General features: G+C 68.8%; 61 protein-coding genes and 1 tRNA gene (1 of these 62 running past the window's edge). 30 read left to right on the top strand and 32 right to left on the bottom strand.

All coding sequences use genetic code 11. From position 1 onward, the window contains the following. A protein-coding gene (gene menD, locus O6P37_RS27850) for a 2-succinyl-5-enolpyruvyl-6-hydroxy-3-cyclohexene-1-carboxylic-acid synthase (protein WP_269897113.1) crosses the window boundary here: on the top strand, positions 1–1,516 show its 3' portion. It extends 131 nt beyond the left edge of the window; only the last 1,516 of its 1,647 coding nucleotides appear in the window; its start codon lies off the left edge, out of view; the stop codon is at positions 1,514–1,516. After that, entirely contained in the window at positions 1,513–2,082 is a 570-nt protein-coding gene (locus O6P37_RS27845) for a DUF3592 domain-containing protein (protein WP_269897112.1), read from the top strand. Before menD ends, O6P37_RS27845 begins: the two co-directional genes overlap by 4 nt. Here O6P37_RS27845 and O6P37_RS27840 read toward each other — a convergent pair. After that, on the bottom strand, positions 2,064–3,131 hold the full coding sequence (locus O6P37_RS27840) for a DUF2330 domain-containing protein (RefSeq protein WP_269897111.1): 1,068 nt from the start codon (positions 3,129–3,131) through the stop codon (positions 2,064–2,066). The genes O6P37_RS27845 and O6P37_RS27840 overlap by 19 nt on opposite strands. Positions 3,132–3,217: 86 nt before the next feature. Here O6P37_RS27840 and O6P37_RS27835 point away from each other — a divergent pair, with 86 nt between their 5' ends. Both O6P37_RS27835 and O6P37_RS27830 read left to right on the top strand, forming a co-directional pair. Continuing rightward, positions 3,218–3,718 carry a hypothetical protein gene (locus O6P37_RS27835; protein ID WP_269897110.1) on the top strand — a complete coding sequence of 167 codons (501 nt, stop codon included), beginning with the start codon at positions 3,218–3,220 and terminating at the stop codon, positions 3,716–3,718. A 13-nt stretch (positions 3,719–3,731) separates the two neighbouring features. After that, on the top strand, positions 3,732–4,901 hold the full coding sequence (locus O6P37_RS27830) for a zinc-dependent alcohol dehydrogenase (protein ID WP_269897109.1): 1,170 nt from the start codon (positions 3,732–3,734) through the stop codon (positions 4,899–4,901). A gap of 3 nt (positions 4,902–4,904) precedes the next feature. On the opposite strand, the gene O6P37_RS27825 is transcribed toward O6P37_RS27830, so the two are convergent. Then, a complete protein-coding gene (locus O6P37_RS27825) occupies positions 4,905–5,561 on the bottom strand; it encodes a DsbA family protein (RefSeq protein WP_269897108.1) in 657 nt (218 codons plus the stop codon). A gap of 212 nt (positions 5,562–5,773) precedes the next feature. Here O6P37_RS27825 and O6P37_RS27820 point away from each other — a divergent pair, with 212 nt between their 5' ends. After that, entirely contained in the window at positions 5,774–6,901 is a 1,128-nt protein-coding gene (locus O6P37_RS27820) for a glycosyltransferase family 4 protein (protein ID WP_269897107.1), read from the top strand. A gap of 20 nt (positions 6,902–6,921) precedes the next feature. Here O6P37_RS27820 and O6P37_RS27815 read toward each other — a convergent pair whose 3' ends face one another. Next, the gene (locus O6P37_RS27815; RefSeq protein ID WP_269897106.1) at positions 6,922–7,746 is read right to left on the bottom strand and encodes an SDR family oxidoreductase; all 825 of its coding nucleotides are present in this window, start codon (positions 7,744–7,746) and stop codon (positions 6,922–6,924) included. Between the two features lie 70 nt (positions 7,747–7,816). Between O6P37_RS27815 and O6P37_RS27810 the strand changes: the two genes are divergently transcribed. After that, entirely contained in the window at positions 7,817–8,509 is a 693-nt protein-coding gene (locus O6P37_RS27810) for a demethylmenaquinone methyltransferase (protein ID WP_269897105.1), read from the top strand. Between the two features lie 66 nt (positions 8,510–8,575). Then, positions 8,576–8,791, top strand: coding sequence for an acyl carrier protein (locus tag O6P37_RS27805; RefSeq protein WP_269897104.1), 216 nt, complete (start codon positions 8,576–8,578; stop codon positions 8,789–8,791). Positions 8,792–8,800: 9 nt separating this feature from the next. Here the strand turns inward: O6P37_RS27805 and O6P37_RS27800 are convergent, their stop codons facing one another. Continuing rightward, positions 8,801–9,028 (bottom strand): hypothetical protein, encoded by a 228-nt coding sequence (locus O6P37_RS27800; RefSeq protein WP_269897103.1) that lies wholly within the window; start codon positions 9,026–9,028, stop codon positions 8,801–8,803. 114 nt (positions 9,029–9,142) lie between these two features. On the opposite strand from O6P37_RS27800, the gene O6P37_RS27795 reads away from it, so the two are divergent. Beyond that, positions 9,143–9,439 carry a hypothetical protein gene (locus O6P37_RS27795; protein WP_269897102.1) on the top strand — a complete coding sequence of 99 codons (297 nt, stop codon included), beginning with the start codon at positions 9,143–9,145 and terminating at the stop codon, positions 9,437–9,439. Positions 9,440–9,448: 9 nt separating this feature from the next. Here O6P37_RS27795 and O6P37_RS27790 read toward each other — a convergent pair whose 3' ends face one another. Both O6P37_RS27790 and menJ read right to left on the bottom strand, forming a co-directional pair. After that, positions 9,449–9,604: a hypothetical protein gene (locus O6P37_RS27790; RefSeq protein ID WP_269897101.1), complete on the bottom strand. Its 156-nt coding sequence runs from the start codon at positions 9,602–9,604 to the stop codon at positions 9,449–9,451. An 86-nt stretch (positions 9,605–9,690) separates the two neighbouring features. Then, positions 9,691–10,911, bottom strand: coding sequence for a menaquinone reductase (gene menJ / locus O6P37_RS27785; protein WP_269897100.1), 1,221 nt, complete (start codon positions 10,909–10,911; stop codon positions 9,691–9,693). Between the two features lie 21 nt (positions 10,912–10,932). On the opposite strand from menJ, the gene grcC1 reads away from it, so the two are divergent. From grcC1 to O6P37_RS27770, 3 genes are all read left to right on the top strand, one after another. Then, a complete protein-coding gene (grcC1, locus tag O6P37_RS27780) occupies positions 10,933–11,940 on the top strand; it encodes a nonaprenyl/(2E,6E)-farnesyl/geranylgeranyl diphosphat synthase (RefSeq protein WP_269897099.1) in 1,008 nt (335 codons plus the stop codon). A gap of 78 nt (positions 11,941–12,018) precedes the next feature. After that, complete coding sequence (gene htpX, locus O6P37_RS27775) at positions 12,019–12,894, top strand: zinc metalloprotease HtpX (protein ID WP_264016056.1); 876 nt, start codon at positions 12,019–12,021, stop codon at positions 12,892–12,894. A 57-nt stretch (positions 12,895–12,951) separates the two neighbouring features. Continuing rightward, entirely contained in the window at positions 12,952–13,473 is a 522-nt protein-coding gene (locus O6P37_RS27770; protein ID WP_269897131.1) for a hypothetical protein, read from the top strand. A 2-nt stretch (positions 13,474–13,475) separates the two neighbouring features. On the opposite strand, the gene O6P37_RS27765 is transcribed toward O6P37_RS27770, so the two are convergent. After that, positions 13,476–14,501, bottom strand: coding sequence for an NAD(P)H-dependent glycerol-3-phosphate dehydrogenase (locus tag O6P37_RS27765; protein ID WP_269897098.1), 1,026 nt, complete (start codon positions 14,499–14,501; stop codon positions 13,476–13,478). A gap of 279 nt (positions 14,502–14,780) precedes the next feature. On the opposite strand from O6P37_RS27765, the gene O6P37_RS27760 reads away from it, so the two are divergent. Genes O6P37_RS27760 through O6P37_RS27745 form a run of 4 tightly spaced genes read left to right on the top strand, consistent with a single transcriptional unit; the run spans position 14,781 to position 19,448 of the window. Further along, positions 14,781–15,881: a glycosyltransferase gene (locus tag O6P37_RS27760; protein WP_269897130.1), complete on the top strand. Its 1,101-nt coding sequence runs from the start codon at positions 14,781–14,783 to the stop codon at positions 15,879–15,881. Continuing rightward, positions 15,878–16,900 (top strand): glycosyltransferase, encoded by a 1,023-nt coding sequence (locus O6P37_RS27755; protein WP_269897097.1) that lies wholly within the window; start codon positions 15,878–15,880, stop codon positions 16,898–16,900. The genes O6P37_RS27760 and O6P37_RS27755 overlap by 4 nt, the downstream gene beginning before the upstream one ends. Further along, complete coding sequence (locus tag O6P37_RS27750; protein ID WP_269897096.1) at positions 16,897–18,393, top strand: glycoside hydrolase family 130 protein; 1,497 nt, start codon at positions 16,897–16,899, stop codon at positions 18,391–18,393. Before O6P37_RS27755 ends, O6P37_RS27750 begins: the two co-directional genes overlap by 4 nt. A gap of 8 nt (positions 18,394–18,401) precedes the next feature. Continuing rightward, complete coding sequence (locus O6P37_RS27745; protein WP_269897095.1) at positions 18,402–19,448, top strand: hypothetical protein; 1,047 nt, start codon at positions 18,402–18,404, stop codon at positions 19,446–19,448. Here O6P37_RS27745 and O6P37_RS27740 read toward each other — a convergent pair. From O6P37_RS27740 to O6P37_RS27720, 5 genes are all read right to left on the bottom strand, one after another. Continuing rightward, complete coding sequence (locus O6P37_RS27740; protein ID WP_269897094.1) at positions 19,441–20,466, bottom strand: threonine aldolase family protein; 1,026 nt, start codon at positions 20,464–20,466, stop codon at positions 19,441–19,443. The two genes, O6P37_RS27745 and O6P37_RS27740, sit on opposite strands and share 8 nt — an antisense overlap. 8 nt (positions 20,467–20,474) lie before the next feature. After that, on the bottom strand, positions 20,475–20,966 hold the full coding sequence (locus O6P37_RS27735; RefSeq protein WP_264016049.1) for a YajQ family cyclic di-GMP-binding protein: 492 nt from the start codon (positions 20,964–20,966) through the stop codon (positions 20,475–20,477). 67 nt (positions 20,967–21,033) lie between these two features. Then, positions 21,034–21,711: a glycine-rich domain-containing protein gene (locus O6P37_RS27730; RefSeq protein ID WP_269897093.1), complete on the bottom strand. Its 678-nt coding sequence runs from the start codon at positions 21,709–21,711 to the stop codon at positions 21,034–21,036. Further along, positions 21,708–22,727: a cupin domain-containing protein gene (locus O6P37_RS27725; protein WP_269897092.1), complete on the bottom strand. Its 1,020-nt coding sequence runs from the start codon at positions 22,725–22,727 to the stop codon at positions 21,708–21,710. Before O6P37_RS27725 ends, O6P37_RS27730 begins: the two co-directional genes overlap by 4 nt. After that, positions 22,727–23,179 carry a hypothetical protein gene (locus tag O6P37_RS27720; protein WP_269897091.1) on the bottom strand — a complete coding sequence of 151 codons (453 nt, stop codon included), beginning with the start codon at positions 23,177–23,179 and terminating at the stop codon, positions 22,727–22,729. The genes O6P37_RS27725 and O6P37_RS27720 overlap by 1 nt, the downstream gene beginning before the upstream one ends. A gap of 208 nt (positions 23,180–23,387) precedes the next feature. Between O6P37_RS27720 and O6P37_RS27715 the strand changes: the two genes are divergently transcribed. The 4 genes from O6P37_RS27715 (at position 23,388) to O6P37_RS27700 (ending at position 25,467) form a co-directional block, all read left to right on the top strand. Next, positions 23,388–24,269, top strand: coding sequence for a JmjC domain-containing protein (locus O6P37_RS27715; protein WP_269897090.1), 882 nt, complete (start codon positions 23,388–23,390; stop codon positions 24,267–24,269). Between the two features lie 84 nt (positions 24,270–24,353). After that, positions 24,354–24,436 (top strand) — tRNA-Tyr (locus O6P37_RS27710). Between the two features lie 141 nt (positions 24,437–24,577). Next, positions 24,578–24,931, top strand: a complete 354-nt coding sequence (locus tag O6P37_RS27705; RefSeq protein ID WP_269897089.1) for an ArsR/SmtB family transcription factor — start codon at positions 24,578–24,580, stop codon at positions 24,929–24,931. Further along, complete coding sequence (locus tag O6P37_RS27700) at positions 24,928–25,467, top strand: SRPBCC family protein (protein WP_269897088.1); 540 nt, start codon at positions 24,928–24,930, stop codon at positions 25,465–25,467. Before O6P37_RS27705 ends, O6P37_RS27700 begins: the two co-directional genes overlap by 4 nt. A 7-nt stretch (positions 25,468–25,474) precedes the next feature. Here the strand turns inward: O6P37_RS27700 and O6P37_RS27695 are convergent, their stop codons facing one another. The 6 genes from O6P37_RS27695 to O6P37_RS27670 form a co-directional block, all read right to left on the bottom strand. Next, complete coding sequence (locus O6P37_RS27695) at positions 25,475–25,966, bottom strand: hypothetical protein (RefSeq protein WP_269897087.1); 492 nt, start codon at positions 25,964–25,966, stop codon at positions 25,475–25,477. Positions 25,967–26,021: 55 nt separating this feature from the next. Beyond that, positions 26,022–27,083: a glycosyltransferase family 4 protein gene (locus O6P37_RS27690; RefSeq protein WP_269897086.1), complete on the bottom strand. Its 1,062-nt coding sequence runs from the start codon at positions 27,081–27,083 to the stop codon at positions 26,022–26,024. Next, a complete protein-coding gene (locus O6P37_RS27685) occupies positions 27,080–28,528 on the bottom strand; it encodes a glycosyltransferase family protein (protein ID WP_269897085.1) in 1,449 nt (482 codons plus the stop codon). Before O6P37_RS27685 ends, O6P37_RS27690 begins: the two co-directional genes overlap by 4 nt. A 19-nt stretch (positions 28,529–28,547) precedes the next feature. Beyond that, the gene (locus tag O6P37_RS27680) at positions 28,548–29,693 is read right to left on the bottom strand and encodes a serine/threonine protein kinase (RefSeq protein WP_269897084.1); all 1,146 of its coding nucleotides are present in this window, start codon (positions 29,691–29,693) and stop codon (positions 28,548–28,550) included. Positions 29,694–29,884: 191 nt separating this feature from the next. Beyond that, a complete protein-coding gene (locus O6P37_RS27675) occupies positions 29,885–30,187 on the bottom strand; it encodes a hypothetical protein (RefSeq protein ID WP_269897083.1) in 303 nt (100 codons plus the stop codon). Positions 30,188–30,217: 30 nt separating this feature from the next. After that, the gene (locus tag O6P37_RS27670; protein WP_269897082.1) at positions 30,218–31,180 is read right to left on the bottom strand and encodes an alpha/beta hydrolase; all 963 of its coding nucleotides are present in this window, start codon (positions 31,178–31,180) and stop codon (positions 30,218–30,220) included. A 100-nt stretch (positions 31,181–31,280) separates the two neighbouring features. On the opposite strand from O6P37_RS27670, the gene O6P37_RS27665 reads away from it, so the two are divergent. Then, positions 31,281–32,819, top strand: coding sequence for an alkaline phosphatase D family protein (locus tag O6P37_RS27665; RefSeq protein ID WP_269897081.1), 1,539 nt, complete (start codon positions 31,281–31,283; stop codon positions 32,817–32,819). A gap of 57 nt (positions 32,820–32,876) precedes the next feature. Here O6P37_RS27665 and O6P37_RS27660 read toward each other — a convergent pair whose 3' ends face one another. Together O6P37_RS27660 and O6P37_RS27655 are read right to left on the bottom strand one after the other, a co-directional pair. Then, positions 32,877–33,344, bottom strand: coding sequence for a hypothetical protein (locus O6P37_RS27660; RefSeq protein ID WP_269897080.1), 468 nt, complete (start codon positions 33,342–33,344; stop codon positions 32,877–32,879). A gap of 68 nt (positions 33,345–33,412) precedes the next feature. Next, positions 33,413–34,009 carry a M15 family metallopeptidase gene (locus tag O6P37_RS27655; protein WP_408633267.1) on the bottom strand — a complete coding sequence of 199 codons (597 nt, stop codon included), beginning with the start codon at positions 34,007–34,009 and terminating at the stop codon, positions 33,413–33,415. 191 nt (positions 34,010–34,200) lie between these two features. Between O6P37_RS27655 and O6P37_RS27650 the strand changes: the two genes are divergently transcribed. Further along, positions 34,201–35,451 carry a KasA/KasB family beta-ketoacyl-ACP synthase gene (locus tag O6P37_RS27650; RefSeq protein WP_269897079.1) on the top strand — a complete coding sequence of 417 codons (1,251 nt, stop codon included), beginning with the start codon at positions 34,201–34,203 and terminating at the stop codon, positions 35,449–35,451. Between the two features lie 38 nt (positions 35,452–35,489). Beyond that, on the top strand, positions 35,490–36,425 hold the full coding sequence (locus tag O6P37_RS27645; RefSeq protein ID WP_269897078.1) for an NAD-dependent epimerase/dehydratase family protein: 936 nt from the start codon (positions 35,490–35,492) through the stop codon (positions 36,423–36,425). On the opposite strand, the gene O6P37_RS27640 is transcribed toward O6P37_RS27645, so the two are convergent. Beyond that, positions 36,418–37,269, bottom strand: coding sequence for a cyclopropane mycolic acid synthase family methyltransferase (locus O6P37_RS27640; protein ID WP_269897128.1), 852 nt, complete (start codon positions 37,267–37,269; stop codon positions 36,418–36,420). The two genes, O6P37_RS27645 and O6P37_RS27640, sit on opposite strands and share 8 nt — an antisense overlap. Positions 37,270–37,358: 89 nt before the next feature. Then, complete coding sequence (locus O6P37_RS27635; RefSeq protein WP_264012963.1) at positions 37,359–38,291, bottom strand: cyclopropane mycolic acid synthase family methyltransferase; 933 nt, start codon at positions 38,289–38,291, stop codon at positions 37,359–37,361. Between the two features lie 342 nt (positions 38,292–38,633). Here O6P37_RS27635 and stpK7 point away from each other — a divergent pair, with 342 nt between their 5' ends. Then, positions 38,634–40,448 (top strand): serine/threonine protein kinase StpK7, encoded by a 1,815-nt coding sequence (gene stpK7, locus O6P37_RS27630; RefSeq protein ID WP_269897077.1) that lies wholly within the window; start codon positions 38,634–38,636, stop codon positions 40,446–40,448. 27 nt (positions 40,449–40,475) lie between these two features. Here the strand turns inward: stpK7 and O6P37_RS27625 are convergent, their stop codons facing one another. From O6P37_RS27625 to O6P37_RS27590, 8 genes are all read right to left on the bottom strand, one after another. After that, a complete protein-coding gene (locus O6P37_RS27625) occupies positions 40,476–40,613 on the bottom strand; it encodes a hypothetical protein (protein ID WP_269897076.1) in 138 nt (45 codons plus the stop codon). Positions 40,614–40,723: 110 nt separating this feature from the next. Continuing rightward, a complete protein-coding gene (locus tag O6P37_RS27620; RefSeq protein ID WP_269897075.1) occupies positions 40,724–41,959 on the bottom strand; it encodes an oxygenase MpaB family protein in 1,236 nt (411 codons plus the stop codon). Further along, a complete protein-coding gene (locus O6P37_RS27615) occupies positions 41,956–42,363 on the bottom strand; it encodes a DUF2628 domain-containing protein (protein ID WP_269897074.1) in 408 nt (135 codons plus the stop codon). Before O6P37_RS27615 ends, O6P37_RS27620 begins: the two co-directional genes overlap by 4 nt. Positions 42,364–42,408: 45 nt before the next feature. After that, positions 42,409–42,774, bottom strand: a complete 366-nt coding sequence (locus tag O6P37_RS27610; protein ID WP_269897073.1) for a nuclear transport factor 2 family protein — start codon at positions 42,772–42,774, stop codon at positions 42,409–42,411. A gap of 34 nt (positions 42,775–42,808) precedes the next feature. Then, positions 42,809–43,195, bottom strand: coding sequence for a DUF2237 family protein (locus O6P37_RS27605; protein ID WP_264012969.1), 387 nt, complete (start codon positions 43,193–43,195; stop codon positions 42,809–42,811). A 1-nt stretch (position 43,196) separates the two neighbouring features. Continuing rightward, positions 43,197–43,670, bottom strand: coding sequence for a hypothetical protein (locus O6P37_RS27600; RefSeq protein WP_269897072.1), 474 nt, complete (start codon positions 43,668–43,670; stop codon positions 43,197–43,199). Between the two features lie 48 nt (positions 43,671–43,718). Then, positions 43,719–44,876 (bottom strand): N(5)-(carboxyethyl)ornithine synthase, encoded by a 1,158-nt coding sequence (locus O6P37_RS27595; protein ID WP_269897071.1) that lies wholly within the window; start codon positions 44,874–44,876, stop codon positions 43,719–43,721. Between the two features lie 30 nt (positions 44,877–44,906). Beyond that, positions 44,907–45,416: a DUF5994 family protein gene (locus O6P37_RS27590; RefSeq protein WP_264012974.1), complete on the bottom strand. Its 510-nt coding sequence runs from the start codon at positions 45,414–45,416 to the stop codon at positions 44,907–44,909. Between the two features lie 314 nt (positions 45,417–45,730). Between O6P37_RS27590 and O6P37_RS27585 the strand changes: the two genes are divergently transcribed. Both O6P37_RS27585 and O6P37_RS27580 read left to right on the top strand, forming a co-directional pair. After that, a complete protein-coding gene (locus O6P37_RS27585) occupies positions 45,731–45,934 on the top strand; it encodes a cold-shock protein (protein WP_264012975.1) in 204 nt (67 codons plus the stop codon). 110 nt (positions 45,935–46,044) lie between these two features. Next, complete coding sequence (locus O6P37_RS27580; RefSeq protein WP_269897070.1) at positions 46,045–46,974, top strand: NAD(P)/FAD-dependent oxidoreductase; 930 nt, start codon at positions 46,045–46,047, stop codon at positions 46,972–46,974. Here O6P37_RS27580 and O6P37_RS27575 read toward each other — a convergent pair. Beyond that, complete coding sequence (locus O6P37_RS27575; protein WP_269897069.1) at positions 46,971–47,753, bottom strand: aminoglycoside phosphotransferase family protein; 783 nt, start codon at positions 47,751–47,753, stop codon at positions 46,971–46,973. The genes O6P37_RS27580 and O6P37_RS27575 overlap by 4 nt on opposite strands. A gap of 78 nt (positions 47,754–47,831) precedes the next feature. Here O6P37_RS27575 and O6P37_RS28590 point away from each other — a divergent pair, with 78 nt between their 5' ends. The 5 genes from O6P37_RS28590 to gyrB all read left to right on the top strand — a co-directional run bounded on the left by O6P37_RS28590 (position 47,832) and on the right by gyrB (position 54,950). Then, on the top strand, positions 47,832–49,730 hold the full coding sequence (locus O6P37_RS28590) for a serine/threonine-protein kinase (RefSeq protein WP_269897068.1): 1,899 nt from the start codon (positions 47,832–47,834) through the stop codon (positions 49,728–49,730). A 47-nt stretch (positions 49,731–49,777) separates the two neighbouring features. After that, entirely contained in the window at positions 49,778–50,662 is an 885-nt protein-coding gene (locus O6P37_RS27565; protein ID WP_269897067.1) for a formylglycine-generating enzyme family protein, read from the top strand. A 138-nt stretch (positions 50,663–50,800) separates the two neighbouring features. Continuing rightward, the gene (locus tag O6P37_RS27560; protein WP_269897066.1) at positions 50,801–51,598 is read left to right on the top strand and encodes a GntR family transcriptional regulator; all 798 of its coding nucleotides are present in this window, start codon (positions 50,801–50,803) and stop codon (positions 51,596–51,598) included. Between the two features lie 66 nt (positions 51,599–51,664). Then, entirely contained in the window at positions 51,665–53,020 is a 1,356-nt protein-coding gene (locus tag O6P37_RS27555; RefSeq protein ID WP_269897065.1) for an arylsulfatase, read from the top strand. A 7-nt stretch (positions 53,021–53,027) separates the two neighbouring features. Next, a complete protein-coding gene (gene gyrB / locus O6P37_RS27550) occupies positions 53,028–54,950 on the top strand; it encodes a DNA topoisomerase (ATP-hydrolyzing) subunit B (RefSeq protein ID WP_269897064.1) in 1,923 nt (640 codons plus the stop codon). Positions 54,951–54,953: 3 nt separating this feature from the next. Here the strand turns inward: gyrB and O6P37_RS27545 are convergent. Next, positions 54,954–55,529 (bottom strand): HNH endonuclease signature motif containing protein (locus tag O6P37_RS27545; protein WP_269897063.1); only part of this gene is annotated, 576 nt, incomplete at its 5' end.

Below are 55,529 nucleotides of genomic sequence, written 5' to 3'. Positions count from 1 at the left end.
GGGCCGGCTGCGTCTGCATGTGCGGATCGACGAACGCACGGCCGGCTTCCTGGCGATCGGCCTTGCCGTCGCGGAGCGCGCGCCTGTGTGCGTGGCGATGACGTCGGGCACCGCGGTCGCCAACCTCGGTCCCGCCGTCGTCGAGGCGAACTACGCCCGGGTGCCGCTGATCGTGCTGAGCGCCAACCGGCCCTACGAGCTGCTGGGAACCGGCGCCAACCAGACCTTCGAGCAGCTCGGCTACTTCGGCACCCAGGTGCGGGCGATGATTAGCCTCGGCCTCGCCGAAGACAACCCGGAACGGATGGACTCGCTCAACGCCCAGTGGCGGTCCGCGACGTGCCGCGTGCTGGTGGCGGCCACCGGCGCCCGCAGCGCCAACGCCGGTCCGGTGCAGTTCGACATCCCGCTGCGTGAGCCGCTGGTGCCCGACGCTCACGACGCAAGCCCGTTCCCCCAGGGCCGCCCGGACGGCAGGCCGTGGACGCACACACCGCCGGTGTCGTTCGACCAGCCGGTCGACATCGACCTCACCCCCGACACCGTCGTCATCGCCGGCCACGGCGCCGGTGTGCAGGAGAACCTCGCCGGCCTGCCGACGGTCGCTGAACCCACTGCGCCGCCTGCGGCCAACCCGCTCCACCCTCTTGCCCTGCGGCTGCTGCGGCCCAAGCAGGTGATCATGCTCGGCCGGCCGACGCTGCACCGGCCGGTGTCGGCGCTGCTGGCCGACCCGTCGGTGCCGGTGTACGCGCTGACCACCGGTCCGCGGTGGCCCGACGTCTCGGGCAACTCCCAGGCCACCGGCACCCGGGCGGTGATCTCCGGCGCCTCTGACCCGGCCTGGCTGCGGCGGTGCGTCGACGCCCACCGGCACGCGGTCGACGCGGTCCGCGACCAGCTCGCGGCCCATCCGCTGACCACCGGCCTGCACGTGGCGGCCGCGGTGACCGACGCGCTGCGGCCCGGCGACCAGCTGGTGCTCGGCGCATCGAACCCGGTGCGCGACGCCGCCCTGGTCGGGCTGACACCGCGCGGGGTGACGGTGCGGTCCAACCGCGGAGTGGCGGGCATCGACGGCACGGTGTCGACGGCCATCGGCGCCGCGCTGGCCCACGAGCAGACCGGCAGCCGCGACGAGGTGCCGCGAACCATTGCCCTGCTCGGCGACCTGACGTTCGTGCACGACAGCTCCGGCCTGCTCATCGGGCCCACCGAGCCCACGCCGCGGGACCTGACGATCGTGGTGTCCAACGACAACGGCGGCGGCATCTTCGAACTCCTCGAGCAGGGCGACCCTCGGTTCTCCGACGTGTCGGCGCGTGTCTTCGGCACCCCGCACGACGTCGACGTCGGCGCGCTGTGCCGGGCGTACCACGTGGACAGCCGCCAGATCGAGGTCGACGATCTGGCCGAGGTGCTCGACGAACCGCACGACGGGATGCGGGTGCTGGAGGTGAAGGCCGACCGGTCGTCATTGCGGGCGCTGCACGCGTCGATCAGGGCCGCCCTGTGACGCTGCCCCCAGCGCTGCACCGTCTGATCGAGCGGCTGAAGGTGTTGTGGCGCATCGCGATTCCACACTTGTACGGCGACGGCACCGAGACCCGCGCCGAGCGGGTGATCCGGCGGGTCCGCATCGGAGTGGTGATCGCCGCCTGCCTGGTCACGCTGCAGTCGACGCTGATGGTGCTCGGCGCGTGGCGCAATGACCGGCAGATCGAGCGCCACATGGGTGTCGCCGAGGCGAACGTCCTCAGCGCGGGCCCGCGCCGGTCGACCATCGAGTTCGTCACACCCGACCGGGTGACCTACCGTCCCGAACTCGGCGTGCTCTACCCGTCGGAGCTGGAGGCGGGCATGCGGATCTACGTCGAGTACGACGTGAACAACCCCGACCTGGTCCGGGTTCAGGACCGCGACGCGTCGCTGTCCATCATCCCCGCCGGTTCGATCGCGGTCGTCGGCTGGCTGGCGGCCGGGGCGGCGCTGCTGGGGCTGGCCTACCTGCAGAAACGCCTGCACGTGGAGCCCGCCGACGAGGCCCGCCCCGAAGTGGCGGATCAGCCGCGCGTCGGCTGACCGCGGCGCCTCGAGCGGACGATCGCACCGGCGATCAGCGCGACGACGACGACGATCCCGTTGACGGCCACGAGCGCGACCAGCACCAGCCCCGTGATGTCGCCCCGGTTGCGGTGCCGGTAGATCACCTCCTGGAACGGGGTGTCGGCCGACCCCTGGACGAACACGTAGTCGCCGTCGATCGCGGACGGATCGTCGATCGTGTTCTTCCACCGGGTGAGGAACGCCGCGTCGCCCGCGTATTCGGCGAGCGCGGGCGGAAGCGCCTCGATCCGGCCGGCGAAGGTGAGTGACGGGTCGTTGCCGGCCACGGGGATCTCCGACGGATCCATCCGGTGATCGGCCAGCACGGTCAGGTCGACGGTCTGCGGCGTCGTCGCCGACTGTGACAATCGCATCGGGTACACCACCTCGTCGGAGCGGAACGACAGCCGCAGCGGCTGCAGGTCACCGGTCAGCGACTCACCGGCGGCACCGGGAACCAGCTGCACCGCGACGATCTCCCAGCCGTCCCGCACATAGGGCGCGAGGTTGCGGTCCAGGCCTGGCGGGTGCGGAAATCCCCGGCCCGCAAGCCAACCGGCCAGCGCGGCCGGATCGCCTGCGGTCAGCCGCGTCACGTCGAACGGCCCGATGCGCTGCCGGGCGAGCACGCTGACACCGGTCGGGGCCTGCGTGGTGTCGGGCGCCTCGCTCGCGAAGCCCGTCATCCAGTCGAACGTGGGCCACCACGAGTCGCGGTACTCGATGCGCGGCGCGGTGATCAGGTCGATCTCGTCGAACACCTCCGGCTCGCCGAGGGTGACCCGCGCCGCCGACGGCACCGGCATCACCCAGGCCGCGGACGCCGAACTGCCCCGCACGTCGAAGGACATCAGCACGTCCTCGCTGGTGCCGTCCCAGGCGACCAGCGCGCGCTCGTCGGTGACGGCCGGACCCTCCTGCGCGGGGATGTAGGCGCCGCAGCCGCAGGCCCGCGCCGGCGCGGCCACACCGGCGGACAGCGCCAGCACGCACGTCGCGAGCACCACGGCGGCCGACCGCATCATGGGCGTCATCGTATTGCCCGCGTGCCGTTTGGCCGCTCCCTTCGCGGGTATCGCGACCCGTCGACGGCATCGGAAGGGAACGAGCGATGAGTGCACTGGACACCGCGAAGAAGCAGGCGGCCGAGGTGGCCGGGAAGCTGGCCGACCAGCTGCCGCAACGCACGGCCACGCAGTCGGTGACGATCGCCGTTCCGCTGGAGCGCGTCGAGCAGTTCTGGCGCAACCCCGACGAGCTCTCGGTGGTGCTCGGCGACGTCGGCGAGGTCGAGGCCACCGGCCCCGACCGCTACCGGTGGCGGCTGCAGGCCGGCCCGGTGAAGACGACGTGGGAATCGCGGTTGCAAAAGGACATCGCCGGTGTCCGGTTCGTCGGCACCGAGGACGACCGCAACGAGTTCGTCGTCACTTACCGCGAGGCGCCCCGCGGCCTGGGGACCGAGGTGACCGTGCACGCGAAGAGCCCCGCTCCCGGCCTGCTCACCGGTGCGCTGGCGTTCAAGGTGCTCTACCGGGTGCGGGCGCTGCTGCAGACCGGTGAGGTGCCGACCATCCGAACCAATCCGAGCGCGCGCGACTCCGCGCGCTGACGAAAGGCCAACCATGCGTGCACTGTGCTGGAACGGTGTCAACAATCTGTCGGTCGAGACCGTCGACGACCCGGAACTGCTCAACCCCCACGACGTGATCCTCGCGGTGAAGCTGACCACCACCTGCGGCTCGGACCTGCACTTCATCGACGGCTACCTGCCGGGGATGCGGGAAGGCGACGTGTTCGGCCACGAATTCATGGGCGAGGTCATCGAGACCGGTCGCGAGGTGACCAAGATCAAGGTCGGCGACCGCGTGGTGGTGCCGTCGTTCATCGGATGCGACCGGTGCTGGTACTGCGAGCACGAGCTGTACGCCTGCTGCGACACCACCAATCCGAATGCCGAACTGCAGCAACCGATGCTGGGCTATCCGTCCGGCGGAATCTACGGCTATACCCACGAATTCGGCGGCTACGCCGGATCGCACGCGCAGTACATCCGGGTGCCGTTCGGTGACACCAACTGCTTCCCGATACCCGGCGACGTCACCGACGAGCAGGCGTTGTTCCTCTCCGACGCGGTGCCGACCGGATTCATGGGCGCCGACTTCTGCGACGTCTCCGGCGGTGACACCGTCGCGGTGTGGGGTGCGGGTGGCGTCGGGCTGATGGCGGCTCGCAGCGCGCTGCTGCTGGGCGCCGAGCGGGCGATCGTGATCGACCGCTATCCCGAACGACTTGCGCTGGCGCGCGACGGCTTCGGCCTCGAGACGATCGACTACAGCTCCGTCGACAGCGTGCAGGAGATGTTGCGCGAGATGACCGGTGGCCGTGGGCCCGACGCGTGCATCGACGCGGTGGGCATGGAGGGCCACAGCACCGGTGTGCAGCAGGTCTACGACCGCGCCAAGCAGCTGCTGCGGATGGAGACCGACCGGGCGAGCGCGCTGCGTCAGGCGATCCTGGCATGCCGCAAGGGCGGCGTCGTCTCGGTGCTGGGCGTCTACGGGCTCACCGACAAGTTCCCGATGGGTGTGCTGACCAACAAGGGGTTGACGCTGAAGACGTCTCAGCAGCACGGGCAGCGATACATGAAGCGGTTGTTCGACTACGTCGAGCAGGGCGATCTGGACCCGGCCAAGCTGATCACCCACGACCTGCCGCTCGAAGAGGGCGTGCGGGCCTACGACATGTTCAAGAACAAGCAGGACAACTGCATCCGGGTCGCGCTGCGGCCGTGACCCTCACACCGAGGACAGCAGCTTCGCCAGCCAGTTGTCGTCATAGATGTCGAGCTTCTCGTCGTTGACGAGGTCGTACACCGTCGGTGTGCCCGCGTCGAGCGGGTCGATCTCCCAGAGGAATTCGGTGTTCAGCGCGGTCATCTCCGCGGTGTCGACGGCCTCGGTGCCCGCGGAGATCTCGCCGGCCCGCTCGTCGGCGACCCCGTTGTCGGTCGCGAGCTTCGCCAGGGCGGCGTTCGACGGCGCCTCCGGTGAATCCTGTTGCGCCCACAGCTGTTCGACGAAATTCTGGAAGTCGGGGGCCGATGTGCCGGGCCCGGCGGCCAGGAACATCGCGTTGCTCACCCGGGCGCTGTGGTCGTTGCCGTCCTGGTCGAAGAACGTCACCGGACGGTAGGTCACCGCCAGCTGGCCCATGTCGATGTACCGCTCGAAGTCGGCGCCGAAGTCGGCCTGCAGGTCCGCGCAGTGCGGGCACTGCGGCTCGGTGAACACCTCGATGCGCACCGGCGCCTCGGGAAAGCCGATCACGATGCCGTAGCCGTCCTCGGTGACGGCGGTCCCCGGCTCGACGGGATCACGCCGGGCGGCGCCGGCGATGTCGCGGCTGCAGCCGGCGGTGAACAGCAGCAGCACCGCCAGCCCGAGCGCCACCATTTTCCGCCGATTTCCCCGCCGAGCAGACGCAAATTCGCATGAAAGGCGCCTCGACGGTGCGATTCTGTGGGGGGTACCTCCCGCTTGCGGGGGCCTGCTCGCGGTCATGGAGGCGACGGTACCGGGCACTCGACTTCGGGCGATCCCGGGTTTTCGTGTCGCGTATGCCTGCACGCAACCTGCGGGAAAGCGCACCCTGAAACGATCACGACGTGCGCGTTGCTATCGTCGCCGAGTCCTTTCTGCCGAACGTCAACGGTGTCACCAACTCCGTGCTTCGGGTGGTCGAGCACCTCCGCCGCACCGGACACGAGGTGCTCATCATCGCCCCCGACACCCCGCGCGGCGAACCGCCCGCCGACCGGGTGCACGACGGCGTCCGGGTACACCGGGTGCCGTCGCGGATGTTCCCGAAGATCAACTCACTCCCGCTGGGCATGCCGCGGCCCCGGATCGTCCAGGTTCTGCGCGGCTTCGATCCCGACGTGGTGCACCTGGCGTCGCCGGCGCTGCTCGGGTGGGGCGGCGTGCACGCGGCCCGCTACCTCGGGGTGCCCACGGTCGCGGTGTTCCAGACCGACGTCGCCGGCTTCGCCGAGAGCTACGGCGTCGGCGTGCTGTCGCGGGCGTCCTGGGCGTGGACCCGCAGGCTGCACAGCAAGGCCGACCGCACACTGGCGCCGTCGACCTCGGCGATGGAGAACCTGGCCGCGCACCGGATCCCGCGGGTGCACCGCTGGGCCCGCGGCGTCGACATCACCGGCTTCGCGCCGTCGGCCCGCGACAACGCCCTGCGGCAGCGGTGGTCGCCGGACGGCAGGCCGGTCGTCGGCTTCGTCGGCCGGCTGGCGCCGGAGAAGCACGTCGAGCGCCTGGCCGTACTGGCCGGACGCGACGATCTGCAGCTGGTCGTCGTCGGCGACGGCGTCGACCGCGCGAAACTGCAGGCGGTGCTGCCGTCGGCGGTGTTCACAGGGGCGCTGTACGGCCAGGAGCTGGCGACCGCCTACGCCAGCATGGATGTGTTCGTCCACCCGGGGGAGCACGAGACGTTCTGCCAGGCGGTGCAGGAGGCGATGGCCTCGGGCCTGCCGGTCGTCGCCCCCGATGCGGGCGGTCCGCGCGACCTCGTCGCGCCCTACCGCACCGGCCTGCTGCTGCCCGTCGCCGAGTTCGAGGCCAAGCTCGCCGACTCGGTCGACCACCTGATCGCGGAGCGGCAGCGCTACTCGGTGGCCGCTCGTCGCAGTGTGCTGGGCCGTACCTGGCCCGCCATCTGCGACGAGCTGCTCGGGCACTACGAAGCGGTGCAGGGCCTACGCCGCCTGAAAGCCGCCTGACCGCCTAGTACCGCGGGACGCTAGCCGCCGGCCTCGACCGCGACGGGCTGCCACTCCTCCCACGTCGCGAGGCGGCTCTCGTAGTCGGCCCTGGCCAGTTGCAGCGGCAGCTCGCCGAAGAACACCCGCAGCGGCGGCTTCTCGGCGTCGACGATCTTGAGCACCGCGGCGGCCGACGCCTTCGGGTCGCCGGAATTCGCCGTGCGCTTGCTGCGGGCGGCGTCGGCTTGGGCGTGCGCCTCCTCGTAGGCGGGCAGCGGGGTCGCGCGCTTGGCCGACGAACCGGCCCAATCGGTGTCGAAGCCGCCCGGTTCGATGAGGGTCACGTGGATGCCGAACGACTCGATCTCCTGAGCCAGCGCCTGGGAGAACCCTTCCAGTGCCCACTTCGACGCGTGGTAGATGCCGACGTTCTGAAACGCCGTGATCCCGCCGATCGACGACACCTGCAGGATGTGACCGCTGCGCTGGGCCCGCAGATAGGGGAGCGCCGCCTGGGTGATCCACAGTGCGCCGAAGACGTTCGTTTCGATCTGGTCGCGCGCTTCCTGCTCGGACAGCTCCTCGACGAAGCCGAACTGGCCGTAGCCCGCGTTGTTGACCACGATGTCGAGCCGCCCGAAGTGGTCGTGGGCCTGCTTGACGGCCGCGAAGTCGGCGTCGCGGTCGGTGACGTCGAGGCGGATCGGCAGCAGCGCGTCGCCGTACTTCTCGACCAGGTCGTCGAGCGTCGAGGTGTCGCGGGCGGTGGCGGCCACCCGGTCGCCGCGGTCGAGGGCGGCGATCGTCCACTCGCGCCCGAAGCCGCGCGACGTCCCGGTGATGAACCAGACTTTTGCACTCATGTCGCCATATAAGCGCCGTCGCGGCGCCACCATTCCCGGCGGCCACGGATGCACAGGTAGCGTCGGCACGGTGAGCCGGGCGTCGTTGGAGAAGAATCCGCACGAGGTGGCGTCGATGTTCGACGGCGTCGCCCGCCGCTACGACCTGACCAACACGGTGCTCTCGCTGGGGCAGGACCGGTTCTGGCGCCGGGCGACCCGCGCGGCCCTGCAGATCGGCCCCGGTGACAAGGTGCTCGACCTGGCCGCGGGCACGGCCGTCTCGACCGTCGAGCTCGCGGCGTCCGGCGCATGGTGTGTGGCGGCGGACTTCTCGGTCGGCATGCTGGGCGCCGGAGCGCGCCGCGATGTCCCCAAGGTCGCAGGCGACGCCACCCGGCTGCCGTTCGACGACGGCGTGTTCGACGCGGTCACCATCAGCTTCGGGCTGCGCAACGTCGTCGACCACGCCGCGGGGCTCCGCGAGATGGCGCGGGTGACGCGGCCGGGCGGGCGACTGGTGGTGTGCGAGTTCTCCACTCCGACATACGGGCCGTTCGCGACGCTGTACAAGGAGTATCTGATGCAGGCGCTGCCGAGGATGGCCCGCACGGTGTCGTCGAACCCGACCGCCTACGTCTACCTCGCCGAGTCGATCCGGGCCTGGCCCGACCAGCCCGCGCTCGCCCAGCGGATCGAGGACAACGGGTGGTCGCAGGTGCGGTGGCGCAACCTCAGCGGCGGCATCGTCGCCCTGCACGCCGCCGTCAAACCTGCTTCTTGATCGGTGTTTTCCCGCTCGGCATGCGGGTAGGCGACCTTCGTACAGATCAACCGGAGGGAGGCCATCATGCCTGCTGGACAGACCGATTTCGACGATGTCTCGTTCGACCTGATTTCGGTGCAGTACCACTCGCTGAAAGCCGGACACGACTACGGGCAGTACGTCCGCGACGCCAAGAACGCCGGCCTTGACGACATCGCGTCCTTCTTCGAAGAGGTGATGTCGCAGGACGCCGAGCGGGCCAAGCGCTGCCATGCGTTCCTGAAGGAGCTGGGTACTTAGCCCGGCTTCTCAGCCGAGCGGGCCGCCGGTGCCCTGCGGCAGGATCGGCGTGTCAGGGTGGCCCTGGCGCGGCGGCGTGGTGTCGCGCTCGCTGATCGGGTCGCACTTCCCGACGTAGGTGACGCTGCCGCACGGACCCATCGGTTTCGCGGCGATGGGGGCGCTGAGGCCGAGCGCCATCACGGCTGATGCGGTGGCGACCCAGAGCAGCCGGGCCGGCCTGTGCGATGCGATCATTCGCGGATCTCCTCGCTGTCAGAGTGAACAACCCGCGTGGACTCCAGAGTAGTCCCGTCAGGGGCCCGGCGGGATAGCATTCACGCGTCCATCCGGGCGACGAGGAGATCGGCGATGCAGACGTTCTGGCGGTACGTCAAGATCCAGCTCGTGGTGTTCGTGTTCGGCATCGTCGGGCCGATCTTCCTGGTCCTGTTCTTCACCACACGGCCCGATCCGACGATGAAGTGGGCCTACTGGGCGGGCCTGATCATCGTCTTCTTCGAGGTGCTGATCGCACTGGGGCTGACCAAGCAGAGCCTGACCGAACAGAAGCCGAAATTGTCCACCGCGCAACTCATCGAGCAGGCCAGCGCACGGCGCAGGAGCACCTCGCGCGATTCCGACGAGGAGTTCAGCGCGTCAGAGTGACCGCCGGCATCACTCGCAGAAGAAGCAGCGGGCGGTCACGGCGGGCAGCGCCGTGTGGCAGACAGGGCAGACCTCGACGCGCCGCTCCTCGGGCGTGCGGGTCTTCCTCGGCGGCGCACTGTCGATCGGCGGGGGCTTCGGCAGCTCGTGTTCGACAACGGCCATGCCGTCGAACGTAACCGGCCGAGCTGAATGGCAGACGACGGCCCGGCAGCGGAAAGACGTCCGCAGCAAACATTTCCGGCCAATCGTCAGCTGAACGGCTTGCGCGCGTCCAATTTCCGCGACGCCAACCCACCGGCCCGCCACACCCGCGCGATCCGGTCCTCGTCCTCGTCGGTCACGAGATTGCCCATCACCCGTACCGCGATCCGCATCAGCGTCGTCGACCGCATCGCCACCGGACCGGCCAGGGGCAGGAAGCGCGGCAGCGTCAACATCAGCGCCAGCCGCCGCGCCACCGAGAATCCCCGCGCATAGTGCTCCTGCAGCACCGCCGGCCACACCGTCGACAGGTCCGCCGCACCGAGGAGCTCGGCGGCCAGCCGGCCGGTCTCCAGGCCGTAGTCGATGCCCTCGCCGTTGAGCGGGTTGACGCAGGCGGCGGCGTCGCCGATCAGCATCCAGTTGGGTCCGGCGACGCCCGAGACCGCCCCGCCCATCGGCAGCAGGGCGGACAGTGGCGCGCGTGGCTCGCCGTCGAAGCCCCACTCCTCGCGGCGCAGCGACGTGTAGTACGACATCAGCGGCCGCAACGCCGCGTCGGAGGGCCTCTTCGCGGTGGCAAGCGCACCGACGCCGATGTTCACCTCGCCGTTGCCGAGCGGGAAGATCCACCCGTAGCCGGGCAGCACCTTGCCCTCCGGTGACCGCAGTTCCAGGTGCGAGGTGATCCACGGCTCGTGACTGCGCGGGCTCGCGAGGTATCCCCGCACGGCGACGCCGTACACCGTCTCCTGATGCCACTGCCTGCCCAGCACGCGGCCGAGGGTGGACCGGGCTCCGTCGGCGACGATCAGGGTGCCCACGCCGACCTCGTCGCCGTTGTCGAGCACCACCGCCTCGACGGCGCCCGACGAAGCATGGCGCACTGCAACGGCTTTCACGCCGAGCAGCATCTTCGCGCCGTCGTCGGCCGCGACCGACCGGACGCGGTCGTCGAGTTCGGTGCGCGCCACCGCGCTGCCGGTGGGCGGGAACGACGGCCCCGGCCACGGCACCTCGACGTCGGCGCCGAAGCCGGACATCCGCAGCCCGCGGTGCCGGATCCGCCCGTCCAGCCACGGCCCGAGGCCCAGCCGCTCCAGCTCGGCGACCGCGCGCGGGGTGAGGCCGTCGCCGCAGGCCTTGTCGCGCGGGAACTGCGCGGAATCGATCACCAGCACGTCGCGGCCGTCGCGGGCGGCCCACGCTGCGGCCGCGGACCCCGCGGGTCCGGCGCCCACCACAACCACGTCTGCCCTGGTTCTCATCGTCCCCAGTATGTTGGAGAGGTGAGGACACCGGCGACCGTGGTGGCAGGCGTGGATTTCGGCGATGCGACGTTCGCGTCCGACGTCCGCGACGGCGTGGCCCGCATCGAGGAGCTGATGTCCTCTGAGCTGGGCAGAGCCGACGAGTTGATGGCCGAGGCCGTGCAGCATCTCTTCCAGGCCGGCGGCAAGCGGTTCCGTCCGCTGTTCACCGTGCTCTCGGCGCAGCTGGGGCCGGAACCCGACGGCTGGCAGGTCTCGGTGGCCGGCGCCGTCATCGAGCTGGTGCACCTGGCGACGCTGTACCACGACGACGTGATGGACGAGGCGCAGATGCGCCGCGGCGCCCCGTCGGCCAACGCCCGTTGGGGCAACAACATCGCGATCCTGGCGGGCGACTACCTGTTCGCGACGGCGTCGCGGCTGGTGTCGCGGCTCGGCCCGGACGCCGTGCGGGTGATCGCGGACACCTTCGCCCAGCTGGTCACCGGCCAGATGCGGGAGACGCGCGGCGCCGCCGAGGGCGTCGACGAGATCGAGCACTACCTCAAGGTGGTGTACGAGAAGACGGCCTGCCTGATCGCCGCCTCCGGCCGGTTCGGTGCGACGTTCTCCGGCGCCGACGACGAGCAGATCGAGCGGCTCAGCCGGCTGGGCGGCATCGTCGGCACGGCGTTCCAGATCTCCGACGACATCATCGACATCGACAGCGACCCCGACGAGTCGGGCAAGGTGCCGGGCACCGACCTCCGGGAAGGCGTGCACACGCTGCCGGTGCTCTACGCCCTGAGGGAAACCGGCGCCGACGCCGACCGGCTGCGGGAACTGCTCGCCACCCCGATCGACAACGACGACGACCTGGCCGAGGCGCTGCGGCTGCTGCGCCGCTCACCAGGGATGACGGCGGCCAAGGAGACGGTGGCGCGCTACGCCGCACAGGCCCGCGACGAGCTCGACCAGCTGCCCGACGGGCCCGGCCGATATGCAATGGCGTCGCTGGTCGACTACACCGTGAACCGGCACGGCTGAGATCACGGAACCCGGACGGCGGCCCGGAGCGTTCAACCGGCGAAGACCTCTCAGATCTGCGACAGGAGGAAGTCCGCGATGAGCTGGAACCCACACGCCAACAGGTTCAAGACGTTCCTGTTGCTGGTGTGCATGTCCGCGCTGATCGTGTTCGTCGGTGCGCTGTTCGGCCGGTCGATCATGTTCCTGGCGGTGCTGTTCGCCGTCGGCATGAACGTCTACGTCTACTTCAACAGCGACAAGCTGGCACTGAAGGCCATGCACGCCCAGCCGGTCAACGAGATGCAGGCGCCGGCGATGTACCGCATCGTGCGCGAGCTCGCGACCGCGGCCCGTCAGCCGATGCCGCGGCTCTACATCTCCGACACCGCCAACCCGAACGCGTTCGCGACCGGGCGCAACCCGCGCAACGCTGCGGTCTGCTGCACCACCGGGATCCTGCACATCCTCAGCGAGCGGGAGCTGCGTGCGGTCCTAGGCCACGAGCTGTCGCACGTCTACAACCGCGACATCCTGATCTCGTGTGTGGCCGGCGCGATGGCGTCGGTGATCACCGCGCTGGCCAACATCGCGATGTTCGCGTCGATGTTCGGCGGCAACCGTGACGGTGCCAATCCCTTTGCACTGCTTCTGGTCTCGTTACTGGGGCCGATCGCCGCGACGGTGGTGCGGCTGGCGGTGTCCCGGTCGCGGGAGTACCAGGCCGACCAGTCCGGCGCCGAGCTGACCGGTGATCCGCTGGCGCTGGCGTCGGCGCTGCGCAAGATCGCCGGTGGAGTCGAGGCGGCCCCGCTGCCGCCCCAGCCGCAACTGGCCGACCAGGCGCACCTGATGATCGCCAGTCCGTTCCGGGCAGGGGAGAAGATGGGCAAGCTGTTCTCGACGCACCCGCCGATCGAGGAGCGGATCCGCCGGCTCGAGGACATGGCAGGCCGCGGCCCCGGCCGGTACTGACGGCCATGGTGCCCGCCGCCTGCGCAACCACGTTAGGGTGATCGCGTGCTGAGCAGAATGCTGATCGGCGCGGCCAGTGCCGTGGGGGCGGTCTTCGTCGGAATGCCGGGGGTCGCGGCAGCCCAACCACCTGCGCCGCCGCCGCCACCTCCGTTGCCCAACGTCAACGCCTGGGCCCCGGCCAAGCTGCCGGACTACGCCGTGACGGACGGCAGCTGGTACGCATTCGCCACCCCCCAGGGCGTCACCTGTGTGCTGCAGCGCAACGGCGGCTACGGCTGCAGCGGCGCACTGCCTGGTGCGCCCGGCGGCGCGAACCTGGTCAGCGGCGGCCCCGGAGCGCCGGGGTTCTCGAGCACCTCGGCGCCGCTGTACGCGGCGGCCGAAGCACCCAAGCCGCTGCCACCGAACACCCGGCTCAGCTTCCAGACGGTCAGCTGCGGCACCGACGGCACCATCACCTCGTGCGTCGACACCCGGACACAGAACGGCTTCGTGATCAGCCCAACGGCCAGCTGGGTCGTCGGCGGCAACCCGCTGGTCGACCGCCCCGAGGGCACCAGCCCGTACTTCAACTGACGTCAGAAGCCCTGGCCGTGCACCTCGTGGCCGGGCTTCTCGGCGGCCAGCCCACGATAGGCCTGCTCGACGGACGAGCCGTGGTAGATGACGCCGTCCACCTCGCGGGCGATCGGCATGTTCAGTCCGTACTCGTCGGCGAACTCCATGATCACCTTCGAGGCCTTGACGCCCTCGGCGACCTGGTTCATCGACGCGATGATCTCGTCGATCGACTTGCCTGAGCCGAGCTGTTCCCCGACGTGGCGGTTGCGGCTCCGTTGGCTGGTGCAGGTCACGATGAGGTCGCCCATGCCTGCCAGCCCTGCGAAGGTGTCGCGGTGCCCGCCGAGCGCCTCGCCCATCTTCGACATCTCGCGCACCGCGCGGGCGATCACCATCGCGCGGGTGTTCTCGCCGATGCCCAGCGAGTAGCCCATGCCCACGGCGATCGCATAGACGTTCTTCAGCGCACCCGCCATTTCCACACCCACCACGTCGTCGGTGGTGTACGTGCGAAACCGCCTGGTGCGGAACAACTCCGAGAGCCGGGCCGCCAGGTGCTGGTCGGGCATGGCGAGCACCGCGGCGGCGGCGTAGCCGTCGGCGACCTCACGGGCGATGTTCGGCCCGGCCAGGATTCCGGCGGGGTGGCCGGGCAGCACCTCGCCGACGATCTGGCTCATCCGCATGTTGGTGCCCTGCTCGAGTCCCTTGACCAGCGACACCACCGGGACCCACGGCCGCAGCTCGCCCGCCAGTTCCTCGAGCACGCCCCGGAATCCGTGCGACGGCACGCCCATCACGACGACGTCGGCCTGGTTGGCGGCCTCGGCGAAATCGGTGGTGGCGCGCAGCGTCTCCGTCAGGGCGACTTCGTCGCCGAGATACTTGGTGTTGCGGTGATTCTCGTTGATGTCCTTGGCAGTCTCCTCAGAGCGCACCCACTGCAGCGTCGGTCCGCGCCTGGCGCAGATGGACGCGACGGTGGTGCCCCAGGAGCCTCCGCCGAGGACGACGACATTGGGTTCGCGCTGAGCCGGTGCCATCCGATCAGGGTATGGCGGACGTCTCCGGTCGGAGGGCGATTCAGTGCTGAAAACGCCGCCCGCACCGCGGCGGCGGCTTTGGGTGTACGGTCGGATGAGTTGGGCAACCAGCCAGTCCGGGAAGGGTCGGCCGTCTCACCGCCGATCGCCCGAGCAATCGCTCACGCCGGACACACCGGTGGCAACCGCAAAGCCGGGATCACCTTGACCGTTTCGTCCTTTCTCCGACCATCGTCTTTCGACAGTGCAGCGCAATCGTTCCCGCGTCCCACCGTCGGAATTCTCAGTACCTACCCACCGACAAGATGTGGCTTGGCCACCTTCAGTGCGGCCCTTGCCGACGGCTTGGCTTCACACGGCTCCGCCATCAGCGTCGTGCGGGTCGCCGGCGACTCGTCCCCCTCGAACCTGAGAGTCATCGGCGAGGTCGTCAACGGCTCGGCGTCTTCTGTGCGCGCCGGGGCGGGACTGCTGAATCAGAGTGACGTGGCTGTCATCCAGCACGAGTACGGCCTCTACGGCGGCGTCGACGGTGACGAAGTCGTCGACATCGTCGGCGAACTGCAGATCCCGTCGATCGTGGTGGCGCACACGGTGCTCAAAAGACCTACGCCACATCAACGTTGGGTCCTGGAACGGCTCGCGACGCTGGCCGATCGGGTAGTCGTGATGTCGGACGCCGCCAAGGTCCGGCTGTGCCAGGGCTTCGACGTCGACAGCAGCAAGGTCACCACTATTCCGCACGGCGCGCGGATCCCCGCGCATGCACCGACCAAGCGTTCCGGCAGACCCACGTTGCTGACCTGGGGTCTGATCGGGCCCGGCAAGGGCATCGAGCGGGTGATCGAGGCGATGCGGTCACTGCACGGCCTCACAGGACAACCCCGGTACTTGATTGCCGGTGGAACACACCCCAAGGTGCTGGCCAACGACGGTGAGGCCTACCGCGACGCTCGCCGTGAACAGGCCAGGCGCCACGGTCTGGCGGGTTCGGTGTCGTTCGACGACGACTACAGGAACGCGACATCGCTGACGACGCTGGTGCAGTCGGCCGCCGCGGTCGTGCTGCCCTACGACTCCACCGATCAGGTCACCTCCGGCGTCCTGGTCGACGCCATCGCACACGGGCGTCCGGTCGTGGCCACCGCATTCCCGCACGCCGTCGAACTCCTGGGTACCGGGGCGGGGATCATCGTCGACCACGGTGACCCGGACGCGATGACGTCAGCCCTGCGGCGGGTGTTGACCGAACCGAGGCTGGCGGGATCCATGGCCGCCGAGGCGCGCAGGCTGGCGCCGACGATGTCGTGGTCCATCGTCGCGGATGCGTATCTCGTTTTGGCTCAACGAATTCTCCACGAACGGATGGCTGCTGCATGAACACCGAGACGCCCGTCCCGCTCTTCGACCATCTGCGACGGATGACGGACAGTCGCGGCACCTTCGAGCACGCCTGCCTCGACGCTCCCCGGCCCGAACACGGCTACTGCACCGACGACATGGCGCGGGTGATCGTAGTGGTCGTCCGGCAACCCGAGGTGGACCGCACGCTCAACGGTCTGGCCGGGCTCGCGCTGCGCTTCCTCGGCGACGCGCAGACCCTGACCGGTCCCTGCCGAAACCGGATGGACAGCAGTGGCCGCTGGACCGACGAGCCAGGTCTCGACGATCCGTGGGGCCGCTGTGTATGGGCCACGGGAACAGCGGCGGCGCACAGTCCGGTCGCATGGGCGAAGCAGACCGCTCTCATGCAGTTCGAGCGTGCCGTTCAGGCGCGGTCGACATCACCTCGGGCGATGGCTTTCGCGGCGCTGGGCGCGGCCGAACTGCTCGGTGTGCAACCCGATCACGCGGATGCACGCAAACTGCTCACCGACTACCGCGAATCCCTTCCCGCACCGACCGGTGATCCGGCCTGGCCGTGGCCGGAGGCTCGACTGGCCTACGCCAATGCCGTTCTCGCCGAGGCGATGATCGCGACCGGCGCCGCGCTCGACGACTCCGAGCTTCGCCGGCGGGGACTCGATCTGCTGGCCTGGCTGGTCGACTACGAAACGGTGGACGGTCACTTCTCGCCCACGCCGGTGGGCGGCCGGGACAACAGCGATGTGCGGCCCGGCTTCGACCAGCAGCCCATCGAGGTGGCCGCGCTCGCCGACGCGTGCGCGCGCGCCGCTGCCGTCGATCCCGACGAGGCATGGCCTGACGGCGTGCGCCGGGCGGCGGCCTGGTTCGAAGGCGACAACGACTCGGCGCAGGTGATGTGGGATCCCGCGACCGGTGGCGGTTACGACGGTCTGCACGCCGACGGGGTGAACCTCAACAGAGGCGCCGAATCGACACTGGCGGTGCTCTCGACGTTCCAACACGCTCGCCGGCTCGCGACCGTGCCCCGATGACCTCGGTGGCGAGTCCGCTCGCCACTCGGAGTGCGGTGCGACTCTCGCCGGACAGGTCGCGGGTGATCACACAGTTGTTCGTGCCGGGCCAGGAGGGGTTCGAACATCAGGAATCCCGGGCGGGAGTGGTGCTGCGCCGCATCCTCGCGCTGGACGAGGACGAGGTCAGGGCGACCCTCGACGATGTGCTGACCCGATTCCAGGGACGGCACCGGGACATGGTCGGGACATTCCGTCGGCACGCCCGGGAACTCGCTGACCGCCTTGACCGCGATGTGGAACTCACCCCGGAGCGGGTGCTGCTCGTCGGCGCGGCGTTCACCAGCGAGTACGCCATCGAAGGGGCGGCGCTGTGCAACCCGAGCATGGTCGCGCACCCCGATCAGACCGACGTGCCCGCGGGCAGCCTGCGATTCGTGATGAGTGTCCGCGGCATCGGTGAGGGGCACCGTTCCTCGATCGGGTTCCGCACGGGGACGGTCGACGCCGCGGGCGGGGTGCTGCTCGACGCCCCGCCGGCCTACGCTTCCGTCGGCATCATCGACGCCACCCTGCTCGAGTCCGCCGTGTTCCGCAGCGAGCTGACCCGGCTCGACGAGGCCGGTGAGGCCGCCGACTACGTCCTCGATGCGCTCGGCGACAGCTTCACCCGTGCCGATTTGAGCGAGCGTCTGGATCGGCTGAACACCAACCTGAGCACACGCGGGCATGCGAGCAAGACGATCGACGCCATCCAGGTCATCGCCGAACGCACCTACGGGATCCGATTCTCCGACGAGGTCCCTCTCAGCGAGCGGGTGCTCGTCCCGGCGACGGACGCCGAGGCGGGCGGTATGGAGGACGCGCGGTTCCTCCGCTTCGTCGACGAGGACGGCTCCGTCACCTACTACGCCTCCTACACGGCCTACAGCGGCACGTTGATCAGCCAACAATTGCTCGCGACAACGGATTTCCGCACCTTCACCTCCACTCCGATGGTCGGTGCCGCCGCCGCCAACAAAGGCCTGGGACTGTTTCCCCGCCGGATCGCGGGCCGCTACGCGGCGATGTCGCGCTCGGACCGGGAGACCAACTCCGTCGGCTTCTCCGACCATCGGTGCGTGTGGAACGATGCGTCGCCATGCCAGCAACCCGAGCAGCCGTGGGAGGTGCTGCAACTCGGCAATTGCGGCCCGCCGATCGAGACGCCCGACGGGTGGCTGGTGCTCACCCACGGCGTCGGACCGATGCGTACGTACCGTATCGGCGCGCTGCTGCTCGATCTGAACGATCCGACCCGGATCGTCGGCCGACTCCGCCAACCGTTGCTCAGCCCGGGCGCCGACGAGCAGGACGGCTACGTGCCGAACGTGGTCTACTCCTGCGGCGCGCTCCTGCACGGCGAGACGCTGGTCATCCCGTACGGGATCGGCGATTCGGCCATCGGGTTCGCCGCTGTGCCGCTTCCCGCGCTCCTCGACGCCCTGCGAGAGTCGGCGCCGCCGCCCGGATAATCGACGGCGTGATGATGCGAACTCTGCTCGCGGGTCTGGCGTCGACGGCGCTGTTGGTGGCGTGCCAGGCGCCGCAGGCCGAGCCGGAAACCCGTGGGCCGATGCTGGCGTTCCGGGCCGCCAAGGAGATCGGGCTGGCGCAGGGTGGCACGCTACTCGCGACCGAGCCCGGCGACTTCGCCGCCACCGGTGAGCCGATCCTCACCGAGGACGGCCGGTTCGTGTTCGCCCGCAACGACGGCCGGCTTGCGGTGCTCGACACCGAGAGCACGTACCCGCGGACCATCGAGGTGCCGGTCGGCCCGTGGGTGGGCACCGGTGGCGGCAGCACCGTCGTGTGGGTCGAGGAGCCGGACCGGCTGATGCAACTCGACCTGGCCGTGGCGGACCCGGCGCCGACGTTGCGCCGGACACTCGACCTGCCGCAGACGCCCCTCTCGTCCGGTCCGCCGTTGCTGGTCGCGGCCCGCGGGGACACCGCGGTGGTGGCGCGAGCAGAGTCGCAGCCGCCGCCGTCCAACGGCCCGCACATCCTGTATTCGGTGCGCGGTGACGAGCCGCCGAAGCCGCTGGGGGACACGAACGCGAACACGCCGATCGAGCGGGCGGTGATCAGCCCGGACGGCGACAGCCTTGCCTACGCGGTGTTCCGCGAGTCGGGCGGCGGCTGCGGTTCGGCGGCGCTGACCATCGTCTCGCTGGAGGACGCGGCGCCGCGCACGATCAATGTGGGTTCGCGCGACCCCATGGTGGGCGACCGGGTGCTGTACCTGTGGTGGACGGGCATCACGCCGGAACTCAGCCACGTCGAGTGGAACTGCGCCGACCCGGAGATCCGCAGGCTGCCGACCGTGTCCGAGGTGCGTGGGCTGAGCCTGTACCCGGCGCTGCAGGGCACCGCGCTCCAGGTCCTCGACGTGGGGTCGGGTATCACCGCGACGCTGGAGCCCTCGGCGTTCGAGGCCCGCCCGTCCGTCGGCCTGCTCATCGTCGACGACAGGGGCGAGAAGACGCCGGTCCACACAGACGTCAGCGCCGTCGCACCGGTCAGCTGAGCAGTTCGACCAGCGTCTGCGCGGCGCGCCGGCACTGCTCGGCGTACACGTCCAGGTGGGTGACGGCGCGCACCGTCCGCGGACCGAACGCGTTGAGCAGCACGCCGCGGTCACGGGCACGGCTCACCAGTTCGGCGGCGTCGAGCTCCAGCGCGGCGGGCAGATGGAAGACGACGATGTTCGTCTGCACCGTCTTCAGGTCGATGGGGATGACGCCGGCCAGGGTCTCGGCGAGGGCGCGGGCGTTCGCGTGGTCCTCGGCGAGCCGGTCGAGGTGGTGGTCGAGGCCGTGCAGCGCGGCGGCGGCGAAGATGCCGTTCTGCCGCATTGCCCCGCCCATCCGCCTGCGGTGGCGGTCGGCGTGGGCGATCAGGTCGGCGGTGCCGGCGAGCAGTGACCCGCCGGGCGCGCCGAGGCCCTTGGAGAACGCGACGGACACCAGGTCGAAGGGTGCCGCAAGCTCACCGGGCGTGGCGCCGGTGGCGACGGCGGCGTTCCACAGGCGGGCGCCGTCGAGGAATGTCGTCAGGCCTCGCTCGCGGGCGAGCGTGCACAGCTCGATCACGTCGGCCTGCGGGAACACGACACCGCCGGCGCGGTTGTGGGTGTTCTCGATCTGCAGCAGCGTGGTGATGGGGAACACCGGCAGCCCTGAGGGCTTGATCGCAGCCAGCATCTCGTCGGCGGTGAAGGTGCCACGGCTGCCGATCTCGACGATCTGCACGCCCGCGTTGAGCGCGGCGCCGCCGGCCTCGTGCCATGCGGCGTGCGACTCGGCGGCGGCGATCACCTCGTCGCCGGGGCGCGTCAGCACCCGCAGCGCCACCTGGTTGGCCATCGTGCCCGACGGCAGCCACAGCGCCGCCTCTTTGCCGAGCAGCTCGGCGAGCCTGGCCTGCAGCCGGTTGGTGGTCGGGTCCTCGCCGTACTGGTCGTCGCCGACCTCGGCGTCGGCCATCGCGGCACGCATCGCCGCGGTGGGTCGGGTGACGGTGTCGGAACGCAGGTCGACGGGCACGCGCCGCGTCAGCGGTAGTTGACGAACTGCAGCGCGACGTCGAGGTCGGCGCCCTTGAGCAGCGCCTGGACGGCCTGAAGGTCGTCGCGCTTCTTCGAGCTCACCCGGATCTCGTCGCCCTGGATCTGCGCCTTGACGCCCTTGGGTCCCTCGTCGCGGATGAGCTTCGTGATCTTCTTGGCCTGCTCGCTGGTGATGCCCTCTTTGATCGACCCGGACACCTTGTAGGTCTTACCGCTGGCCTGCGGTTCGCCCGCGTCGAAGGCCTTCATCGAGATGTCGCGGCGGATGAGCTTCTCCTTGAAGACGTCGACGGCGGCCTTCACGCGTTCCTCGGTGGAGCTGACGATCTCGACGGCCTCCTCGCCCTTCCACGCGATGGTGGTGTCGGTGCCGCGGAAGTCGAAGCGGGTGGACAGCTCCTTGGCGGCCTGGTTGAGCGCGTTGTCGGCCTCCTGACGGTCGACCTTGCTGACGATGTCGAAGCTGGAATCCGCCATGGACTCGCTCCCTCCCTGAAGTGTTCGCGTTGTCTGCCTACATCCTCGCAGGCCGGCGAGAAGGGCTTCACGATGCCGCGCGCAACACCTTGCTCTCGACCAGGGCAGCGGCGAGCGCCACCTTTTCTTCGTCGTCGAGGTCGCCGGGAAGTTCGCGGACATAGAAGGCGCCGGTGGCCACCACGAATTCCAGCGCTTCGCGGGCCAGATCGTTGACGGCGAACAGCGGAACCCCGTGCTCGCCGATCAATTCCACCATGTCGCCGGCGGTGCGCACCACGAGTGGACCGGACCACCTGCTGAACAGCCGCCGGTGCAAGGTGACCGATCGCTCGTCGTACCAGATCGCCGGGAGCGGCTCCTCGAACAGCTCCTGGTACCGCGCCTGGAACTGCTCGAACGTCGTCTTCTCCAGGGGCCGCGACAGTTCGACCTTTGGAGCGTTGCTCGGGTTGTGCGGCACGTAGCGCCCGAAGAACCGCTGGGAGAAGTCGATGTACTGCCGGGTGAACAGGATGAACTGGTGCCACGCCTCGTCGACCCGCAGCGAGTACATGTTCCATACGCGGTCCTTGTCGAGGTCCGCCAGCACCAGGTAGCGCTTCACCTCGCGAAACAGCGCCTCGGCTTCGGCGGCACTGTCGGCGACGCAGTTCTTCACCAGCTTCTCGACGAGGTACGGCGCGTCGAAGCTCAGCGCGCCGTGCGACGTCGCCCTCTCGACGGATGCGTCGACGATGGTCATGATGTCGTCATCGTGAACAGCCCGAGGTCCTCGAGCGCCTCGGCGATCGTGATGCGTTCTTCGTCGGTCAGCGGACCCGGCAGCTCGCGGGCATCGAAGGCCTGCCGTCGCGCGGCGAAGGCGATCGCCTCGGTGGCGACGGCATCGATGGTGAGCTCTTCGACCGGTTCGCCCGCCGTCTCGGCCACCAGGGCGACGGTGCCGGCGTGTACCCGATGACTCAACTCGACGCCAGGATGGGTGCGGCGCAGCACGTACGGTGCATCCGAATCGCCTCCCCGCCGCCGTGTGTGCAGCTTGCGCGTGGAGTGCGAACCCAGGTCGACGCACTTGTCGAGCAGGGGATCCGCCTCGGGAACGGACATCGCCGCCAACACCCGGGCGAGCACGTGTACCCGTGCTTTACGCGCCCGGTCCATGGCGACGCTGAGGTAGGGGTGCCCGGCCGGGGGCATGCGACGCCGGTCCGGCCGTTTCAGACCGGTCACGGGTAGACCGCAGTCCTCCATCGGCTCGCCGTCGCGGGGGCTGGTCACGTGTAGCGAGAGCGACCAGTCGGACGTCGCGTTGACCGGCGCGTGAATGCTCGGTTCATAGATGTAGCCGACACGGCCGGCGGAGGCCGCGAACATGTTCTTCGGTACCAGTCGACCGCGCCGATAGGACTCGCTCCGGTCGAAGGTCTGGACCTCGAGCTCGTTGCGGCACACCGCGGTGATGGTCCAGGCGTTGTGTTCGTGCGGACCAGGAGTGCCCCCGGGTGGCCAGTAACCGAATGCGAACCGGATGCCGAACCGGGGGACCGTCAGGAACGGCACCAGGCCGCGCCGCGGCTGCGGCCGTATCAGGGATTCCAACTCTCGCGCAATGCAATCGGCGAGGAAGCGGTCGTCGATGACGGCGGTCTCGATGTCTGCTCGGGCGCGCGCGACCGTGTCGCGGTCGGGATGCGCGCGTTCGTCTTTCGCGGGGAAGTCGGTCGCCGACAATCGTTCGACGACTTCGGTGAGTCGCATCACTCGGGAGGCAGGGTCTGGCAGATGCTGCAGTCGCACCAGGAGATACACGGCTCGCAGACAGATGTGCACACGCCGCCACCCCATCCCGACCGGACCTGCATCCGCAGCCGTCCTCGACGGACCTCGTTCTGCAGGGAGGCGCCGGGGTTCTGCCTTGGCACGCTGCCCTCGCTGCGACGCACCGACACCTGGGCGTCCTCCTTGACCCAGAGGATGACGGCGCCCAGTTCTGAGCGGGGCGCGTCGAGGGCGTAGACGATGTCCTCCCGCGGGACCTCCACGGTGTCGCCGAGTCGTGCGAGGCTTTGATACAGCGTGATGTGCCGGTCGTCGCGGGACGGTCCTACGAATCCACGCAGCACGCGAGCGTTCTCCGCACCCCGCGAAATCAGTGCGGAGACAAGTGGATTCTCGTTGAGCTCGAATTGGGAGTTCGGATCGTCGGCCATCAGTCCTCCAAGAGGTGGATCCGGGAAAGGTGCCCGAGTGTAGACATTCTCGGGTCTGGCCGAATCGGAGGCGCGCCGGGCCGAGAAGAGATTGGCTGCTCAAATCGCCTCTGGTGTCGACTTTTTCGTTGAAAGCGCAAATGAGCGCGCGTCGTTACCTCCGGCTGGGCGGCGCCGACCATATGGTTTCCTCGGCGAGGGGGTGGCGGTGACACTGCTCGATGAGGTCAGGCCGACGGTGGCGCAACTGTTGTTGGCGCCGGCGGAACCGGCATCGCTACCGTGGGGCCTGGCGCCACTCCGATTCTCGGCATCGGAGCGATTCGGCGCTGTTCTCGGCGTCGACGATGTCGAAGGCTGGATCGACTGCAGCCTGCTCCAGCATCCGTTCTTCAAGGTGTTCCTCGACGGACGCCAGGTGCCGATCCGCTGCGTCGGATCGCCGCGGGTGGTCAAAGGTCAGACGGTCACCGGCTTCATCGATGCGGCGAAGACGCGTGAGGTCTTCGGCCGAGGCGGCACGTTGATGTTGTGCAACATGCACGAATGGCATCCGCCGAGCCGCGCCCTGTGCCGCGACCTGACCGATGTCGTGGTCGGCGTCAGCAAGGCCACCGCCTTCTACAGCCCGCCGGGCAATCAGGGGCTGGCGACGCACCGCGACGACGCCCACGTGTTCGTCGTCCAGCTCGCCGGCCGCAAGAAATGGTCCCTGTTCGACACGCCCTCCAACCCTGCGCTGCGACGGGCCGGCGCAGCGACACCGGCCGGCCCCGAGACCGTGGTGGTGCTGGAGCCGGGAGAAGGGCTGTACCTTCCGCCCTACCTCGCGCACCATGCCCGCGCGTTGGTGTCGTCGAGTTCGTTGCACATGTCGATCCACGTGCGCGAACCACGCGGGCGTGACGTCCTCGACGCGGCGGTCGAGGAGGTGCTCACCACTGACCTGCTCGTTGCGGAGTTGTCCGGAGACCGGGCTGACCGGGCTGCACAGGTCGGTCGACTGCTGGAGTCGCTCGCAGCGCGCCTGGCTGATTTGGATCCGAACCGGGTCGTGGCAGCGATCGAGAGGCGGATCACCGGGCGGTGACAGCCCGATCAATTTGTGTCGGGGGTACCCAGTCGTTGTATCCTGCGTTGCGCACCGAATCCACGAGGAGGGTGCCACCACCCCGGCAGGTTGCCCGAGCGGCCAATGGGAGCGGACTGTAAATCCGTCGGCTTACGCCTACACAGGTTCGAATCCTGTACCTGCCACGCTGATCAGGCCCCCTTTCGAGGGGGCCTGTTGCGTTATCGGGCCGCGAGTGGCCAGTTGTGACGCGCTTCGTGCCGCCAAGCGTGCGCCAAGTGGCCACTCGAGCCCGATCGCGTAACCGCTCTGTTACGCTTTCTTCCGTGGACGAGATCGCTGCTGCACTCGCAGACCCCGTGCGCCGCGACATCCTCGAGTCCCTGCGCGACCGGCCGATGCCGGCCGGCGAGCTGTGCGCGATGTTCCCGATCAGCCGCCCGGCAGTGAGTCGTCACCTGCGAGTACTGCGGGACAGTGGCCTCGTGACGGCTGAAGTCGTTGGCAGGCAGCGGATCTACACCCTCGACCCGAACGCCGCGACGCCCCTGATGACGTGGCTGGCCGGCCTCGCGACTCCGGTGAGCTGGGAAGCGCACCTCGACGCGCTCGAAACGGAGGTCCACCGCACGCGCCGCGAGCGGCGCGGAGATCCGACGACCAAGGAGGCCACCGCATGAAACCGCCATCACCGACGGCCCGGCTGTTCGCGACCCCCGCCGGGTACGACCTCACCTTCACCCGGACGTTTCGCGCATCCGCCGACGACGTGTGGGCGAGCGTGACCGAACCCGACCGCAGTGCCAGATGGTTCGGTACCTGGAAAGGCGACGGCGCGCCCGGTTCGACCATCGAAGTCCAATTGGGCTTCGAAGAAGGTGCACCGTGGTGTGACATGCGGATCGAGGCGTGCGATCCGCCCCGCCACCTCGCCGTCACGATGATCGACGAATCGGGCTCGTGGCACCTCGCGCTGTTCCTCCAAGAGTCGGGCGGAACAACTGAACTGCGATTGATCCAGCGTCTGGAGAACGTTCGCGGGATCGAAGACGTCGGACCCGGCTGGGAGTACTACCTCGACAACCTGGTGGCCGCCAGAGACCAATCGCCACTACCGGACTTCGACGCCTACTACCCGTCGATGAAACCGTACTTCGAAGCGCTCGAGGCGACACCGACTCACCACCCGGATGGAGTCGGCTCCAGAGCCGAATGACTTCGCGCTATCCGCGCTTTGTCAGGGTGAACGTCCCAGGCCTGTTGGGTCCCTGCGGCACGCCCTCGCAGTTCACCGGTGCGCTGGTGCTCGTACCCCCGGTCAGCGTCGCGCTGTCCCAGGTGTAGGTCGTGGTGCCGGGTAGTCGGCGTTCGTCAGGGCAGATGACGGCGTCCGGCCTGTTGATCGTCATCACCCACTGGTTACCGGTCAGCCGGGCGTTGCCGCTGTACGGCACGAGAATCTCGACGGCCGCCGTGACGTTGGCGCATCCGGGCCCGCACGGCGCGACCGTCCATGTTCCGGTGAGGACCTGACCGGAGGCCCGGGTGTACCGCAGGTCATAGACGCCCTGGAACGGCTCACCGCCCGCCGCAGCCGGGTTCGGAGGAACCGGGACAACCTGTGTAGGCCCGCCCGCCCAGCCGGTGCCCGCCGATCCGACAGCCACGCCGGCAGCGATGACGAGGGCTGCCGGCAGCCCGCGAGTGATGGTCATGACGCTTCTCCCTTGATGTCGATTCTCGCGGCGCGGGTCAGCCCGCTACCGCATGTCACTTCGTCGCTGCCGCGACGGACGCATACACCTCCTCGTAGCCGGCGACCATGCGCTCGATACCGAAGAATTCCTGGACGTGGGCGCGACACGCGTCCGGATCGATGTCGCCCACAGCCTCGAGGGCGGCTCCGAGGGATGACGGTTCTTTGCAGACGTATCCGGTCTTGCCGTCGACCACAATCTCGTCGACCGACCCGGCCCGCAGGGCCACGACGGGCGTGCCGGTCACCATCGCCTCGATCATCACCAGCCCGAAGGGCTCCTCCCAACGGATCGGGAACAACAGGCACCGCGCTGCGGCGAGAAGATCACGCTTCGCCAGGCCGCCGACGCGCCCGATCACCCTGTCGCGGTCGGTCATTCGGGGCATGACCTCCTGCTCGAAATAGCCGCGGTCGCCGGGTTCGACGCACGCTCCGGCGAGGACCAGCGGGATGCCCGTGGAGTGAGCGGCATCCAACGCCAGGTGCGGCCCCTTCTCCGGACAGAACCGACCCAGGAACAGCGCGAAGCCGTCCTTGGTCGCGCGGAATGGCCAATCGGTGACCCGGAGGCCGTGGTGCACGGTCCCCACCCAGTTGAGATCCGGCGATGAGCTTCGTTGACGATGGCTGACGGCCACCAGCCCGAGGTCTCGATCGAGAGCCGCGTAGTACCGACGCATGTCGCCGTCGATCGTGGCGTGCACGGTGGACACCGTCTTGACGCCCAGGCTGCCGTAGCTCGACGCGTTGAGGGCGCCGGACATGGTGTGATCGTGGACGATGTCCACGCCTTCTCGGCGCGCCAGCCGCGCGATCGCCCGGCGTACTTCGATGGCGTGCACGATCTCGGGACGAACCTGACCCAGCCGCTCGGGGACGGCCTCAGGCGAGATCGCGACGAAGCGCGCGGCGGTCCTCGAATGCCCGGCGCCCAGGACGAATACGTTGTGTCCGCGGGCGACGAGGCCATCGGCCAGGTCCGCGATGACGGCCTCGGTTCCGCCGTAATCCATGGGCGGAACCTCGTAGTACGGTGGCGCGACGAGAACCACGCTGACGTGCTCGGACGTCACATCGTTCGCTCCTCTACAGGAGGATCGGAACTGGCGGTGCCGTCGTTCATCGAGTCGAGCAGTGTCCTCCACGGATCCGTCGGGAACAGCGACTCCACGGCCTGGCGATTGCGCTTCAGGCCGGCGATCAGCTCCGCGTCGCGCCGAGCGAATCCCGCCAGCACATCGACGAACTCCACCGCCGCGTCGGTCATGCCGGTTCCGTCGGTCTCGAACGTCGTGCAGCTGATGCCTGCGGCACCGTAGAACTCGTCGAAGGCGTTGTATCGAGTCGACACGGCGGGAACCTCTGCGGCAGCCGCCAGGCCGGCACCCAGGCCGACCGTCTCGAAATCGCTGACGCTGGGTGTGAAGACAACCCCGCCGTGGGTCGCTCGCGCGAGCCGCAGAAGGTCCACTTCGTCCAACCGCCAGTCCCCGTCGGCTTCTCGCACCGATTCGAGAGGGACGCCGCCGAGGAATCGGACGTACTTCTCCGTCGCGAGTTCGTCGCGCAGTGCGACGAGTTCGTCGCCGTAGTCCGGATCTTCGTCGAGGTCGCCGAAGACGAGCAGGTAGGGCGGCGGAAGTGAACGGCGGAGGCACTCACCCACGACTTCTGCGTGGAATCGCAGCGATTGATTCACGCCCTTGACCCGGTAGATCCGCACCGGGCTCAGCAGTATCGGTCGTTCCAGGCTCAACTCGAGCTGTCGCGTGAATTCGTGATGGCGGTCGTCGATTCCCGGTGGGATCACCGGAAGCAGGTTGGCGATGACCTTCGGTCGCGATGTGGTGTCATAGCTTTCCGCCTCTCGCGCGAGCCCCTGGGACACCACGATCCAGTTGACGTGTGCCGCCTCGGCGGGCAGCGGCGTCACGTCATTGGGAACGGACGGATAGAACCGCCGATCGATTGCTATGTCCCAGCGCCCATTCGAGCCGCACAGGTCGTGATCCCAGATCACCAGTCCGCCCCGGCGCGCACGGTAGTGCCGTTCTGCGGCCATATACAGCGCGGACGTGACGCTCACCGCATGCGGGAGAGTGAGATTCACTGCGAAGACCCAGTCCGGATCATGGCGCTCCAGCCATGTCCTGAAGTGGTCGAAGTACACCTGCCGCAGGGTCTCGATCCGGTCGACCAGCGACTGCCGCTCGGCTTCCACCAAGCCATCGAACGCGGCGACGCATCGACGGATGTCCTCGAGCTCTGCCGACAGCTCGGCTCTGTCCAGGCCCGCGATCGCGTCGTTGACCGTCGGCCGGAGCCACGGCGGATAGGGGTGAGAATCCGGTCCGTTGGGAAAGAATCGCGTCTTGTCCGCCCGCCACGAGTAGCCGAGGTCGGCGACGACCATGTGGTCGAAGACGCCCATCGACCGTCCGAGGCGGTAGACGCTGCGGAACACGGTCAACAGTCCCGAGACCGGGAGGCCGTCGCCGCAGATCAGGCCGATCTTCACGCCGGCTCGACCATGCGACTCATGAAACCAGCGGGCGGTAGTCGCCGGCCGAGAAGTACTCCTCACACCCTCCGATGCGGCGCACATCCCAGGTGGCGCAGTGCAGAGATCCGCCGAACTCGAAGACATTCCGGAACGGGATGGTGAACACCTCGAAGCCGAGCCCGGACAGCAGATCCTGAAGCGGACGCTCCTGTTCCTCACAGACGACCTTGGTCGGTGAGATGCTCAGTACATTCATCGACAGCCACTTCGACGACTGGCAGTAGTCAGGCATCTCGGAGTTGCTCGATGTGGGCCGCGGAGCGGAGACGAACTCCCAGTCATCGGTCAGGAAGAGTTTCTCCTCGCCGGCACGCAGTGGCCGGTCGGGGTTGGTGAGTATGAGTCCGGGGCGTAGTGGAACGAACGTGCAATCGATGTGCGACGGAAAGAAGTCGAGGGGGAAGTGCACAGGGTGCACGCGGAAGCCCTTGGGTTCGAGATGTCTCTTCAGCCAGGTGATGCCCGCCCGGTTCGATGTCATCGACTCCTGGACCACCAGGTCTCGGCCGAACCGGCTGATGTCAGCCGCGTCGAAGACCACCTCGTCCTGCGACACGCAGAACTCGAAGGCGTGCATCTCGGAATGCCGCTTCTCGTCGGACCAGTCCCAGAAACCCTCGCGGTACATGCCGTCGCCCATCGACGGCTTCGGCGCGGTCGTCCAGACCACGCGTGCGTCGGCTCTCCAGTATTCGTAGACCAGGTCGCGATAGGCGGTGAACTCGAAGTATCGCGACCGGCGTGACATCGGTGCTTCGATGATCTCGCTCCCGATCGTGATCATCACGTCGCGCGGGCACACCGCGCAATACTGGTTCGCGACCGAGAAGTGCGGAGTGGCGACACTTCTGCTGAAGACGTGTGGTGTGGGCCTTCGGACCTTGACTCCGTGCGACTCGAGGAGGGCCTGAAGCCCGGCCAACTCCTCATTCGCACGTTCGATGGCTTCGGGTGGCTTCGGCCCCTCGGGAAAAGGCGTGCCACGTCGCCCATTACGGATCTGCGGGCGACTGCCGGGCTCGGTGGGCTCGAAACACGCGCCGTCCGCGGAGCCGACGACGACCTCCTCGAGCGGATCCCACTCGTTCCAGGAGTTCACCACCGCGGACAAGGTACTCATGGCGAACAGCCTTCTGGACCGATGATTCCGCCTTCCGGAAATCCCGCCCGGTGATGTTCTCTGCCGTCGGAAAGGATTTGATCTTCATCGTTCATGCCCGTGCAGTGCCGGTCCAAGATGTAGCACACAAAGAAGTGGAGGTGGGCCACATTGACGGCAGCGCAAAAGCGGGGCTTGGTGCGCCACCGGGCTTACTCGCCGGAGCGGAAGCGGTCCTGCATCGTGTACGTGTACCCGCTGATCGTGAGGTACGGCGTCATGACATACGCCAGCCCGATCGACGCGATCCCCAGGATCGACACCGCCGCCACCACGTTGGGCCAGAACGGCGCCGCCATGCCGAGCGCGAACAGCGGGATGGCCACCGCCCAGCCGCCCCAGTAGACGCGGCGGCCGAGTTCCGGCTTGTGGGTGAGCGCACGGCCGGCGATGAAGGCGACGACCATGGCCAGGAACGCGCCGATGATCAGCGCGGTCGAGATCTCGTCGGACACCACCTCAGCTTAGGTGTGCGTGTCCGCGCGTCAGAGCGCGCGTAGCCGGCGCACCCGGTCGGCGACTGCGCGACGGGATACGTCCGCGTCGGTGACGATCATCTCGAAACCATGCGGGCAGCCGGGGTGGACGTGCAGTTCGGCGGGAACACCGGCGGCGGCGAGCCGATGCGCGTAGTCGACGATCTCCGCCCGGAAGATGTCGAGGTCGCCGGTGTCGAGATAGGCGGGCGGCAGCCCGGCCAGATTCTCCTCACGGGCGGGCGCCGCGTAGACGGGCACGTCGGGTCCGCCGGCGCGGTCGCCGAGCAGGGCGCCCCAGCCGGTGACGTTGTCGTCGTAACTCCACACCATGCCCTCGGCGGGGATCTGCGGGTCGGGTGCGGTGTTGCGGTCGTCGAGCATCGGGTAGATCAGCAGCTGCAGGGCGAGCGCGGGGCCGCCGCGGTCGCGGGCCAGCAGTGCCACGCCTGCGGCGAGCCCGCCGCCTGCGCTGTCACCCATCACTGCGAGCCGCCCGGCGTCCACCCCGAGATCGGCTGCGTGTTCTGCCAGCCACTGCAGCGCGGCGTAGCAGTCCTCCGCCGGCGTGGGGTGCGGGTGCTCAGGTGCCGCGCGGTAGTCCACCATCAGCAGCGGCACGCCCGACTCGGCCACGTAGCGGCGCACGATCGCGTCGTATCCACGGCCGGTCTCCTCGAGGCTGAGGATCATCCCGCCGCCGTGCAGATACAGTGCGGCGCTCCCGTTTTCGGGCACACCGACCGGGCGGTACCACCACAGCGGCAACTCCGCGCCGTCGGCGGTGGTGAGCACGTGCCGGTTGACATCGACGCCGTCCACGGCCGGGACCATCTCGGCGATCAGGTCGAAGGTCGCCGTGGTGTTCCGCCGTCGGGTGGCGACGTCACCCACCGGCGGGGGCGTCGGGTCGGGTGGCTGGGGCGCAGCGAGCAGCGCGGCGAGGATCTCGGGATCGAATGGCAGCGGCACGCCCCGAGAGTATCCGGTGTTCGCGCAACGGCATCGTCGCGGCGGGGCGCCGTACAGCCGGCGGTCACCGGCAGGACAACCGGGTCGCAGACACTGCGCCGTGTCTCAACTGAGCCGCAGGGCCGTGCTGCGGGGAGCGGTCGCGCTCGGGGTGTTGCCGTTCGCCGGCTGCGCCGTCGCGCGCAGCACCAACCTGGTGCCCGCCGACCCGTTCACCCTCGGCGTGGCGTCCGGCGACCCGGCGCCCGACGGAGTGGTGATCTGGACGCGGCTGGCGCCGGACCCGTTGGCCGAAGACGGATTCGGCGGTATGCCCGCCCGGCCGGTGGACGTGGAGTGGGAGGTCGCGGCCGACGAGCGGTTCACTCGCGTCGAGCAGCGCGGTATCGCCACGGCGACGCCCGATGCCGCACACAGCGTGCACGTCGACCTTCACGGACTGCGGCCGGGAGCCGAGTACTTCTACCGGTTCCGCGCCGCGGGGCACCTGTCACCGACCGGCAGGACCCTCACCGCGCCGCCGCCCGACGCCCTCGCGACGGCCCTGACGATGTGCGTGGCGTCATGCTCGCACTATGAACAGGGCTGGTTCACCGCCTACCGGCGACTGGCTGGGGAACAGCCCGATCTCGTTGTGCACCTTGGTGATTACCAGTACGAATACGAGGCGAGGCCGGGCGGGGTGCGCAGGCACGCCGGGCCGGAGACCGTCACGCTGGCCAACTACCGGCAGCGGTACGCGCAGTACAAGACCGACCCCGACCTGCAGGCCGCGCACGCCGTCGCGCCGTGGCTGGCGGTCTACGACGATCACGAGCTGGACAACAACTGGGCCGGCGAGACGCCGGAGAAGCCGCAACCCGATTTCCTCATTCGACGGTCGGCGGCGATGCAGGCGTACTACGAGAACATGCCGCTGCGGCGGTTCTCGCAACCGCGCGGTGTCGACATGCAGCTGTACCGGAGGATCGGCTGGGGCGCGCTGGCCACGTTCCACCTGCTCGACACCCGGCAGTACCGTACCGATCAGCCGTGCCGCGACGAATACCGCACCGACTGTGCCGAGCAGTTCAATCCGTTCGCCACGCTGACCGGCGCCGAGCAGGAACGCTGGTTGCTCGACGGTTTCCGGCGGTCGCGGGCGCGCTGGGACGTGCTGGGACAGCAGGTGTTTCTCTCACAGGTGGAGCTGACCCCGGGGCCGAGCCGCGGTGTGAACCCCGACGCGTGGGACGGCTACCCGGCCAATCGCGACCGCATCGTCGCGGGGCTGAAGGGCCCTGCGGTGCGCAACGCGGTGGTGCTGACCGGCGACGTGCACAGCCACTGGGCGGCCGAGGTGCACGAGCGCCCAGGGGACGTGTCGTCACCGGTGGTGGCGACCGAGCTGGTGACGACGTCGATCAGTTCCGGCGGCGACGGATCGGACACCCGGGCAGACGTTGACGCGGTGCTGCCGGAGAACCCGCACATCCGGTACTTCAACAACCGGCGCGGATACGTCCGCGCCCGTGTGACGGCCGACGAGATGCGGGTCGACTTCCGGGTGCTGCCGTATGTCTCGCGACCGGGCGCACCGGTGCGCACCGGGGCGTCGTTCGCGGTGCCGGACCGGGCGGCGGCGCTGAACCGGCTGTGACGCCGTGCCGTCAGCCGGCCGTCAACACATGTTGACGGCCGAAGGCGGCTGTTGTGATTACGGCGCCGGGATGCCCGCGCAGGGCAGCCCGGGGATGCAGCCGGACGCGCCCTGCGGTCCGGCCGATCCGACGGGTCCGCCCGGGATGCCGCCGGTGGCGCCCTGCGGTCCGGCCGCACCCGCAGGTCCACCCGGAATGGCGCCAGTGGCGCCCTGCGGGCCTGCCGCACCCGCGGGTCCACCCGGGATCGCACCGGTCGCGCCCTGGGGTCCTGCCGCGCCCGCCGGTCCGCCGGGGATGGTGCCCGCGGCGCCCTGCGGGCCTGCCGCGCCCGCAGGTCCGCCCGGAATGGTGCCCGCGGCGCCCTGCGGCCCCGCGACGCCTGCCGGTGCGGGTGCCACCGCGCACCCCGTTCCAGCCGGGTCATAACACCCGGGCGGACCGCCGGCGGGGAACATCGAGGTCGCGGAGGCGACGGGGGCGACGGCGATCGCGGCGCCCGCCACGATCACCGGGAGACTCATTTTCAGCTGCGTCAACATGGCGCGGCTGTACCACGTCTGACCCGGTTCAAACCCGTCAAACAGAACTTCTACGGCAGTTCGAAGTGCTGGTAGTCCTTGTGGCGTCGCCAGTACCCGCCCCAGGCCCAGCCGCGGTCGGTGAATGCGCGCACCGCGGGGTCGCCGTCGTGCAGCACGCCGGGGTCGGTGCGGCCGCGGTCCCGATAGGGTCCGGCGTTCGCCGGTTCGAACGCGCCGTCGCGGCGAACATACGGGTTGAACAGCGGATTTATGTCGACGGCGCGGCCGTACGCATGCGGTGACCAGCGTCCGGTGCCCGGGATGTCGCGGCAGTTGAACGCCGAGGAATTGTTGTCGGCCATCGAGCGCTGATCGTCGGCGCCGGGGTAGCGGGCGGCGGTCTGCATCCGGGCGATCGGGTAGCGCAGCTGCTCGAGCTGTTCGAACACCGCGATGACGTCGGCGACGACGTCCTGATGGACCACCAGCTCACCGCTGTGGGTCCGGTCGTCCAGCCCGACGAACTCGAGTTCGACCCGCCGCAGTGCCTCCGGCCCGACGGGACACCCCGGCCGCCACGTCGCGCCGAGGTCGGTAGCGGTGACCGGGTGCACGGTGGCCGCCGCGGCCGGTGTCGCGAAGACCAGCGAGACCGCCAGCACCACCGCGGCGGCTGGCGCGGTGTGACGGGTGCGGTGGCGTTCGGCGATCGGACCTGCCCTCCTGACCGGTGGCGTCGAGGCTACCCGCGCACTTCCGAACGGGCGTTGCAGTGAGCGCGTCCAGCGATAAAATTGACGGCAGCTCGGCCTCCACGACGCAACGACTCGACATTCGAGCGGGGGGATCAGCAGGCATGGCACCGTTGAGAACCGGCGAGGGACTGCCCGACGTCGTCGTCACCGCCGTCGCCTCCACCACGGCGCTCGCCGCCGACGCGGAGGAGACCTGGAAACTGCTGCAGCAGGGCGGCAGCGGCATCCGCGCCCTGGACAGCTGGTTCGTCGGCGAACTCGATTCGCCGGTCCGCATCGGCGGCCAGCTCGTCGAGGACTTCGACGAGCACCTCAATCGCGTCGAACTGCGCCGGCTGTCCTACATGCAGAAGATGTCGACCGTGCTGAGCCGCAGGCTGTGGCAGACCGCCGGATCGCCTGAGGTGGATGTGCGGCGCCTGCTGGTCTCGGTGGGATTGGCGCTGGGCTCGACCGAGGAGATCCTGCACGCCTACGAGGAGTGGCGGGTCAAGGGCATGCGGGCGGTGTCGCCGCTGGCCGTGCAGATGTTCATGCCCAACGCCCCGGCGGCTGCCGTCGGACTCGACCACAAGGCCAAGGCCGGGATCATCTCGCCGCTGATGGCCGACGCGTCGGGCGCCGGCGCCGTCGCCCAGGCGTGGCGGCACATCATCCTCGGCGAGGCCGACGTCGCGATCTGCGGGGGAGTGGAGACGAGGATCGAAGCCGTCCCCGTCGCGGCGTTCGCGGCGGCGGGCATGCTCTCGACCGACAACGACGACCCGGCCGGGGCGTGCCGGCCGTTCGCGAAGAATCGCAACGGCACGGTGCTCGCCGAGGGCGGCGCGCTGCTGCTCATCGAGACCGAGGAGCACGCCAGGGCCAGGGGAGTCACACCGCTGGCCCGGCTGATGGGCGTCGGGATGACGGCGGACAGCTTCGACGCCATCCGTCACGACCCGACCGGCGAGGTCGCCGGTGACGCGATGGCCCGTGCCATCGACCTCGCGGGCCTGGTCCCGTCGGACATCGACCACGTCAACGCCCACGCCTGCGGAACGATCGACGGTGACCTCGCGGAGGCGTGTGCCATCCGACGCGCGCTCGGTGACCACGCCCCGGCGGTCTACGCGCCGAAGGCCGCGCTTGGCCATTCTCTGGGCGCCGCAGGCGCGGTCGAGGCGGTGCTCACGGTGCAGGCGCTGCGCGACGGGGTCATCCCGCCGACCCGCAACCACGAGCAGATCGACGACGAGATCGGTCTCGACGTCGTCACCGGCGCACCGCGCGAGGGCGACTACCGCTACGCGGTGAGCAACTCGTTCGGTTTCGGCGGCTTCAACACGGCACTGGTGTTCGGCGCAATCTGAACCGCCGAATCGGGTAATCCCGATGACATGGTGATCACATGACCGAAGAGCAGAGCAGTCCCGTCGTCGTCGTCACCGGCGCAAACGGATTCGTCGGCGCACGCACCTGCGCGGCCCTCGCCGGACGCGGCGCGACCGTGCGCGCGGTGGTCCGCCGGGCAGGCGCCGCGCCGGCGATCGACGGGGTCGAGGAACGGGTCGGGGACTTCGGCGATCCCGACTTCGCGGCCGAGGTGGTCACCGGCGCGAGTGCCGTCGTCACCACCGTTCACCCGATGGGCACCGCCCGCGAAAACCAGCACCGAGTGGGCGTCGAGGGGACGCCCGTGATCGCCCGGGCGGCCCGTGACGCGGGCGTCGGCCGCCTCGTGCACATGTCGACCGCAGCGGTCTACGACCGGTCGCCGGGCGTCGGCGACGTCGACGAGTCGGCGGCACTGGTCGGCGACGACGCAGGCGACTACCCGAGCACCAAGCGCGACACCGACGCCGCGCTCGCCGAGGTCGACGGCATCACCCGCGTGCTGGTGCGCCCACCGGCCATCCTCGGGCCCGGCGAGAGCTCCATCTGGAACACCCTGCGCCCGAACGACATCGCGAAGGACGAATCCGCGCGCCGCACGGTCCCGGACAAGTCGTTCGCGTGGGTGCACGTCGACGACCTGGCAGAGCTGGTCGCCGACCTCGCCACCGGCCGCATCGCGGCCGCCGACGATCCCGAACGCGGTCCGACCGACGGCGGGTGCACGGCGGTCAACGCCGCCGGCGGGCCCGCCACCCAGCGCGACTACTTCGGCACCGTCACCGAGGCGCTCGGCGTCGAGCCGGCGTGGCAGGACGGACCCGCGTGGACCGGACAGATCGTCGCCGACCGGGCCCGCCGATGGGGATGGACCCAGCGCGTCACGCTGGCGCAGGCCCTCGACGAACTCCGGCGCGGACTCGAGGCCTCATCGCCCGGACCGACTACTTGACGAGCGTGAACTGCCCGACGTAGCTGACGTTGCGATTGAAGAAGTCAGAGCAACCGAGCAGGTACTTCATGTAGCGGTCGTAGACCTCCTCGGAGGTCACCGAGATCGCCTCGTCCCGGTTGGCCTCAAGCGCCTTGGCCCAGGTGTCGAGGGTGCGCACGTAGTCGGGCGTCAGGTCGTCGCGCTTCTCCACGGAAAAGCCTGCGGCGCCCGAGTATTCGACGACGTCCTCGTCGCACGGCACCGACCCGCCGGGGAAGATCTCCTTGGCGATGAACTTCATGAACCGCAGATCGCTCATGGTGATCGGGATGCCCATCTCCGGCCACCGCTTGAGCGGGTGCCCCATGATCGTCTGCAACACCATCCGGCCGTCGGCGGGCATGCTGCGATAGCACAGGTCGAAGAAGGCCTTGTAGCGCTCCTTCGGGAAGGCCTCGAACGCCTCGATGCTGACGATGCGGTCGACGGGCGCGTCGAACTCCTCCCAGCCGCGCAGCAGCACCTGCCGCGACCGGTCGGTGTCGATCTCGTCGAGGATCTGCTGGCTGAGCGCGCGCTGATTGTGGCTCAACGTCAGGCCGACGACGTTGACGTCGTGCTTCTCGACGGCGCGCTTCATCATGGCGCCCCAGCCGCTGCCCACGTCGAGCAGCGTCATGCCCGGCTCCAAACCGAGCTTGCCCAGCGCGAGGTCGATCTTGGCCAGCTGTGCTTCCTCGAGCGTCATGTCCGCACGCTCGAAGTAGGCCGAACTGTACGTCCGTGTGGGGTCCTGCCACAGCCCGAAGAATTCGTTCGAGATGTCGTAATGCGCCTGGACGTCCTCGTACGCGACCTTCATGTTCGAGCCCCCCGACCCGCTGTTCGTCACTCCGCCGTCCTCCATTCTCGAGATCATGACCTGTGTATAGCCCAACTTGCCTAGATCTGCTAAGCGGGCGCCTTCTCCAGGGTGAACTGAGCGACGTCGGTGTAGCCCTCGCGGAACAGGTCGGCACAGCCGTCGAGGTACTTGAGGAACCGCTCGTAGATCTCTTCGTTGGTGATCGCGATGGCCTCGTCCTTCTTGGACTCGAGGTTGCGCGCCCAGGTGTCGAGGGTCTTCACGTAGTGCGGCTGCAGGTGCTGCTCGCGGGTGACCGTGTAGCCGGCCTTGACCGCGTGCTCCTTGACCATCGACGCCAGCGGCAGACGGCCGCCGGGATAGATGTAGTCCATGATGAATTTGATGAACCGCACGCGGGACATCGTCAGAGGCAGGCCCTTGGCCTTGATCTCCTCATCCTCCGGGATGATGATCGTGTGCAGCATCTGCACGCCGTCCTCGGGCAGCCAGTCGTAGGTCTTCTTGAAGTAGTCGTCGTACTTGTTGAACCCGAAGTGCTCGAACGCGCCGATCGAGACGATCCGATCCACCGAGCCGCTGAAGTCCTCCCACGGCTGCAGGCGGACCTCCATGTTGCGCTTGCTGGTGGAGTTCGCGAACCAGTGGTTCTCGATGTGCTGCTTCTGGTTCTCCGACAGCGTCAGGCCGATGACGTTCACGTCGTACTTCTCGACGGCGCGCATGATCGTCGCGCCCCAGCCGCAGCCGATGTCGAGCAGCGTCATGCCGGGCTGCAGGCCCAGCTTGCCCAGCGAGAGGTCGATCTTGGCCATCTGGGCCTGCTCGAGGGTGTAGTCGTCCTTCTCGAAGTAGGCGCAGCTGTAGACCTGGTTGGGGTCCTGCCACAGCTTGAAGAACTCGTTCGAGATGTCGTAGTGGAACTGCACTTCCTTCTTGTCCGAGCCGCGCGTCTGCGACGCGGACTTGGAGAGCCACTTCGATTCGGCCTTGGGCTTTGCGCTGGTGGTGTCTGCCACGGGTGCGTCCTCTCGGTACTGGTGATCGGTACTCATGGTCGCGATGTCTTCTGCTTCCACACTTGGGTGCGACGATACGCCAGCGCGGGGCGAGTGGTTACGCCTGTCACCAGCGCAGCAGCGCATCCGACTGGGTTGACGCACGGAACAATTGGGCCTCGGAAGGCAATTCGCGCAGCGGCGTGACCGCAGTCCGGCAAGGCCGCCGGGCGTGTCATGGCGGTCGCCCAGCACGCGGTGTGCGCGGGCGGTTTCCCGCGATATTGACGCTCCGGCTCAACTCACTGGCAAACGTGCGGTAGGTTCGGTCGACACACCGATTGGACGCTGGGGAGTTGACCGGTGGAAGCAAGACCATTCGGGCACTACCAGCTGCAGAAGCTGATCGGCCGGGGCGGGATGGGCGAGGTCTATCAGGCCTTCGACACCAGGACCGACCGCGTCGTCGCGGTCAAGGTGCTGCCGCCCCATCTCGCCGAGGACGTCACCTTCCAGCAGCGCTTCCGCCGTGAGTCGCAGGCCGCCGCAGGCGTGAACGATCCGCACGTCGTGCCGATCCACGGATTCGGCGAGATCGACGGCCGGTTGTACCTCGACATGCGGCTGATCGACGGCCGCAACCTGGGCACGATGCTGGGCGAGAGCGACAAGCCGCTGGACCCGGCGTTCGCGGTGACGATCGTCGAGCAGGTGGCCTGTGCACTCGACGCGGCGCACGAGGCGGACCTGATCCACCGCGACGTGAAGCCGTCGAACATCCTGATCACCGATCGCGATTTCGTGTATCTGATCGACTTCGGCCTCGCGCGATCGGCGGGCGAGTCGGGGATGACGACGGCGGGCAGCACGCTGGGCACGCTGGCGTACATGGCGCCCGAGCGGTTCGAGGGCGGCAAGATCGACTCCCGCGTCGACGTGTACGCCCTGGCGTGCGTGCTCTACGAGTGCCTGACGGGGTCGCGGCCCTATCCCGCCGACAGCCTGGAGCAGCAGATCGCCGGGCACATGGTGTCGCCGGTGCCGAAGCCGTCGGCGGTCGATCCGCGGCTCGCGGCGTTCGACGACGTGATCGCCAAGGGGATGGCGAAGAAGCCGGCCAAGCGGTTCCAGACGGCCGGTGAGCTGGCGGCGGCGGCGGGCACGGCGCTGAGCGTGCCGGTGCGCACCACACGGTCCGGCAGGCATGCGGCACGGCGGCCTGCGACGGCGCGGCGGCCGGTCGTGCCGCGGCGCAATGTGTCAAAGCGGGTGCTGGCGGTGACGAGCGCGCTGGTGCTGGTCGCGGCCGCAGGCACGTTCGGGGTGTGGCAGTGGCGGGGGTCGTCGAACGAGGCGCGTCCGGCCAATGTCGCCGAGCCGACGGTGCCGCCCGGACCGCAGCTGGGTGCCGTGCCGGAGATCGCGGCGACGGTGCCCGACGACATCAGTTCGACGGGCCGGCTGGTGATCGGCGTCAACACCCCGTACGCGCCGATGGAGTTCAAGAACGCCGACGGGCAGATCGTCGGTTTCGACGTCGACCTGATGAACGCGGTCGCCCGGGTGCTCGGCCTGGTGCCGGACTACCGGGACACCGCCTTCGAGAGCATCATCCCGTCGGTGCAGGGCGGCAGTTTCAACGTCGGCATGTCTGCGCTGACCGACACGACCGACCGTGAGCAGATGGTCGACTTCGTGACGTACCTGCAGGCGGGCACGCTGTGGGCGCAGAGGCCGCAGTCGTTCCTCGATCCGAGTTCGGCGTGCGGGCTGCGGATCGCGGTGGCGTTCGGGACGCTGCAGGAGACCAAGGAGATCCCGAGAAAGAGCGACGAGTGTGTCGCGGCGGGGCTCCCGGCCATCGAGAAGGTCGTATACACCAGCCAGGACGAGGTGACGGCGGCACTGGTGAAGGGCGAGGTCGACGCGATGTCGGCGGACTCTCCGGTGACGGGCTTCGCGATCAAGCTCAGCCGGGGCGACCTGGAGGCGGCCGGTGACGTGTTCGACTCGGCGCCCTACGGCTGGCCGGTCGCGAAGGACTCGAAGCTCGGGGAGTCACTGCGACTGGCGCTCGAGCACCTGATCGGCACCGGCGAATACCGCGCGATCGCGACGATCTGGGGTGTCGAGCGGGGGATGATCACCCAGCCGGTGGTCAACGGCGCGAGCGGCTGACCACCGCCGGGCGGGCGACGCTCTGCGTCAGCGCTTCTTGTTGTCGAACAGCGCTTCGGCCGACGAGGCTGCGCGTGCCGCCTTGTCGTGCTTGGCCGCGCGTTTCTCCTTGAGCGACTTGCCGGACTTCTTGGTCATGGCTTGTCGGGGTGACTTGTCAGACATGGTCGGCCCTTTGTTCTGGGGGCCTGAGTGGTCCCGATGGTTCGACCGTACCCCCCGAACGGGCCGATGGGGCCCCCGGACACCAGGCCGGTTTCACCGGCGACCCGTGCTCACCGCCGCAGCGGCGCCGCCGCCTCGAACGCGGCGGCCTTGCCCGACGACTGCCACACCAGCCAGCGCTCCCACCGCCGCAGATTCCAGCGCTGCCACCGCCGATCGAGCGTGGGTGAGACGCGGCGCGCGACCTCGAGGGCGACGATCAATGGGAAACGCAACAGCAGCAACGCGATTCCGGGCAGCACTGACGGCAGCCGGTAGCGCGACCGGTTCCACGGCAGCATGTACAGCCCGAGGTATCCGGCCTGCACGCGGTAGTGGTAGTGCGCCCGAATCCGCTGCAGACCTGTGTGAGTCGGCTTGGGGGCGAATGCCGGGACGAACGACTCGACGAGTTCGGTTCCGTTGTCGGCACTGTCATAACTGCGGGCGCCGTCGGCCATGAACAGGATCCGCCAGGCGTCGGCGACGGTCTCGGGGAAGTAGCCGTCGCAGCGCACCCCCACCAGGTGTCCGCAGTACCGGTTGAAGTGCAGCACGGCCCGCATCTCGCGGGGCGTGGTGAGGTGGCCGAGCAGGAACAGCCCGAACGCGGGCGCGACGCTGCCGCCCAGCAGGGTCAGCAGCATCGCCGACTGGCTGATCGGCAGGCCCCAGCGTTCTTCGTCCCACTCCGGATGCTTGCGGACCCGGTCCCGCACGCTGACGTGCATGATGCGCACGTGCAGGGAGATGTTGCGGCCCAACGATCCCGGGGTCAGGACGGCGCCCGGCCGGCACACCTCGATCCACCAGCGCGACGTCTCGAGATACCGGTGCAGGGCGCGGTCACCGGCGTAGCCGCCCGGCAGCGACAACGGCACCGCCAGCCAGCCCTCGGTGTAGGTGTCGTTGGTGCCGGCGTTGCCGAGCGCGCCCAGTGCGTAGGCCCAGCGGCGCCACACCGCCGCGCCCTCCTCGACGAGGTCCGGGTCGGCCCAGTCCGGGAGGCGCTCGAATTCGTCGAACAGTGCGCGCATCGACGCGGGAGCCTCGGGCACCCGGTCGATGCCGACGCGCTGGGCCCGCTCGACCAGGTCGCGGGCCTTCCTGGCGCCCAGCTCGGCGTGGTAGGTCTCAGCGACGAAGCGTTCGGCGACCGGGTCGCCCTCGCTCAGCCCGGCGATGAACCTGTCGGCCGTCGCATCCGTTGGCAGGAGGTCGAACCCGGTGAGCCGCCGCACGCGATTCCGCAGCCGAAGCCGGCCGCCGTCGGCGGGCGGATAGCGGAACGCGCTCGGGCCGGTCACGATGCCCGGCGGCCCTGACCTTCGAACGGATTCCACGACTCGCTGTTCCGCATCACATGGAGGTAGTAGGCGTAGTTCGCGGTGCTCATCGCGATCGCGGGCACGACGAAGTTGATGGCACGGTCCACCAGCTCGGGCAGCTCGACTCCATAGGCGAGCGCACCCAGCGCCACTCCGATGCCCAGCAGCGTCAGCCCCTTGCGCCAGATGCCCTTGACGAAGAAGTAGATCGGCCCGAACAGGAACGCCAGGAAGTTGGTGCCGATGCGCAGCTTGGTGCCGAACGGCAACGCGCGGTACGCCTCGCGCCCCTGCGGCGTTGACGTGGGGCCGTGGGCGTGGAAGAACGCGAACCGTGGTTGCCAGGCGGGCGGCAGGTCGGCGAAGTCGGGCGGGGTGGCCATGGCTGGCAAGTCTAGGGCCGCGGCTCGCGCGCACCGCGCACGTTTCTACTGCTGCGGGGGGATCAGCACCGTGTAGAGGTCGGTGATGACGCCGTCCTTGACCAGCGCGGCGTCGAAGCCGGCCATCGCGACGTTCCCGTCGGCGGTGACCAGTTGCCACGCCAGGTGGCCGAAGCCGGGCAGGGCGTGCACCGGGCCCGCGGAGACGAACTGCAGATCGCCGATGTTGCTCTGCAGCGCAACGCATTTGGCTTCGAGCGCGTCGCGGCCGGTGCTGACGCCGTCCTCGTCGGTCCAGCGGACGTCGGCGGCGTAGGTGCGCTCGATCGCCGCGCGCCGGGTCGTCTCGTCGCGTTCGTTGAACACCTCGAGCAGGTTGGCGACCATCAGCTCGTCGACGGATGCGGGCATGGGGTATCTCCTTCGGGGATGGGCAGGGTCAGGCTCAGAGGTCGCCGATGTGGTCGGGGACGTCGACGGCGTGCTGCTGCAGGATGTCCAGCGCCACCAGCGCGAGCGTCGACTCGTGCGTCGCGGCCAGCACCACCGGCGCCGCGCAGCCGTCCTGGTGGGCCAGCATCCAGTTGCGCGCGGTGACGCACCAGCGGTCGCCCGGGCTGAGGCCGGGGAAACGGAACTCCGGTCGCGGCGTCGACAGGTCATTGCCGATGGACATCTGATGGTCGAGGAACTCGCGGCTCATCACCGCGCAGATGGTGTGCACGCCGACGTCTTCCGGTCCGGTGCTGCAGCAGCCGTCCCGGAAGAATCCGGTCATGGGGTCGGTGCTGCATTCCTGCAGGGGGCCGCCGAGTACGTTGCGATCGGTCACGTCAGCGGGCCGGTGTCAGCCGGATGACGGCGATGCCGAGGCGTTGTGTGGCTTCGGTGAACTCCTGCAGCGAGGGGACGGTGTCGCCGGGGAACTTCAGGCCCATCGTGCGTTGTGCCTTCTTGGCGCCATAGGACTGGGCGGCGCGGTGCACCAGATCCGCGACGGCGGCGGTCTCGGTGATCAGCTGGCCCTGCATGGCGGTCGTCTTGCCGCCGTAGGAGACATCCGCGGGAGCGCCGTCGCGGAAGTTGTGCTTCCAGCCGGCCTCGAGGATCACGTAGAGGTCGCCGTCGATGTGGTGGGCGCTGACCGGGACGGCGAAGCGCCTGCCGGTCTTGCGGCCATTGAATCCGACGAGCATGAACTCCTTGAGCGCGGCGCCGAGCGGGGAGCGCAGCGCCAGCCGGAGCCCGCGGTTGACGACGTTGAGGACGGCTTGCGGCGGGTGGGCGACGTCGATCGCTTCGGGCATGGAGTCACGGTACGACCGATCCGCGCCGGGGGCGATTGTTCGGACGACTCAGCTCGACCGCACCGGGTGCGGGTACTCCTTCTCGCGGTCCTGGAACGCCAGGATCGCGGGGTTCTGCACAACGCCGTCGCGGATCTCGATGGCGCGGCGGATCGTCGCGCTGTCGGCCCAGGCGTCGGGTCCGGCGAGCACCGTGTCCAGGTGCGGCAGCAGGGCCTCGCTGATCTCCCAGGTCGCTGAGTTCCACAGGTAGGAGGGGCTGTGGTCGACGGCGTAGTACAGCAGCCGGTCGCCCATCTCGAGGATCGGATCGGCGAACGAGGTGGGTTGCGCCCAGGAGAACCCCATGCCCGCGTCGCAGGAGACGTCGATGATGAGGCTGCCGGGCGCGAACGACGGCAGGTCGCCCTCGGTGACGAAGATCAGTGGCTTCTCGGGATTCTGGAGCACGCAGTTGACGACGATGTCGTTGTCGGCAAGGAACCGGGCGACCGGGATCTCGCCGTGCTCGGGGGTGTCGGCCCAGGTGTGGCTGGGGTCGTTCTCGTCCTGACCCATCTGGACGATCTGGGTGCCCGGGATGGGGGAGCCGACGGCGGCGACCTCGCGGGTGGTGAGGACGCGCACGCCGTCGACGCCGTGGGCGTTGAGTGCGGTCACCGCGCCGCGGGCGGTGGCGCCGAAGCCGATGACGGTGGCCTGCAGCCGCCGGCCGTAGGTGCCGGTGACACCGGCGAGCGCCATGGCGTGCAGCACCGAGCAGTAGCCGGCGAGCTCGTTGTTCTTGTGGAAGACGTGCAATCCGAATCCACCGTCGGCCTGCCAGTGGTTCATCGCCTCGAAGGCGATCAGCGTCTGTGTGCGGTCGATGGCGATCTGGGTGAGCGCGGTGTCCTGCACGCAGTGCGGCCAGCCGAGGACGATGGCGCCGTCGCCGAACTCCGCGAGATCCTCGGCCTGCACCTTGGGCAGCAGGATGATGTCGCATTCAGCGACGATCTCGTCGCGGCTCTTGACGCCGCCCACCAGTTCGGCGAGTTCGGCTTCGGTGGCGCCGAATTCCTCGCCGTAGCCGCGCTCGAGCACGATGCGGGCTCGCAGTTCGGGTTCGATCCGGCTCAGGTGCGCCGGGTGAAGGGGTAACCGGCGCTCGTCGGGCTTGCGGGAATGGGCCAGTACGCCGAGTGAAAGTTGTTGTTGGCCCATGTGGTTCACCCTACGCCCGTGGTGAACGGGTCAGTCCTTGGTGTCGACGGCCGACGTCTTGGTGCGTCCGGCCAAGGCCCGCTGCGCGCATTCGGCGCGGGCGTTGCGGACCACTTCTTCGGCGGTCCGGCATGCCGAGGTGTCGGCGTGGCCGTACTCGATCGGCAGCGAGGCGGCGTGCCGCAGCACCATCACGGCCAGCGCTCGGGTGGTCCGCGACGGCACGACCAGCAGGTTCGCCCGTCCCTGCTTGCCGGTGATGGTGATGACCCGCTGCTGGCGGATCCGCGCACCGGGCAGCGGCACCTTGCCGCCGAAGGGCATCGGATTCAGGTCAGGTGCGCCCTGCAGCGACGACCAGTTGACGTCGAGGTCGACGATGTCGCCCAGCCGGGTGGTCAGCGCCTCGATGAGGTCGGGCAGTTCGCGGGCGATCGACGCGGTGTAGGGCCACCACGCGCCGTCGAGATAATTGCCGAGCTCCGAGGCGAGCGTGAGCCGGATGGGGTTGTTGGACCCACGCCGGTCAGTCGCGCTCACAACGACGAGTTCAGTTGGCGGACAATGTATTTGTGTGCGTACACCATGGCCGGTGTCCTCGCTTCCAGATCGATCCGGCGCGCGAGAGTTACGGGCGTCGAGATGCGAATCGGTTCGGACGGCGTCACAAACCGTTCACATTCAACGGTACACGGCGGAGTAGTCGCGCGTAACCGGGACGCGGCGGAATTGCCGGGCGCGCACGAATTTCCTTGATTCGCAGGATGAAGACGATGACAACGCTGGGCCGCTGGCGTGCTACCCTTGTGTTGGGTGTGTTCTGCATCCAGTCAATGAGAGAATGTGAAAAGCGTATGGCACAGGGAACTGTGAAATGGTTCAACGGCGACAAGGGCTTCGGTTTCATCGCCCCGGACGGTGGCGCGGCTGACGTGTTCGTCCACTACTCGGAGATCAGCGGAAGCGGATTCCGGTCGCTCGAAGAGAACCAGCGTGTCCAGTTCGAGATCGAACAGGGCGCCAAGGGACCTCAGGCTGTCGGAGTGACGGCGGTCTAAACGAGCTTCAAGTACGTCGTGGGCTGGTAGGGAGACCTACCAGCCCACTTCTCTTTTTCTGGGGTGGCTTCCGATGTTCAAAGCTCCCAGATCTGGGAATCAGTGAGCCCATGAGTTGGGAGTGCGCTGTCGTCGGCGGTGGTGCGGCCGGGTTGAGTGCCGCCCTGGTGTTGGGCCGGGCCCGCAGGCGGACGATCGTCGTGGACGGCCAGGACCAGAGCAACCGCGCCTCCCCGGGCATCGGTGGCCTGCTGGGATTCGATCAACGGCCACCGGACGAGCTGTACGCCACCGGACGCCGGGAGCTGTCCGCGTACCCGAGCGTCGAGTACCGCCGCGGCGTGGTCCGCAGCGGCCGTCGGGTCGACGGCGGCTTCGAGCTGGAGTGCGACGGCGGCGCGAAAATCCAGGCCAAGCGGGTGCTGCTGGCCACCGGCATGGCGTACTGCCCGCCGCAGCTGCCCGGGGTGGCGGAGCTGTGGGGGACGTCGGTGTTCCAGTGCCCGTTCTGCCACGGCTGGGAGATGCGTGACAAGAAGCTGGCCGCGCTCGCCGCAGGTGAGCAGGGAATGCACACGGCGCTGATGCTGCGGGGCTGGACCGACGACGTGGTGCTGCTGACCGACGGACGCTCAGAGCTGAAGCCCGACGACGAACGCGTGCTGCGCGACGCCGGGGTGACCCTCGACGACCGGCGGGTGGTCGAGCTGATCGAAGCCGACGGCTGCCTGAAGGAGATCGCGTTCGCCGACGGTTCGACGCTGGCGCGCGACGGCCTGCTGGTGGAGGCGCCGGTTCGGCAGCGGACGCCGCTGGCCGAGCAACTCGGTGCCGCGTGCACACCGGGGCCGCTGGGCACCGAGCCGCTCGACATCGACGAGATCTACCGGACGAGCACCGGCGGGGTGTTCGCAGCCGGCGACGCCTGCACCGAACAGCCGCATTTGGTCGGCGCGATGGCCTCGGGCTCGCAGGCGGCGATGATCATCGTGCAGAGCCTACTGTCCGACGAGTACGGCCTGCCCTACCCGCCCACCTAGTCCTGGACGGCCTTGGCCAGCGTGACGAGCCGGGTCAGCGCGGTGTTGTCGTGCAGTGACCGGGCGGCTGCGCGGACGACGCGGACGATCACCCAGGCGCGGGCGCGGTCCTGGTCGATTCCGGCGGTGTCGATCAGGGTGAAGAAGCGGCGCTGCACGCCGAAGCGGGGATTGCCGGTCAGCTCGTCCCAGCGGTGCCAGAGCATCGGCGCGATCTCGTAGGCCGGGTCGCCGTTGACCGGGTCGGGTGAGATGGCGAGCCAGGGTTCCCGGTCGGCGGCGAGGACGTTGCCGTAGTGCAGGTTGCCGTGCAGGACGTGATCGGCGGGCTGGGTGGCGAGGTCGCGGCACAGCGTGCTGGCCTGCTCGACCAGCCGGTGCGGGATCGGCGCGCTGCGGGGGAGGGCGGCGAACTCGCCGGTCCAGTCGACGAGAAGGTCTGTGAGCGAGCTCAATTGGGGCATCGCCGGCACGTGGAGGCGGCGGTAGAGGAGGGCGACGGCCTCGCAGGCCGTGGTGTCGTCGAGGCCGTCGAGGGACTGCGGGTGCAACCGTTCGAGCAGGACGGCGCGACGGTGCGGGTCGGCGCGGAGCAGGCGGGCGGCGCCGTCGCCGTTCCAGCGACGCAGGACGAGGTGGGCGTGCGCGGATCCGCCGATCTTGAGGACGGCGGGGCCGCCGGACGTGCGAACGGGGAGGACGGTGGTGTCGGGCGTGCGGATGGCGTCGCCGTCGGGGCGCAGGCTCCATTCGTCGACGAGGTCGTCGAGGTCGGTCACGTCAACAGGATGGCATCGGCGAAAGTGATATCGACTGTCAGATGTTAGCTGTCGCCGCGTTGCGGGTACAGTTTCCGCATGCCGTTAGGCGACGGTACGAAGATTGCGGGCTACACCATCCAGCGGATGCTCGGCTCAGGGGGAATGGGCGAGGTCTACCTCGCCCAGCATCCGAGGCTGCCCCGTCAGGACGCGCTGAAAGTTCTCAAGGCGAACATCTCAGCGGATCCCGACTTCGTCGAGCGCTTCAACCGCGAGGCGGACTCGGTGGCGAAGTTGTGGCACCCGCACATCGTCGGCATTCACGATCGCGGGAAGCACCGCAACCGCCTCTGGATCTCCATGGACTTCGTCGACGGCACCGACGTCGGCCAACTGATGCCCGGACGGTATCCGAATGGAATGCCGCCGCACGAGGCTATCAAGATCGTCAAAGCTGTTGCCGCAGCTCTGGATTACGCACACGCGCGCGGGCTGCTGCATCGCGACGTGAAACCGGCCAACATTCTGGTGTCCGATTCCGACCACGATGAGCGACGAATCCTGCTCGGCGATTTCGGGGTGGCACGCGACCTGGCCGACGACACCGGCGGAGGCCTCACCGCCACCAACATGACAGTCGGAACTGCGGCATATGCAGCGCCCGAACAGCTGATGAGCCTGGACATCGACGGCCGGACCGATCAGTACGCACTCGGCGTCACGGCCTACCACCTGCTGACGGGCGCACCGCCGTTCCAGCACTCGCAGCCCGTCGTCGTCATCGGCCTGCACCTCAATGCGAAGCCGCCGCGGCTCGCCGACATCCGTCCGGAGTTGGCTGCGTTCGACGCGGCGCTGGCCCGCGCGCTGTCCAAAGACCCCGAGAATCGGTTCGCCACGTGCACAGAATTCGCGCGTGCACTCGAGGAGGCGTTGGACGCGCCAACCGAGGCGACCATGGTGGGGTCGAGCGTGAACCAGGTGGAGACGATGGTGCGCCCGGCTACGCCTGAATCCGCGCCCATGCCGGAGGTCGTGCCAGCAGCTCAGCCAGCAGACAAGTCCCGGAAGGGTTTGCGCATTGCTCTCGTGGGCGCCGTGGTGCTGACCGTCGCGGGCGTCGTCGGCTACTTCGCTCTCGCGCCTGCCGGACCAGAGTCGCGTGGTGAACCGTTCACTCTCGCAGGCACGTTGCGCCTTCCAGAGGGCGTCGTCAAGACGACCGGATTGCCAGGTGGCTACACGTGCGCGGGATCCAAGGTCTACGGCGACACCGGACCCAACGCGCCCGTCACAGTCGAAGACGAATCGGGCACGTTGCTCGCGAAGGGGGCGATTCAGGGGAGCGACAGCGAGCGTGAGGGGTGCTCGCTGTCGTTCCGCGTGAACTCGGTGCCCGCCGGAGCTCAGTTCTATCGGGTGCGGGTGGCGTCGCATCCGGAGATGAGCTACACCGAGGCGGAAGCGAAGGCGGGCATCGAGTTCGCGGTCACACAGCCGGAGCCTGAATCGCCGTCCACGGCCACCGCCGCGGCCCCGCCGAAGCCGCCGCCGCCACCGCCACCGCCGAAGGCACCCACGCAGACGGTCACGGTGACGCCGGGCGTCGAGACCGCCAGCCTGAGCCGGCTGCGGGCGATCGCGAACGAGGACCGCCCCTTCGTGGCAGAGGTACTCGCGGACAGGTGGGCGCCGCAGATCAGCTCGAAGCGGGTGGGCCTCGAGGCGGAGGGCACAGTGTGGGACAACGCGCAGATCCTCGACGAGCATCTGCAGTTCCGGCAGGTGTACCCGAACGCGAAGCTGTTGTGGTCTGGAGACTGGTCGACGTTCGACAGCGGCAATTTCTGGGTGACCGTGATCGGCCTCCAATCATCGGACTACACCGACGTGCTGGCGTGGTGCCGCGACGAGGGATTCACCAGCGACAACTGCATCGCGAAAATGGTCAGCACTTGGCGGCCGGTGGCTGGGACAACGAAACTCAACCCGTAGCCTCTCGGGGGCGCGCGCGCTGCGCCGAGACGACCTAGCCTGGCGGGGTGCTGACCGAACTCGTCGATCTGCCGGGTGGCTCGTTCCGGATGGGGTCCGTCGACTTCTATCCGGAAGAGGCCCCGGTTCACACGGTGTCGGTGGCGCCGTTCGCGATCGAGCGCCACCCCGTCACCAACGCCCAGTTCGCGGACTTCGTCGCCGACACCGGCTACGTCACCGTCGCCGAACGACCGCTGGACCCAGCCGACTTCCCCGGCGTCCCGCCGGCCGACCTCATCCCCGGCGCGCTGGTGTTCCGGTCCACGGCCGGGCCGGTCAACCTGCGCGACTGGCGGCAGTGGTGGACATGGGAGCCCGGCGCCTGCTGGCTTCACCCGTTCGGAGCCGAATCTTCCATCGACGATCGCCTCGAACACCCGGTGGTGCAGGTCGCCTACCCCGACGCCGCGGCGTACGCGGCGTGGGCCGGACGCCGACTGCCCACCGAGGCGCAGTGGGAGTACGCGGCCCGGGCCGGCGCGACGACCGCCTACGCCTGGGGCGACGACGTCCAGCCCGACGGCCGGTTGATGGCCAACACCTGGCAGGGCAGGTTCCCGTACCGCAACAGCGGAGCCCTCGGCTGGGCGGGCACCTCGCCCGTCGGCACGTTCCCGCCCAACGGCTTCGGCCTGGTCGACATGATCGGCAACGTCTGGGAGTGGACCACCACGCCCTACACCCGGCAGCACCGCACCGACCAGCCCGCCGAAGGCTGCTGCCCGCCCCCGCCCCCGCCCCCGACCGGGGACCCGACCATCAACCAAGCGCTCAAGGGCGGCTCGCACCTGTGCGCGCCGGAGTACTGCCACCGCTACCGCCCCGCCGCGCGGTCGTCGCAATCCCAGGACAGCGCCACCACCCACATCGGTTTCCGCTGCATCGCTTGACCGGCGGACGTGGCCGGCGATGGCGAAACATTCGCCGCAACGCCGCCGCGAAGCCCCTGGCCTGAGCCTTTTCCGGCGGGCAGGTGGCGTAACATTCCGCTTACCGCCACCCCGTCGGCGGAGTGGCACAGTGAGTGCATGCCACGGCAACCGAAGATCCCTCCGAAGGACTTTCCGCGTCCGTCGGTACGGGAGTACGCCGGTACCCGTGCCGACGCCGCCCGGTGGGTGCGCGACGTCCTGCGCAGCCAGATCCTCGAAGGCGCATTCGGCGGGCTCGCCGCCGCGCGCCCCGCGCTGCCGTCGGAATCCGAACTCGCCGCGGAGCTCGGCGTGAGCCGCAACGCGATCCGCGAGGCGCTGGAACTGCTGCGCGGTGAGGGCCTGATCACCCGGGTGCAGGGCTCCGGCACCTTCGTCACCGGCGCGAAACTGCGCCAGCACCTCGACCGCCTGGAAGGCCTGGCGGAATCGCTTGCCGGACACAGGCTGCCGGTGGACAACGAGGTGCTGTCGGTGCGCGAGTCCACGGCGACGCCGTTCGTGGCGGCCAAACTGCAGCTCCCGGAGAACGCGCCGATCCTGTTCATCGAACGGCTGCGCTCCGTCGGCGGGCTGCCGCTGTCGCTGGATACCACGTCGCTGCGGATCGGGGCCATCCCGGTCGACGCCGAACTGGCCCATCAGGACGTCTTCGCGCTCATCGAGCAGGAACTCGGCGTCCGGCTGGGCTGGGCGGAGATCACCGTCGAATCCGTCGCGGCGGACGCGAAGACCGCCGAACTGCTCAAGATCCGTCCGGGAGCACCGCTGCTGCTGCTCCACCGACTCACCCACCTCGAGGACGGCACCCCGTTCGACCTCGAGACCGTGCGGTATCGCGGCGACCGGTGCTCACTGGTGACCACCGCCGCCAGGGGCGCCACCCCTACTTAATCCAGCGCTGCCGCACGTAACGCCCGCAAGGGATCAATTCGCAACCACACGAGAGGTGTATTCAGCATGCCCGCACAACCCAACATCGTGTACTTCCACGTCGACAATCTCGGCATGGGTGAGCTCGGCTGCTACGGCGGAGGCATCCTGCGCGGCGCCGACACCGCTCGCGCCGACGCCTTCGCCGCCGAGTCGCTGAAGCTGTCGCACTTCGTCGTCGAGCCGCAGTGCACGCCGACCCGGTCGGCGCTGATGACCGGCCGCTACCCGATCCGATCGGGCAACCACACCATCGCCCTGGGCGGCAACGGCGGCGGCATCGTCGCCTGGGAGCGCACGATGGGCGACATTCTCTCCGAAGCCGGCTATGCCACAGCATGTTTCGGCAAGTGGCACATCGGCGCCGAGGACGGCCGCTGGCCCACCGACCACGGCTTCGACGAGTGGTACGGCCCGGCCCGCACATACGACGAATGCCTGTGGCCCGACGACCCCTGGTACGACGGTGACCGCGACGGCTACTCCTACATGTACGAGGGCACCAAGGCCGACGGCGTCACCACCACCGATCAGCAGCTGACCGTGAAGCTCAAGGGTCAGATGGACGGCGAATACGACCGTCGGGCAGGGGCGTTCATGAAGCGCAGCGTCGACGCGGACAAGCCGTTCTACCTGTATCACAATCACTCGCTGATGCACTTCCCGATGGAGGTGCGCGACGAGTTCAAGGGCAAGAGCACCAACGGCGCCTGGGGTGATTCACTGCTGATGCTCGACCACGACTTCGGCAGCATCCTCGACGCGCTCACCGAACTCGGCATCGAGGACAACACCATCGTCGTCTTCGCCGGTGACAACGGCGCCGAGGACCACCTGGCCGGTCGCGGCACCGCGGGCTTCTTTGACGGCTCGTACTTCAGCTCGGCCGAGGGCGGTATCCGCACGCCGTGCCTGATCCGCTGGCCGGGCAAGGTGGCGCCGCGTGAGAGCAACGACATGGTGCACGTCACCGACATGTTCCCGACGCTGCTGCGATGGGCCGGCTGCGACGTGCCCGACGACCGCACCATCGACGGCATCGACCAGCGCGAGTTCTTCGCCGGCGAGGCCGAGGAGTCCAAACGCGACGGCTGCATGGTGTGGCTCAACGAGGAACTGCACGCCGTCAAGTGGTCCCAGTTCAAGATCAACTTCAAGCGTCAGCAGCACTTTCACGATCCGGAGATCCCGCTGGGGTTCGCCCGCATCACCAACCTGCTGGAGGACCCGAAGGAGCGCGAGGCGGTGAACCAGACCTGGGTGCGGTGGTGGGTGATGCAGCACGCCTACCGCTTCATTCAGGAGTTCGAGGAGAGCGTCAAGGTCGAGGAGCTGATCCCGGCCGGCGCGCCCGTCGACTTCGTGCCGGCGCGCACCCAGTAGGGCCACGATGACCACGTCGAACCGCTACGGAGCCGACTCGATCACCATCCTGGAGGGGCTGGACGTCGTCCGCAAACGCCCCGGGATGTACATCGGGTCGACCGGCGAACGCGGCCTGCACCACATGATCTGGGAGGTCGTCGACAACGCCGTCGACGAGGCGATGGCGGGTTACGCCACCCGGGTCGAGGTGGCGTTGCTGGCCGACGGCGGCGTCGAGGTGGTCGACGACGGACGCGGGATCCCGGTGGCCGAGCACGCCACCGGGATCCCCACCATCGACGTGGTGATGACGCAGTTGCACGCGGGCGGCAAGTTCGACGCCGACTCCTACAGCGTCTCCGGCGGACTGCACGGCGTCGGGGTGTCGGTGGTGAACGCGCTGTCCACCCGACTCGAGGTCGACATCTGCCGCGACGGGCACCGCTGGGCGCAGACCTACGACCGGTCGGTGCCGGGCACCCTGACCAAGGGGGCGCCGACGTCCGCGACCGGCACCACGGTGCGATTCTGGGCCGACCCCGAGATCTTCGAGACCACCACCTACCGCCTGGAGACGGTCGCCCGCCGCCTGCAGGAGATGGCGTTCCTCAACCGCGGCCTCACGCTCACCCTCGAGGACCGGCGCACCGAAGCTTCTGAGCGAAGCACCTTCCACTACGCAGGCGGCCTGGTCGACTTCGTCGCGTACATCAACCGGACGAAGGAGCCCATCCAGCCCACCGTCATCGGATTCACCGGGACCGCAACCGGCTTCGAGGTGGAGGTGGCGATGCAGTGGAACGCCGGCTACTCCGAATCGGTGCACACCTTCGCCAACACCATCAACACCCACGAGGGCGGTACGCACGAGGAAGGCTTCCGGGCGGCGCTGACCACGGTGATCAACAAGTACGCGAAGGACAAGAAGCTCCTCAAGGAGAAGGACCCCAACCTCACCGGCGACGACATCCGCGAGGGTCTGGCCGCCGTCGTCGCGGTGAAGGTGGCCGAACCGCAGTTCGAGGGCCAGACCAAGACGCGGCTGGGCAACGCCGAGGTGCGTTCGTTCGTCCAGAAGATCTGTCACGAGCGGCTGACGCACTGGCTGGAGGCCAACCCGGCGGAGGCCAAGGTCGTCATCTCCAAGATCTCGTCGTCGGCGCACGCCCGGCTCGCCGCACGCAAGGCGCGCGAGCTGGTGCGCCGCAAGAGCGCCACGAACATCGGCGGCCTGCCAGGCAAGCTCGCCGACTGCCGCTCCACCGATCCGCGGAAGTCTGAACTGTATGTAGTCGAGGGTGATTCGGCGGGTGGCTCGGCGAAGAGCGGGCGCGACTCGATGTTCCAGGCGATCCTGCCGCTGCGGGGCAAGATCATCAACGTCGAGAAGGCGCGCATCGACCGGGTGCTGAAGAACACCGAGGTGCAGGCGATCATCACGGCGCTGGGCACCGGCATCCATGACGACTTCGACATCGCGAAATTGCGCTATCACAAGGTCGTGCTGATGGCCGATGCCGACGTCGACGGCCAGCACATCTCGACGCTGTTGCTCACGCTGCTGTTCCGGTTCATGAAGCCGCTCATCGAGAGCGGGCACATCTTCCTGGCGCAGCCGCCGCTGTACAAGCTGAAGTGGCAGCGCGGCGCGCCGGAGTTCGCCTACTCGGATCGGGAACGCGACGGGCTGCTCGCCGCAGGGCGGCAGGCCGGCAGGAGGATCAACACCGACGACGGCATCCAGCGCTACAAGGGTCTCGGCGAGATGGACGCCAGGGAACTGTGGGAGACCACGATGGACCCGTCGGTGCGCGTGCTGCGCCGGGTCACCCTCGACGACGCGGCCACCGCCGACGAACTGTTCTCGGTGCTGATGGGCGACGACGTCGAGGCTCGCCGCAGCTTCATCACCCGCAACGCCAAGGACATCCGCTTTCTGGACATCTGAGCGCTAGTTGGTCGAAGTTGGTTGTGGTTCAAACGGTGTGTACCACCACCAGTCGGCCCGTTCGCCGGTGGGTCCGGGACAGGGAAGTACATCGGGTCGGGGCTTCGTCGGCGGGCGGGCTAGTGATGCCGAACTCAGCTGCTGTCCGTCGCTGTCGGTGACGACAAGGTGCTGTGCGGGCCCGGTGATCGTGATGCCGCCGCGATGGTGCATCCGGTGGTGATACGGGCACACCAAGACGAGGTTGTCGAGTTCGGTGGCGCCGCCGTCTTCCCAGTGCCGGATGTGGTGGGCGTGCAGTCCGCGGGTGGCGCCGCATCCGGGGACCACGCAGCAGCGGTCGCGATGTTCGAGGGCACGACGCAGCCGGCGGCTGATCTGGCGGGTGTCGCGTCCGGACCCGATGACCTGCCCGTGGCGTTCGAGCCATACCTCGAAGGTGGCGTCGCACAGCAGGAATCGGCGGTCGGCATCGGTGAGTAGCGGCCCTAGATGCAATGAGGCGCTCTTCTGCTCGACGTCCACGTGGGCGATCACGGTGGTGCGGTGTCCGTGCGGGCGCCGCGCCACCTCGGTGTC

The organism is Mycobacterium hippophais, from assembly GCF_027529605.1.
Taxonomy (GTDB): domain Bacteria; phylum Actinomycetota; class Actinomycetes; order Mycobacteriales; family Mycobacteriaceae; genus Mycobacterium; species Mycobacterium arseniciresistens.
Note: the sequence above shows the minus strand (reverse complement) of the source record. Positions and strands in the feature narration are given on the sequence as shown.

Bases quoted from the DNA above. Each gene is read 5' to 3' on its own strand.
- O6P37_RS27755 (WP_269897097.1), top strand. From the start codon at position 15,878: ATGAACACCGAGACGCCCGTCCCGCTCTTCGACCATCTGCGACGGATG.
- O6P37_RS27735 (WP_264016049.1), bottom strand. From the start codon at position 20,966: ATGGCGGATTCCAGCTTCGACATCGTCAGCAAGGTCGACCGTCAGGAG.
- O6P37_RS27790 (WP_269897101.1), bottom strand. From the start codon at position 9,604: ATGGCCGTTGTCGAACACGAGCTGCCGAAGCCCCCGCCGATCGACAGT.
- O6P37_RS27830 (WP_269897109.1), top strand. From the start codon at position 3,732: ATGCGTGCACTGTGCTGGAACGGTGTCAACAATCTGTCGGTCGAGACC.
- O6P37_RS27580 (WP_269897070.1), top strand. From the start codon at position 46,045: ATGAGTTGGGAGTGCGCTGTCGTCGGCGGTGGTGCGGCCGGGTTGAGT.
- O6P37_RS27730 (WP_269897093.1), bottom strand. From the start codon at position 21,711: ATGACCATCGTCGACGCATCCGTCGAGAGGGCGACGTCGCACGGCGCG.
- O6P37_RS27695 (WP_269897087.1), bottom strand. From the start codon at position 25,966: ATGACCATCACTCGCGGGCTGCCGGCAGCCCTCGTCATCGCTGCCGGC.
- O6P37_RS27615 (WP_269897074.1), bottom strand. From the start codon at position 42,363: ATGGCCACCCCGCCCGACTTCGCCGACCTGCCGCCCGCCTGGCAACCA.
- O6P37_RS27600 (WP_269897072.1), bottom strand. From the start codon at position 43,670: ATGCCCGAAGCGATCGACGTCGCCCACCCGCCGCAAGCCGTCCTCAAC.
- O6P37_RS27800 (WP_269897103.1), bottom strand. From the start codon at position 9,028: ATGATCGCATCGCACAGGCCGGCCCGGCTGCTCTGGGTCGCCACCGCA.
- O6P37_RS27610 (WP_269897073.1), bottom strand. From the start codon at position 42,774: ATGCCCGCATCCGTCGACGAGCTGATGGTCGCCAACCTGCTCGAGGTG.
- O6P37_RS27585 (WP_264012975.1), top strand. From the start codon at position 45,731: ATGGCACAGGGAACTGTGAAATGGTTCAACGGCGACAAGGGCTTCGGT.
- O6P37_RS27840 (WP_269897111.1), bottom strand. From the start codon at position 3,131: ATGATGCGGTCGGCCGCCGTGGTGCTCGCGACGTGCGTGCTGGCGCTG.
- menJ (WP_269897100.1), bottom strand. From the start codon at position 10,911: ATGAGAACCAGGGCAGACGTGGTTGTGGTGGGCGCCGGACCCGCGGGG.
- O6P37_RS27595 (WP_269897071.1), bottom strand. From the start codon at position 44,876: ATGGGCCAACAACAACTTTCACTCGGCGTACTGGCCCATTCCCGCAAG.
- O6P37_RS27795 (WP_269897102.1), top strand. From the start codon at position 9,143: ATGCAGACGTTCTGGCGGTACGTCAAGATCCAGCTCGTGGTGTTCGTG.
- O6P37_RS27720 (WP_269897091.1), bottom strand. From the start codon at position 23,179: ATGGCCGACGATCCGAACTCCCAATTCGAGCTCAACGAGAATCCACTT.
- O6P37_RS27835 (WP_269897110.1), top strand. From the start codon at position 3,218: ATGAGTGCACTGGACACCGCGAAGAAGCAGGCGGCCGAGGTGGCCGGG.
- O6P37_RS27645 (WP_269897078.1), top strand. From the start codon at position 35,490: ATGACCGAAGAGCAGAGCAGTCCCGTCGTCGTCGTCACCGGCGCAAAC.
- O6P37_RS27725 (WP_269897092.1), bottom strand. From the start codon at position 22,727: ATGCGACTCACCGAAGTCGTCGAACGATTGTCGGCGACCGACTTCCCC.
- htpX (WP_264016056.1), top strand. From the start codon at position 12,019: ATGAGCTGGAACCCACACGCCAACAGGTTCAAGACGTTCCTGTTGCTG.
- O6P37_RS27805 (WP_269897104.1), top strand. From the start codon at position 8,576: ATGCCTGCTGGACAGACCGATTTCGACGATGTCTCGTTCGACCTGATT.
- gyrB (WP_269897064.1), top strand. From the start codon at position 53,028: ATGACCACGTCGAACCGCTACGGAGCCGACTCGATCACCATCCTGGAG.
- O6P37_RS27660 (WP_269897080.1), bottom strand. From the start codon at position 33,344: ATGAGTCTCCCGGTGATCGTGGCGGGCGCCGCGATCGCCGTCGCCCCC.
- O6P37_RS27650 (WP_269897079.1), top strand. From the start codon at position 34,201: ATGGCACCGTTGAGAACCGGCGAGGGACTGCCCGACGTCGTCGTCACC.
- O6P37_RS27555 (WP_269897065.1), top strand. From the start codon at position 51,665: ATGCCCGCACAACCCAACATCGTGTACTTCCACGTCGACAATCTCGGC.
- O6P37_RS27825 (WP_269897108.1), bottom strand. From the start codon at position 5,561: ATGGTGGCGCTCGGGCTGGCGGTGCTGCTGCTGTTCACCGCCGGCTGC.
- O6P37_RS27750 (WP_269897096.1), top strand. From the start codon at position 16,897: ATGACCTCGGTGGCGAGTCCGCTCGCCACTCGGAGTGCGGTGCGACTC.
- O6P37_RS27680 (WP_269897084.1), bottom strand. From the start codon at position 29,693: ATGAGTACCTTGTCCGCGGTGGTGAACTCCTGGAACGAGTGGGATCCG.
- O6P37_RS27560 (WP_269897066.1), top strand. From the start codon at position 50,801: ATGCCACGGCAACCGAAGATCCCTCCGAAGGACTTTCCGCGTCCGTCG.
- O6P37_RS27625 (WP_269897076.1), bottom strand. From the start codon at position 40,613: ATGTCTGACAAGTCACCCCGACAAGCCATGACCAAGAAGTCCGGCAAG.
- O6P37_RS27765 (WP_269897098.1), bottom strand. From the start codon at position 14,501: ATGGCACCGGCTCAGCGCGAACCCAATGTCGTCGTCCTCGGCGGAGGC.
- O6P37_RS27770 (WP_269897131.1), top strand. From the start codon at position 12,952: ATGCTGATCGGCGCGGCCAGTGCCGTGGGGGCGGTCTTCGTCGGAATG.
- O6P37_RS27640 (WP_269897128.1), bottom strand. From the start codon at position 37,269: ATGAAGGTCGCGTACGAGGACGTCCAGGCGCATTACGACATCTCGAAC.
- O6P37_RS27815 (WP_269897106.1), bottom strand. From the start codon at position 7,746: ATGAGTGCAAAAGTCTGGTTCATCACCGGGACGTCGCGCGGCTTCGGG.
- O6P37_RS27700 (WP_269897088.1), top strand. From the start codon at position 24,928: ATGAAACCGCCATCACCGACGGCCCGGCTGTTCGCGACCCCCGCCGGG.
- O6P37_RS28590 (WP_269897068.1), top strand. From the start codon at position 47,832: ATGCCGTTAGGCGACGGTACGAAGATTGCGGGCTACACCATCCAGCGG.